Origin of the sequence: Phenylobacterium sp. (genome assembly GCF_041920015.1) — a bacterium.
GTDB lineage: Bacteria > Pseudomonadota > Alphaproteobacteria > Caulobacterales > Caulobacteraceae > Phenylobacterium.
In genome coordinates, this window is sequence record NZ_JAYRST010000021.1 from 1 (window position 1) to 47,019 (window position 47,019).

Consider the following 47,019-nt stretch of genomic DNA (forward strand, 5'->3'; position numbering starts at 1 on the left):
CGGACGACGTGAACCCGCTGCGCCGCATCGAACTGGTCCGCGCCGGCCAGGAACGGCTGGTCGACGCCGCCGACGACTTCGCCCGCACCCGCGCCGACCGTCTGCGCCTGGCCTTCCGCCTCGCCGGCCTGACGCCCTCGTCCTTCGTGCCCAAGGGCGGCTCGCTCGGCGGCCCGCTGATCGAGGCCAAGGATTCCCGCGCCCTGGCCGCCGTGCTCGACGTGGACGAGGATTTCGCCGAGCGTATCCAGCACGCGGCCACCAACCTCTCCGAGGCCAGCGCCATGGTCGAGGCGGCGACCAAGCTGCCCTTCGCCCGCCCGACCACCGCCACGCCCCAGACCAGCAGCTACGGCGTGCGCTTCGACCCCTTCACCCGTCGCCCGGCCTTCCATTCCGGCCTGGATTTCGCCGGTTCGACCAATTCGCCGATCTATGCGACCGCGCCGGGGGTGGTTTCGTTCACCGGCGTCCGCTCCGGCTACGGCAACACCATCGAGATCGACCACGGCCGCGGCTTCAAGACCCGTTACGCCCACCTGCAGGCCATCGGCGTGCGTCCTGGCCAGCGCGTCGTCGTCGGCACGCGCATCGGCGGCATGGGCTCCACCGGGCGTTCGACCGGCCCGCACCTCCACTACGAGGTCTGGGTCAACGGCCGGGCCCAGAACCCTTCGCGTTTTCTGAAGGCGGGCGACTATGTTCTCCAAGGCGACTAAGGCCGACAAGGCTCAGGAGCTCTCCGCCCCGGCCGGGGCCAAGACGCCCAAGGCCGCCTCGCTCATCGGCCAGGATCTCGTCATCGAAGGTTCGGTCAGCGGCGAAGGCGAACTGCATCTCGACGGCGTGGTCCGCGGCGACCTGCGGGTCGAGCGCCTCACCCTCGGCGAGACCGGTCATGTCGAAGGCTCCATCCAGGCCGAGAGCGTCGACATCCGCGGCCGCGTGATCGGCTCGATCACCGCCAAGCAGGTGCGCCTGCATGGCGCGGCCCACGTCGACGGCGACATCACCCACGAACAGCTCTCGGTCGAGACCGGCGCCTTCTTTCAGGGTCGCAGCCTGAAATTCCAGCGCCCCGCCCCGGTCGCCCTCGCCGCCCCCGAACCGGAAGCCCAGAGCGCTTAGGCGGCCGCATCCTCGTAGGCGCCGTTCCTCAGCACTGGCGCACATTGGCTGACATCGAGGTTCGCGGCGATTTCGACGTCGAGTTCATAGCCACGCTCGCGAAGTTCGATCCCCGAACGACAGCCGAACAGCGTCGCCTTGAGATGAGGTCTGGCCGCGCGAAACGCATCGCGCGCCACCTCCGCCTCGGGCTCGCCCTCGAGGCCCAGCGCCTCGATAATCGCGCCAGCGCCGATCAGGTCCTCGATCGCCGGACGCAGCGAGCCATCCGCCCAGCGCTCTCCACCCGGTATGACCGCGATATCCTCGCCCCGCGCCAGTTCCAGCGCCTTGGCCGCCACGGCGCTGGCGTTGCGCAGGCATCCGGCGATCACGATCGCCTCGCCGCACGCCAGCGACAGCCGCGAGCCGTTCGGCGAGGGCAGCAGCAGCCGCTCCCCAGGGTCCAGCTTCATCAGGCTGGCAGGCGACAGACTGAGCTGCCCTCCGGCCCGGCGTCCGGCCACGAACCGCACGTCCAGCCGCGCGGCCTCCTCACGCGCCGCATCGTCGTCGCTCCAGGCGAACGGATAGATCCTAGCCTTGCGGTGAACGGCCACGTCCACCGCGGTGGAGAATGACAGCACATCGACGATCACCAGCACGGCGGCTCGGTCGCGCAGCAGTTCGACCCCGCCCAGCCCCCATTCGCAGCGAACCCTCTGCATCGTGCGCCTCCAACGCTCGGACGTTTCTCCCTCCTCTTCATGGGGAGGGACAGGCGGCGAAGCCGCCAGGGTGGGGCTTTGCCCGGCCGGCCCCCTCACCCATCTCGCCGCATTGCGGCGATCCACCCTCCCCGCAGCGGAGGAAGGAAAGCACAGTCCCCCTACGCCCCGGCCCCGTCGCGGGTGTTGCCGACGCGTTGCGCCAGGGACGCGCCCATGAACTCGTCCAGGTCGCCGTCCAGCACCCCTTGGGTGTCGGAAGTCTCCACATTGGTCCGCAGGTCCTTCACCATCTGGTACGGCTGCAGAACATAGGATCGGATCTGGTGGCCCCAGCCGATGTCGGTCTTCTGATCGTTCAGCGCGGCGGCCTCGGCTTCGCGCTTCTGCAACTCCAGCTCATAGAGCCGCGCGCGCAGCATCTTCCAGGCCTCTTCGCGGTTCTGGTGCTGCGAGCGGCCCATCTGGCAGGCCACCACCACCCCGGTCGGAACGTGGGTCAGGCGCACGGCCGAGTCGGTCTTGTTGATGTGCTGGCCGCCCGCGCCCGAGGCGCGATAGGTGTCGGTGCGCACGTCGGCGGGGTTGATCTCGATCTCGATGGCGTCGTCCACCACCGGATAGACCCAGACCGAGGCGAAGCTGGTATGCCGCTTGGCCGCCGCGTCGAACGGCGAGATGCGCACCAGCCGGTGCACGCCCGCCTCGGTCTTCAGCCAGCCATAGGCGTTCGGACCTTTGATCTGCAAGGTCACCGACTTGATGCCCGCCTGTTCGCCCGGCGTCTCTTCGAGGAAGTCGACGCTCATGCCGTGGGCGTTGGCCCAGCGCGAATACATGCGCAGCAGCATTCCGGCCCAGTCGTTGGACTCGGTGCCGCCGGCCCCGGAATTGATTTCCACGAAGGCGTCGTTGCCGTCCGCCTCGCCGGAGAGCAGCGCCTCCAGTTCGGCGCGCGCGGCGCGGTCCTTGATCGCCTTGAGCTGGGCGCGCGCCTCGTCGAGCGAGCCTTCGTCCCCCTCCTCGTCGGCCAGCTCGGCATAGCCGATGGCGTCGGCCAGGTCGCGTTCCAGCGATTGCACCGCCTCGACCGACGCCGCCAGCTTGGAGCGCTCGCGGGTGATCGCCTGGGCGGCCGCCGCATCGTCCCAGAGGGTCGGGTCCTCGACGCGGGCGTTCAGCTCATCGAGCTTTCTTAGGGCCGGTTCCCAGTCAAAGTCGCCTCCTGAGCAGTTCGATCGACTGCTCGATGTCGGCCTTGGCAGCCTCGACATCCGCTCTCATGGGAATCTCCGAACCAGAAACAGTCTGGGGCCGCGGCAGATAGCGCGCGACGCGAGGGAAAACAATGGCGTGGGTCCCACGGGCGGCCCGATCTGCGCCTCACGCCTCAATAGAGCCCGGTCATGTCGTCTTTCTTCTGGGGGGCGGCCGGCGCAGCGGGGGCGGGCGTGGTCAGCTTTCCATCGGGCCAGACCTGACTGTAGGGCTGCGGGCCGGACAGGCCGCTGTCCAGCGGCGCCTGGATCACCTTCGGCTCGGTGCCGGGGCGGAAGGCCTCGCGGATGCCGCGCACCGTGGCGAACTTGGCGTTGGCCGGCGCCTTGAACTCGGTCTTGGGCCATTCCTTGGCCGCTTCCTGCATGAATTCCACGAAGACCGGTACCGCCGCGGTGGTGCCGGTCTCGCCCTCGCCCAGGCTGCGGTTGTCGTCGAAGCCGACGAACACCCCGGCCACGACCTGGGGCGTGAAGCCGACGAACCAGGCGCTGCGGTATTCGTTGGTCGTGCCGGTCTTGCCGCCCACCGGCCGGTTCAGCACCAAGGCCGAGGTCGCCGTACCGCGCTGGACCACGCCCTGCAGCATCGAGGTGATCTGATAGGCGGTGATCGGGTCCATGACCTGTTCGCCGTCCGGGGCGACCCGCGGGCTTTCATCGCCGTTGAAGGCGGCGTTGCAGCGCGGGCAGTCGCGCTTGTCGCCGCGGAAGATCGTCTCGCCATTGCGATCCTGCACCAGTTCGATCAGGTGCGGCTCGACTCGCCGTCCGCCATTGACGAAGGCCGCATAGGCCGCGGTCAGCCGGAAGGGCGTGGTCTCGCCCGCCCCCAGGGCCATGGCCAGCACCTTGTCCATCTTTTTGACCACGCCCATCTTCACGGCCAGATCGCTGATGCGGCTCATGCCTACGCCCTGGGCCAGACGCACGGTCATGGCGTTGCGCGACAGCTCCAGTCCGCGGCGCAGGGTCAGGGCGCCGTAATAGCGGCGGTTGTAATTCTCGGGCGTCCAATCCTGACCGCCGGCGCCGCGCAGGGTGATGGCCGAGTCCATGACCACGCTCGACGGCGTGTAGCCATTCTCCAGCGCAGCCGCATAGACGATCGGCTTGAAGGCCGAGCCCGGCTGACGCATCGCCTGGGTCGCGCGATTGAAGTTCGACAGCGAGAACGAATAGCCGCCCACCATCGCCAGCACGCGGCCCGAATAGGGCTCTATCGCCACCAGCGCGCCGTTGACCGCCGGAATCTGCTTCAGCCGGAAGCTTGCGCCGCCCTCGACCGGCTCGACGAACACCAGGTCGCCTGCGCGCAGGCCCTTCCCGGCCCTTGCCCAGGCGACGTCCTGGCCGACGATGGACCCCGCCCCGCCGTCGCCGGCCAGACGCACGCGCACATTGCCGCCGGAAACGTCGGTGATCAGCGCCGCGCGCCAGCCGCGCCGCTCCGAAGGCGGGCTCTCCTGCTTGGCGACCGCTTCCCAGCCCTCCGCCTTGTCGACGTGGCCCCAGGCGCCGCGCCAGCCGTGGCGGCGGTCGTACTTTTCCAGGCCGTTCATCAGCGCCACCCGCGCGGCCGTCTGCAGCCGCGGATCGAGCGTGGTGCGCATGTAGTAGCCGCCCTCGTTGAGGCGCTGCCCCATGGTCGCCAGGCCCCGGCGGCGCACCTCCTCCACGAAGAAGTCGGCGTCGCGGTACTTGGCCCGCGTCGGAGCCTTCTGGACCTTTAGGTCCTCGCGCTTGGCGGCCTCGGCGTCAGGGCGGCTCACCCAGCCCAGATCGGCCATCTGGTCGATCACCCAGTTGCGGCGCACGATGGCCTGGGCCTTGCGGCGCAGCGGGTGGTAGTTGTCCGGCCCCTTCGGCAGGGCCGCCAGATAGGCGCTCTCGGCCAGGGTCAGGTCGCTGATCGACTTTCCGAAATAATTATAGGCCGCCGCCCCGACCCCGTAGGAGCGATAGCCCAGCCAGATCTCGTTCAGATAGAGTTCGAGGATCTGCTCCTTGTTCAGGGTCTGCTCCAGCCGCCCGGCCAGGATCGCTTCCTTCAGCTTGCGCCCGACGGTCGCATCGCTGGTCAGCAGCACGTTCTTGGCGACCTGCTGGGTGATGGTCGAACCGCCCTCCAGCCGCCGGCCGTTCGCCGCATTGGCCACGTTCTTCATCATGGCGCGGGTCAGGCCCAGGGCGTCGACGCCGCCGTGAGTGAAGAAGTTGCGGTCCTCCGCCGCCAGGAAGGCCTGGACCAGGTGCGGCGGAATATTGTCGTACGGCACGTATATGCGACGCTCGCGCGAAAATTCGCCGATCAGGGTGCCGTCCCAGGCATAGGCGCGCGTCGCCGTCGGCGGCCGATAGTCGACCAGGTCGGTGGCGTCGGGCATGTCGTGGAACAGCCAGGCCGCGTAGATCGCCAGGGCGAAGCCGGCCAGCGCGATGGCGCTCAGCACCGTCACGCCAGCGATTGCGATCCATCGTTCCGGGGGCTTCAAACTGACCGACCTCCGCGGGGCCATGGCCCGCCGCTGCGGCTGGTCTAGCGTGCATCGCGCCGGGCGCCAACGGCCGTGCGCGTCGCAGGTCGCGCGGACGCCCTAGTTCGAGGCGAGCTTGGTCGTCTGGCCGAAATAGTCGTCGATCGCCTCGACCACCGATCCCATCAGCCGCCCGCGCTTGGCCGCATCGCGCAGCACCGCCTCGTCGGCCGCATTGGTCAGGAAACCCATTTCCAGCAGCACCGCCGGCACGTCCGGCGCCAGCAGCACGGCCAGGCCCGCCTCGCGGTGGCTGCGGCGCAGCAGCGGCTGATGGTCGCTGATCCGATCGAGCAGCACCTCGGCGAAGCTCGCCGACCGGTTGCGGGTCATCCGCTGGGTCAGGTCCAGCAGGATGGTGGAGACCCCGTGGTCGCCATGAGTGCCGGCCTGCATGAACCAATCGTCCTTGCTGACGAACTTGGCCGAACGCCCCGTCGCCCGGTCGGCCAGGGTGTAGACGCTGGCCCCGCGCAGGGTCGGGTCCGAACCCGAATCGGCGTGCAGCGAGATGAACAGGTCCGCATCGGCCCGCCGCGCGATCTGCACCCGCACCGCATGGTCGACATAGACGTCGGTCTCGCGGGTCATCACCACCTTGTAGCGGCCGGTCTTCTCGAGCTGGCTCTTCAGCGACTTGGCCGCCGCCAGAGTCACGTCCTTCTCATTGCCCTCGGCGCCCTTGGTCCCGGGGTCCTTGCCGCCGTGCCCGGCGTCGATCACCACGACCTTCTTCAGCGGCAAGGCCGCCTTGACGCCCTTGACCGGAGCCGAGATGAAACGCGCATCCGACTTGGCCGCGACCTTCACCTTGGCCGGATCGCGCGCCGCCAGGTCGATCACATAGCGATAGTTCGGCACCCCGTCGGCAGGGGGCAGCAGGAAGCGGCGCTTGATCACCGCCTCACCGGCCAGGTCGACGCGCAGCCGCGCCCCGCCGGGCCCATTGTCCACGACCCAGGCCTTCACCAAGCCCAGCCCCGCGCCCTGCAGTTCGTTATCCACCGAAACGCCGGGCAGGTTCATCACGACCCGCAGGTCTTCCTGTCCGCTGGAGGCGATCTTGCCGGTGGCGGCCTTGTCCAGGTCGACCACGATGCGGGTTTCGGTCCTGTCGCCGCCCAGGCGCACCTTCAGCACGTCCGCCCGCGTTCCGGCCGCCTGGGCCCCAAGCGCGATCGCCAGGCAGCCGACAACAGCGCCGGCGGCCGCCAGCACGCTTCGCCCGCTGATCCTGAACACGCCGCTCATACGCGCAGCCCCGTTACACTTTTTGCACAGTCTCACCCATATAGCCTGTGACGGCGTGGACAAACGGTTAACCCCGTCTTCACGCTGTCCCGCTGCGGCTTTCCTTTTCGCCGCCAGTGTAGCAATGTCCGGCCGCGCTGGAACCGCGCCCTGCGTCGCAGGGTCGCCCTCCGCGCGACCAAACAAGCCCGCGTCGGTTCCGCCCCTTCGGCGACGACGCCCCATCCGATCCGCGCCTATCGTTGGGCGCGCCTGGGAACACACCAATGGGCAGCGCCGCTCGAGCCCTTTTCCGGCCTACCGCCCGCCTTGCCGCTCTCGGCAATGCGACGGACGGTGGCGTGCGCGCCCTCCTGACAGACCGGCGGCGCCCGAACCTTGCGTTCGAGGCGCGCCTCGGAGACGTACTTGATGTCCAAGAAGATGTTGATCGACGCCGCACACGCCGAAGAGACGCGTGTCGTGGTGGTCGACGGATCGCGTGTTGAAGAATTCGATTTCGAAAGCCAGAACAGGAAACAGCTCAGAGGGAATATCTATCTCGCCAAGGTGACGCGCGTCGAGCCGTCGCTGCAGGCGGCCTTCATCGAGTACGGCGGCAACCGCCATGGCTTCCTGGCCTTCAACGAAATCCATCCCGACTACTATCAGATCCCGGTCGCCGACCGCGAAGCCCTGCTGCGCGAAGAGGCCGACGAGGAAGAGGACTTCGCCGAGGCGCGCGCCCGCGGCGAGGACGATGACGAAGACGGCGCCGTCAGCGACGACGAAGACGACGTCATGGAAGAAGAGGTCGCCCGGCGCCGCCGGCGGCTGATGCGTCGCTACAAGATCCAGGAGGTGATCCGCCGCCGGCAGATCATGCTGGTCCAGGTCGTCAAGGAAGAGCGCGGCAACAAGGGCGCGGCCCTGACCACCTATCTCTCCCTGGCCGGCCGCTATGGCGTGCTAATGCCGAACACGGCCCGTGGCGGCGGCATCAGCCGCAAGATCACCGCAGTCACCGACCGCAAGCGCCTGAAGGGCGTGGTCCAGAGCCTGGACGTGCCGGACGGCATGGGGCTGATCGTCCGCACCGCCGGCGCCAAGCGCACCAAGGCCGAGATCAAGCGCGACTACGAATACCTCCTGCGCCTGTGGGAGAACATCCGCGACACCACCCTGCACTCGGTCGCTCCCGCCCTCATCTATGAGGAAGAGGACCTGGTGAAGCGCACCATCCGCGACCTCTACGACAAGGACATCGACGAGGTCTGGGTCGAAGGCGAGGCCGGCTTCAAGGAAGCGCGCGACTTCATGCGCATGCTGATGCCGTCGCAGGCCAAGAAGGTGCAGCCTTATCGCGAGGCCGCCCCGCTGTTCGTCAAGCACCGGGTCGAAGATCACCTGAGCCAGATCTATTCGCCGGTCGTGCCGCTGCGGTCCGGCGGCTATCTGGTCATCAACCAGACCGAGGCCCTGGTCGCGATCGACGTCAACTCCGGCCGCGCCACGCGCGAGCGGAACATCGAAGCCACCGCGCTCAAGACCAATCTTGAAGCGGCCGAGGAGGCCGCCCGACAGTTGCGCCTGCGCGACCTAGCCGGCCTGATCGTCATCGACTTCATCGACATGGATGAGGCCAAGAACAATCGCGCCGTCGAGAAGAAGCTGAAGGACGCTCTGAAGGACGACCGCGCCCGCGTCCAGATGGGCAAGATCAGCTCGTTCGGCCTGATGGAGATCAGCCGCCAGCGTCGCCGTTCCGGCGTGCTGGAAGGCACCACCCACATCTGCGAGCATTGCGCCGGCACCGGCCGCGTGCGCTCGGTCGAATCCAGCGCCCTGTCGGCCCTGCGCGCCGTCGAGAGCGAGGCCTTGAAAGGCGGCGGCGAAGCCACCCTGAAGGTTCCGCGCGCCGTCGGCCTCTATATCCTCAACGAAAAGCGCAACCATCTCGCGCGCCTGCACGAGACCCTGGGCCTCTTCGTCACCATCGCCATCGACGACGGCCTGGCCCACGCCGACCACGAGGTCGAGCGCACGGCCACCGAAACGCGGCCCGAGCACGCGCCCATGGCCCATGCGCCGCTCCAGCCCTACGAGCCGGTGGAAGACGACTTCGACGACGCCTTCGAGGACGAGGCCGACGAGGACGAAGACGAACTCGACATCGAGCGTGAGGCCAGCGACGACGACGAAGCCGAACAGCGCTTCCAGGATCATGAAGACGAGGAAGACGGCGAAGAACGCGGCGGACGTCGCGGGCGCCGCCGGCGCCGCCGCGGACGCCGCGACGGCGAACCGCGCGAGGCCGCCGAACGTCCCGTCCGCGCCGAGGCCGAAAGCGACGAGAACGGCCGCCGCCGGCGCCGCGGCCGCCGCGGCGGTCGGCGCATGCGCGATGACGGCCGTCCGGCGGACATGTTCTCGTGGACCCGCCCCTGGGTGCCCTATGGCGACGACCCGTTCGTCTGGCACGATCCGTCCGAGGACTTCCCGGCCGCCCGCGCGCCTGCGCCCGCTCCGGTCGCCGACTCCGTCCCGGCTGCGGCTGAAGCCGTCGCGCCCGCGCCGAGCGTGAGCGACGAGCAGCCCCACGTCGACATGGACGTCTGGGTCGAACTGCCGGCGATCGAGGAAAAGCCGAAGAAGCCGCGCCGCAGCCGCGCCCGCGGCAAGGCCGCCGAGGCGGTCGAGGCTGCGCCCGAAGCGGTCTCGGAGGCACCTGTCGACGTCGCCGAACCGGCTCCCGAGCCTGTGGAAGCTGCGCCGGCGGTCGAGGAGCCCGCGCCAAAGGCCAGGAAGCCGCGCGCCCGTCGCACCAAGGCGGCCGCCGCCGAGGAGGCGAGCGTCCAGCCCACGCTCGAAGCGCCGCCTGAGGTCGAGACCGCTCCGGAGGCCGCGGCCCCCGCGGTTGAGCCTGAGCCCGAACCCGCGCCGCAACCGGAACCCATCGCGCCGGCCGTGCGCGAGCCCGATCCGAACGAGATCGTCGCTCCGCCGTCCGTTCCGAAGAAGGGCTGGTGGCGTCGCTGACGTCCGCACCAGGGGAGCCGGCCAGGGCGGCCGGTTCCCAGCGGACCTGAAACGTCGTCCTCGCCGAACCAGTATCCACATCGGCGAAAAATGCTCTAGGCTCGGCTAAATTCGTTCTGATGCGGGGGCGCTTGGAGTTTGTTCGGCATGGTCACCCCTGCCCGCTCGAAGACGGTCCTGGCGGCCGCCCTGTCGCTCAGTCTGCTGCTGCACGCAGCGCCGGTGCGGGCTGACGACGGCGTCGCCCTGATCCGCGACACCGAGATCGAGGAGATCCTGCGCAAGGACTCCGAGCCGATCTTCAAGGCCGCCGGGGTCGACGCCAAGTCGATCGACATCCTGCTTATCGGGTCGAAGGAGCTCAACGCCTTCGCCGCGCCCGGCACAATGGGCGTCTTTACCGGCCTGATCCTCGAATCCGAGAACCCAAACCAGCTTCAGGGCGTCATCGCCCACGAGGTCGGCCACCTGGCCGCCGGCCATTCGGCTCGCTCCGGCGAGATGAACGCCGCCGGCATGAAGCCCTTCCTGCTGACCATGGGCCTGGGCGTCCTGGCCGCCCTGGCCGGATCGGGCGAAGGCGCGGCCAGCCTGATCGGCAGCGCCAGCTATTTCGGCACGCTGGGCGCCATGGGCTACAGCCGCGAGCAGGAAAGCCGCGCCGACCAGGCGGGGGCCGCCCTGCTCGAGCGCGCAGGCCTGTCGGGCAAGGGACTCGTCGATTTCTTCGACAAGTTCCGCTACCAGGAGGTCTTCCAGGAAGCGCGGCGCTTCGCCTATTTCCGCTCCCACCCGCTGTCGTCGTCCCGCATCGAGGCGCTGCGTCACCGGGTCGAGCAGAACGCCCACTACGACACCCCCGACAAGCCCGAAGACATCGCCGAGCATGCGATCATGCGCGCCAAGCTCGACGGCTTCCTGAACCCCACCGTAGCGATCACCAAGTACGGCGAGAAGGACGCCTCCTATCCGGCCCGATACGCCCGGGCGATCGCCTACTACCAGATGAAGCAGCCCGACCAGGCGCTGAAGGCGATCGACGCGCTCCTGGCCGAGCAGCCGGACAACCCCTACCTCTGGGAGCTGAAGGGCCAGGTCCTGTTCGAGTTCGGCCGTGCGAGCGAGGCCGAGGCGCCCCAGCGCAAGTCCGTCGAGTTGAAGCCCGACGCGCCGCTGCTGCGCATCAACCTCGGCCAGACCCTGATCGCCCTGGACGACGACAAGAAGGTCGAGGAGGGCGTGGCCGAGCTGCGCAAGGCCCTGACCCAGGAACACGACAACGCCACCGCCTGGCGCATTCTCGCCCAGGCCTACGACAAGCAGGGCAAGGAGGGGCTCGCCCGCCTGGCCACCGGCGAATACTTCTTCGCCGTCGGTGATTCAACCCAGGCGCGCGTCTTCGCCATGCGCGCAAGGGAGAAGCTTGAGAAGGACACGCCGGAATGGCGGCGGGCGACCGATATCGTGCTGACCTCGAATCCGAGCCGCGACGACCTGAAAGACCTCGCTTCGGAAGGTTCGATCAACCGTCGCACGCAGCGTTGAGCCGCCGCGGCGCCTTCGCAAAGCCTCGCTTCTCGCTTATGTCGCATCGCATGACCAAGATTTCCCGCGCCGCCCTGCTGGCATGCGCCGCCCTCGCCCTGCCCCTCGCCGCTTGCCAGAAGAAGCCGGCCGACGACGCGTTCGGCCAGAAGGTCCGCGCCTATCTGCTCGCGCATCCCGAGGTGATCGAAGAGGCGGTGGTCAAGCTGCAGGAGAACAAGCAGGCCCAGGCGCAGGAAGCGGCCAAGGCCTCGCTCGCCAAGTTCCGCCAGCAGCTCGAACGCGATCCGCGCGATTTCGTGGCCAATCCGAACGGCAAGATCACCGTGGTGGAGTTCTTCGACTACCGCTGCGGCTACTGCAAGGCCAGCGCGCCCGAGGTGCTGAAGCTGATCCGCGAGAACCCCGACGTCCGCTTCGTGTTCAAGGAATTCCCGATCTTCGGCGGCGAGAGCAACATCGCCGCGGCCGTGGCGCTCTCGCCGGCCGGCAAGCCGAAGAACATCGAGCTCTTCGACCGGTTCATGGCCGAGAAGTCGCTGGACGAGGCGGCGATCGACCGCCATCTGCGCGCGGTCGGCGTCGACCCCGCCGCCGCCCGCGCCGGCGGGGCCGGCAAGGACGTGCAGCAGCACATCGCCGACAATCGCCAACTGGCCATGGCGCTGGGCATCGAGGGCACCCCCGCCTTCATCATCGGCGAACACATGGTGCCGGGCGCAGACATGCAGGCCGTCCGCGCCGCCCTGGCCGAAGCCAAGGGCGAGAAGCTGAAATCTCCCGGCTCGCCCAAGCTCGACAAGGGCTGATCGGCCAGGTCGATCGACAGGGCTTGCGCGCGCCTACGCTGGCGCTACCCTTCCTCGTGAGTGCGGTTGCTTAGAGTCTGTCCGTCCACAAGCGGCGAGCGGAATGCACGAACGGGTGCTGATTATCGGGGCTGGAATGGCGGGCCTGTGTGCGGCGCTGGCCTTGGCGCCGACCGGGCGCGACATCGTCATTCTCGAACGCGATCCGCCGCCGCCGCGCGGTGATCCCGACCTCGCCTTCGAGAGCTGGTCGCGTCGGGGCGTCGGCCACATCCGCCATAGCCACGCGTTCCTCGCCCGCCTGCGCTCGATCATCAAGGCCGAGCATCCTGAGCTGCACGCCGAACTGCTACACGCCGGCTGCCGCGAACTGGGCTTCGAGGGCATGCTGACCGACCTCCACCGGGCGCACTACCGCCCCCAGCCCGCCGACCGCGACTTCGCTGTCCTCACCAGCCGCCGCACAACCCTGGAGCTGGTGATCCGGCGCTATGTCGAACGCCATCCCAATGTGCGCCTGGTCTCGGAGACCTTCGTGCGCGGCCTGCTGGTGAAGCAACTTCCCGAAGGCCTGCGCGTGCTCGGCGTCTCGGCGGCGGACGCCGGCGGAGGACGCGACATCATCGGCGACGTGGTGATCGACGCCGGCGGGCGCACCTCCTCGGGCGTCGAACAGCTCATCGAGGCGGGCGCGGCGATTTCCGAGGAATCTGAAAACGCCGAGATTCTCTATTTCACCCGTCACTACCGCCTGCATCCCGGCGTCAGCGAGCCCCCGCGCGGCAAGGCCTCGACCACCGGCGATCTCGGCTTCCTGAAGTTCGGGCTGTTCCCCGCAGACAACGGCTGTTTCTCCGTCACCCTCTGCGTCCACGAGCTCGAACTGGAGATGCGCAAGGCCCTGGTCGATCCGGCGGTGTTCGACGCGGTCTGCGCGCGCCTGCCGGGCCTGGCCCCTTGGGTCGCCCAGGAGACCGCCGCCGGCGTCAGCCGCGTCTTCGGCATGGGCGACCTGCACAGCCGCTGGCGGACCCTGGCCAGCGGCGACACGCCTTCGGTGCTCGGCTATTTCGCCATCGGCGACAACCTGATCCGCACCAACCCGCTCTATGGCCGCGGCTGCTCGTTCGCGGCGGTGACCGCCTATCTGCTGCGCGACGTGCTGGTCGCCACCGACCACGCCGGCGACCGGCTGGTCGAATTCCAGGAGCTCGTCACCCGCGAGCTGCGGCCCTACTACGACAACATGCGCGACCAGGACCGCGCCGCCATCCGCCGCGCCCGCCAGCAACTGACGCGCGGCTATCGTCCCAGCCTGAAAAACCGCGTCGTGAAGAGCTTCCTGGAGGACGGGGTCAACATCGCCATCCGCTCGGACGTCGACCTGCTGCGTGCGGCGCTGCGCGGCTTCCACATGCTCGAGCCCCCATCCGCCTGGCTGAAGCGGCCGGACAACCTGGCCAAGGTGCTGCGCTATTGGGCGACCGGCCGCGAGAAGAAGGCCGGCGCCTATCCGGTCAAGCCGGGGCCGGGCCGGGTCGAGATGTTCCAGGCCCTGGGGCTCTCGACCGAGGCCGACATGATCCGCAGTTAGGGGCCAAGGCCCGGCCTAGGCTTGTCGTCGCGGTTTTGACGACACGGAAGAGGCTAGGCCCGCTTCTGCAATCCGTTCTGTTTCAGCCGCCAGACCAGCACGTCCAGGCGATCCTGGCCGAAGAACGGCTCGTTCTCGAACACCATGGTCGGCACGCCCCAGTGGCCGGCGGCGCGATGGGCCTCCTGGTTGGCTTCGATCTCGGCGGCGATCTCGGCGCTCTTGCCGGCCGCCTCGGCCTGCAGTTCGTTCATGTCGAGGCCGGCGCGGGCGATGGCGCGGGCCAGCTTGTCGCCCTCGTTCCAGGGCATGTCCTGCCCGCTCCAGATCAGGCGCGAGACCTCGTCGTAGAAGGCCATGGCCTGCGGCTTGTGCGACGCGATCACGCCTAGGGGCATCAACAGGTCCAGGTGCGGTTGCTCGGCCGCGCCGTTCAGGTTCGCTCCGATCACCACCGGATCGGGGTTGGGCCAGACCAGCGGCAGACCCAGGAACTCACCCTGGCGGCGGCAATCGCGCACCAGATAGGGCACGAACAGGGGGTCCTGCTTGGTGAAGAACCCCTCCGAGCGCACCGCCAGCGGATAGACCGGCCGCATCCGTACATCGACGTCGTAGGTCTCGCTCAGTTCGCGCAGGCGGGGGACCGCCAGGTACGAATAGGGACTGCGAAAGGACCAGTAGACGTCGACGGCGAGGCTCATCAGATCAGACCGGATAGCGGCGAGGATGGCTCAGCATACATACGTTTTGGCATTCGTCCTGCCAAAAATGCCTCCCGCCCGGCGATGACCGCATGCTTCATGGCTAGCGCCATGCGGATCGGCTCCTTGGCGCCCGCAATGGCCGTGTTCATCAGCACGGCGTCACAGCCGGTTTCCATGGCCAGAACCGCATCGGACGCCGTGCCCACTCCGGCGTCCACCAGCACCGGCACCCCGGCCTGTTCGATGATGAGGCCGAGGTTCAGGAAGTTCTGGATGCCGCGACCCGAGCCGATCGGCGCGGCCGCCGGCATGATCGCCGCGGCGCCCGCATCCTCCAGCTTCTTGGCGTAGACCGGATCGTCGCTGCAATAGACCATCACCTGGAAGCCGTCGGCGACCAGCAGCTTCAGCGCCCGCAGGGTTTCTTCCATATCGGGCAGCAGGTGCTTGGTGTTCGACAGCACCTCCAGCTTCACCAGGTCCCAGCCGCCTGCCTCGCGCGCCAGGCGCAGGGTGCGGATCGCCTCCTCGCCGGTGAAGCAGCCGGCGGTGTTGGGCAGGAAGGTGAAGCGGTCGGGTTTCACATAGTCGACCAGCATCGGTTGGCTGGGATCGGAAAGGTTCACGCGCCGCACCGCCACGGTCACGATCTCGGCGCCGGCCGCCTCGGCGGCGGCGGCATTCTCGGCGTAATCCTTGTATTTCCCGGTGCCGACGATCAGGCGCGAGGTGAAGGTGCGGCCCGCGACCGTCCAAGTGTCTTGCGTCTGGACTGTTCCGTCCATCTCAGCCGCCTCCGATAAAATGCACGATCTCGATGCGGTCGCCGTCGGCGAGCGCGGTCTTCCCATAGGCCGATCGCGGTACGATCTCCAGATTGCGCTCGACCGCCACCTTGCGCGCGTCCAGGCCCAGTTGCGCCACCAGCGCCGCAACCGTCGAGACGCCCGACATCGCCTTTTGCTCGCCGTTGATGGTCAGCGTCATGACGCCCTCGTGAAGCTATAGGTTCCGGGAAGCTTGTGACCCCCGCCGCCGACCGTTACAAGACGGCGGAATCGACGGCGGAGCCGAATGTCGAAACCGATCTATGTGCTTAGCGGGCCCAACCTCAATCTTCTGGGGGTCCGGGAGCCGGAGATTTACGGAAAAGAGACGCTGGAGGACGTGCGCGTGCGCTGCGAACGTCGGGCCGGCGCCCTCGGTCGTGCGGTCGTGTTCCGCCAGACGAACCACGAAGGCCAGCTCATCGACTGGGTCCAGGAGGCCCGCACCGAGGCCTGCGCCGTCGTGATCAATCCTGCAGGCTATGGTCACACTTCCGTGGCCCTGTTGGACGCGCTCAAAACGCTCGATATTCCTGTGGTCGAGTGCCACCTCTCCAACCCTGCGGCGCGCGAAGCGTTCCGCCGGGAAACCTATGTGTCTCTCGTCGCGACCGGGCTGGTGTCCGGTTTTGGCGGCGCGAGTTACGAACTGGCCGTCGAGGCGGCCGCGGGCCTGGCCCGTTAAAGCCAAATACTAAGGATTATCAGATGGCTAGCAGTCCCAAGGCCCCCGCCGATCCGATCGACGCGCGTCTGGTCCGCAAACTGGCCGACATTCTCACCGAAACCGGTCTCAGCGAGATCGAGGTCGAGCACAACGACCTGAAGATTCGCGTCGCCAAGACCCTGACGGCGGCGCCCGCCGCCGCCCAGTACGTCGCCGCCCCCGCTCCGTTCGCCGCCGCGCCCGCGCCGGCCGCCGCTCCCACCGAAGCCGCCGCCGAGCCGCAGCGCCGGGGCGATGTGGTGAACTCGCCGATGGTCGGCACCGTCTATCTTCAGCCCCAGCCCGACGCCCCCGCCTTCGTGAAGGTCGGAGACACCGTCACCGCCGGCCAGACCCTTTTGATCGTCGAGGCCATGAAGACCATGAACCCGATCCCAGCCCCGCGCGGCGGCAAGATCGTCGAGATCATCGTCCAGGATGCTCAGCCGGTCGAATTCGGCGAGCCGCTCGTGGTCATCGAGTAGGCTCGATGTTCGACAAGATCCTCATCGCCAACCGCGGCGAAATCGCCCTGCGGGTCCACCGGGCCTGCAAGGAGATGGGCATCTCCACCGTCGCGGTCCATTCCGAAGCCGACGCCGGCGCCATGTGGGTGCGACTGGCCGACGAAAGCGTCTGCATCGGCCCGGCCCCCGCCGCCAAGAGCTATCTGAACATTCCTTCGATCATCGCCGCGGCGGAGATCACCGGCGCCCAGGCCATCCACCCCGGCTATGGCTTCCTGTCGGAGAACGCGCGCTTCGCCGAGATCGTGGCCGCGCACGGCTTCACCTTCATCGGCCCGACCGCCGAGCACATCAAGATGATGGGCGACAAGATCACCGCCAAGCAGGCGGTGAAGGACGCCGGCATTCCTGTGGTGCCCGGTTCCGACGGCGCGGTGACCACCGAAGAAGAAGCTTTCGCCGCGGCGAAGGAGATCGGCTTCCCGGTCCTCATCAAGGCGGCGGCCGGCGGCGGCGGGCGCGGCATGAAGGTCGCCAAGACGCCGGAAGACTTGGCCGAGGCGGTCTCCACCGCCCGCGCCGAGGCCCGCGCCGCCTTCGGCGACGATGCGGTCTATATGGAGCGCTACCTCCAGACCCCGCGCCATATCGAGATCCAGGTCATCGCCGACGCCTTCGGCAATGTCTGTCATCTGGGCGAACGCGACTGCTCGCTGCAGCGCCGCCACCAGAAGGTGCTGGAGGAAGCCCCCTCCCCGGTCATCGACGCCGCCGCCCGCGCCAAGATCGGCAAGGTGGTCGTCGACGCCATCAAGGCCATCGGCTACCTCGGCGTCGGCACCATCGAGTTCCTGTACGAAAACGGCGAGTTCTTCTTCATCGAGATGAACACCCGCCTGCAGGTCGAGCATCCGGTCACCGAGGCGATCACCGGCATCGACCTGGTCCGCGAGCAGATCCGCATCGCCGCCGGCCTGCCGCTGTCGTTCAAGCAGGAAGACGTCGTGTTCGAGGGCCACGCCATAGAATGCCGCATCAACGCGGAGAATCCGCGGACCTTCACGCCCTCGCCGGGACTGGTCACCGACTTCCACGCCCCGGGCGGCCTGGGCGTGCGGCTCGATAGCGCCCTCTACGCCGGCTACTCGATCCCGCCCTATTACGACAGCCTGGTCGGCAAGCTGATCGTGCACGGCCGCGACCGCGCCGAGTGCATCGCCCGCGTCAACCGCTGCCTGGCCGAGATGGTGGTGGGCGGCATCGAGACCTCGATCCCGCTGTTTCAGGACCTGCTGCAACAGCCGGACATCATCTCCGGCGACTACAACATCCATTGGCTCGAACACTGGATGAAGGCGCAGGAAGACGCCTAGCGATCCTTCCGCATAGTGGTTGCACCGCCCCGATGAAGCGTTTCGGCCCCCGCGAGCTGCTCGATTGCTACGCCCGCGGGGTGTTCCCCATGGCCGACGCCCGCGATGACGATCGCATCTTCCTGATCGACCCGGAGAAACGCGGCGTGGCGCCGCTGGACGCCTTCCACGTCCCTCGCCGCCTGGCCCGCACGGTCCGCGGCGATCCGTTCGAGATCCGTATGGACACCGCCTTTGCGCAGGTGGTGGCCGCCTGCGCCGCGCCCAAGCCGGGCCGTACGGAGACCTGGATCAACGGCGTCATCGAGGAGCTCTACACCCAGCTTTTCGAGATGGGCCACGCCCACAGCGTCGAGTGCTGGCTGGACGGGGAGCTGGTCGGCGGCCTCTACGGCGTCTCGCTGGGCGCGGCCTTCTTCGGCGAGAGCATGTTCAGCCGCCGCACCGACGCCTCGAAGGTCGCCCTCGTGCACCTGGTCGCCCGATTGATCGCCGATGGCTACCGCCTGCTCGACACCCAGTTCATCACCGACCATCTGGCGACCTTCGGCGCCATCGAGATTCCGCGCGCCGAGTACCACCGCCGCCTCGCCCGCGCCCTGGCGCACGAGGCCTCGTTTCAGCGCGCGGCGGTCGGCGACGGCGCAGCGGCCCTGCAGGTGATCAGCCAGGCGTCGTAGATCGGGTGCTCGAGCGGGTTCAGGCTGGGCGAGGAGGCGTACATCCAGCCGCGGAACGCCTGTTTCGGCGGCGGCGTGGGCTTTCCGGGCGCCGCGCGCGGCTGCGATTCCACCGTGACATAGGCGATCGAGTCCTCCAGCGCCTCATCGGCGGCCGAGCGCTCGCAGGCCTTCACGGTGAACACGAGGTTCTTGTATCGGACAGGGCGGCCGACCGCGGCCTCGAAGCGCATGGAGGCGGCCGACACCTTGTCCAGGGCCTGGATCACCGCGACGTCGTAGCGTGCACGCTTGGCGGTCGCTTCGCTGGGCTTGGCCGCCACCTGCGCCTTGGGCGGCGGAGCGGGCGCGACCTCCTCGGCCTCGATGGGCGGGGCCACAACCGGCGGGGGCGGCGTGACCTGGACCGGCGGAGGGGCCTCCTGCGCCGGCGGCGGAGGCGTGATCGGGGGCGGTTGCACCGGCGGCTGAACCGCCGGCGGGGCGGGCGTGACCAGAACAGCGGGAGGCGTGGCCTGCGCCGGTTGCGGCGCGGGCTGGGCGACCACGACGCCGGCGCCCGCCACGGCGGCCAGCGCACTCAGTCCGGCGATGGTCCGGACCCTGCGCATGCCTATTCGGGCCGCCAGGCCTCGTAGTCGCCAGACGCCTTCTGGCGCTCGCCGCCGCGGGCGATGGAGCCCTTGGGCCTCCAGGCGTAGACGGTGCCGGTCAGGTTCGGCACATGGTCCTTTTCCCAGGGCTGGCGCTTCAGCGGCGCGCGGGTCGGCGGTTCGTCGAAGGTGTAGTGCAGCCAGCCGTGCCAGTCGGCCGGAACCTTCGAAGCCTCGGCATAGCCATTGTAGACGACCCAGCGGCGCTTGCGGCCCTTGTCGTAGGAATCCCTGTCGTCCTTGGCCTCGTAATAGCTGTTCCCCAGCTCGTCCTTGCCGACGAAGACGCCGCGGCGACCCACGGTGTTGCGGATGCCGATGGTCGCGCCGTTCCACCAGGTGAAGATATTCTTGAGCACGTTTGGGAATTCCGGACAGACGGGAAAGCGGGCGGACTATAGGCGCCCCGCCCTCCAGCGTCCAGCCGCACGAACGCCGCAATATCTTGGGGATAGGCGCCCCGCCGACCGCAACATCTATTGCCCGCATTAAGGATGCTCCCTAGACTCGCGTAGCGGGAGAACCGGATATGGGCGTGGAAGCGGCGAGGATCGAACGGCGGACGCTGGAACGGGCGTCCAGCGTGGCCGAGGTTCTGGCCCCGACCTCGTGGCCCGACGCGCGGGTGGAGGCCTGGCTGGACTGGCTGGGCGAGGACGCCGACCTGCCCGCCGCAGTCTTCCGTTTCGCCGAGACCCTGGTCCAGAAGGGCGACGAGAAGGGCCTGTTCGAATCGGCCCGCGCCCGCGGGGCCTTCCGCCGCGACCTGGGCGCAGCGATGCTGGCCGGACAGGTCGCCTTGTCCCTGCCGCGTTCCGGTGCGGCCGCTCCGGTCTTCCGAGCCGAGGAAGCCGATTGCGCCGCCGCCATCGCCGCCCTGCGGGCCCAGCATCGCGGCCGCGCCATGGCCCGCGCAGCCGCCCGCGAGATGGGCGCGCGGCTGCAGGCGGTGATGGATTCGGTCCTCCGCTGCGAGGGCGACCCGGCCGCCTGCGCCGACCTGCGCGCGAACGCCAACCTGGCCCGCAGCGCCGAAGCCGCCCGCATGGTCGGCGCCACCGACGCCATGATCCTGGAGGCGATCGGCCTGGCCAAGGCCGGCGAACTCGAATGGGGCGCGGCCGAACCCGATTTCGGCGACATCGAAGGGCTGGAACTGGTGGTGGTCGGCCACCGCGCGGCGGAATCGGCCCTGGCCGGCGCAGCCTGGGAGACCGGCGCCCTCGCCGCGGCCTTCACCCCGTCCGCGGGCTCCAGCGTCGCCGCGGCCTGGGGCGGCGCGCGCGGGGCGGTCAACCTGATGGCCTTCAGAGCCGGGGAAGCGTTCGACCAGAGCGCTTTCGCCGCTGCGGTCGCCCTGCTCTCCACCGCCCTCGCCGCGGCGGCGGACGAGCGCCGGGCCTCGCTGGGTCTTGCCGGCGTGGCCGACTGGCTGGTCGCTCAGGGCCTGGCCTACGATTCCGAAGCCGGCCGTGCGGCGATCGTGGACATCTACCGTCACGCCGCCTCGGCCTGCGTCGCCTCGGGGGCGCGGCTGAATGGCGGCTTGGCGGTCTTCGACGACCCCGACCTCGCTCTGCGGCTGGGCGGCGCCAGCGCTTCGGCAGCGCCGTGGCTTGGCCCCGTCACGGTCGCCGAGACCCAGGACGGGGTTCTGACCCGCGTGCTCTCCGAAGCTGCTCTCAGCGGCCTCTCAGCCCTGGGAATCGATCCGGCCCAGACCCGCGCCCACCTGCTGGGCGGCGGCGACCTTTTCGAGGCCCCAGGCATCGACCACGCCGCTCTGAACGCTCGCGGCTTCACCGAGCATGAGATCGCCCAGGCCGAAGCCGCCCTGCCCTTCGCCCAGCGCCTGTCGGCAGCGTTCGCGGCCATCGATCCCGGCTTCCTTTGCGACGTGCTGGGCGCCAGCGAGGCCGATCTCGCCGATCCGGCCTTCGACGTCCTGAAGCTGGCCGGCTTCACCGACGAGGAGATCGCCAGCGCCGAAGCCTATGCCCTGGGCGGCGGGTCCTTGAGCGAGGCGCCGTTCCTGACGCCGGTCCAGCAGGCGGTGTTCCAGACCGCCGACGACCTTGGACCCCAGCCCTATTTCGCGACGCTGTCGGCCATCGCCCACACCCTGGCCGTACCCGCCATGGCCGACCTCGAGCTGGAATGGGACACCGTGCCCGCCGATGCGGCCGGACTGATCGCGCTCGCCGCCCAGGCCGGCCTCAGCGCCATCCGCGTCCGGCGCGCTTCCGCACCCGAGGGCCTGATCCTCGACCTGCCCAGGACCGCCGAACCGCCACCGAAGGCGTCCCGCGAGGCCGAGCCTCAAGCCCACGCCCCCCAATCCGAACGGATCGTCGAGCGCATCGTCGAACGCGACCGCACCCGCCGCAAGCTGCCCGACCGCCGCAAGGGCTACATCCAGAAGGCCAGCGTCGGCGGCCATAAGGTCTATCTGCACACCGGCGAGTACGAGGACGGCGAGCTCGGCGAGATCTTCATCGACATGCACAAGGAAGGCGCGGCCTTCCGTTCGCTGATGAACAACTTCGCCATCGCCATCTCCATCGGCCTGCAATACGGCGTGCCTCTGGAGGAGTTCGTCGACGCCTTCGTCTTCACCCGCTTCGAGCCGGCTGGCGCGGTCACCGGCAACGACTCGGTGCGGTCGGCGACCTCGATCCTCGACTATCTGTTCCGCGAACTCGGCGTCTCCTATCTGGGCCGCCAGGATCTCGCCAACGGCGACCCGGACGAGCTGGACGCCGACGGCTTCGGCCACACCCACCCCGATGACGACGCCCCTCAGCCGGTCAGCCACTTCATCTCGCGCGGCTTCGCCCGCGGCGCGGCGCCGGACAACCTCGTCTTCCTGCCCTCGGCTGGCCGCGGCCCGGCGGCGGAGGCCGATGTCTGCGCCGCCTGCGGCGACATCGCCGTGGTGCGCAAAGGCGCCAGCCTGATCTGCGAGACCTGCGGAACCCGCGCGGCCCCGCCCGGCGACATGACCGGGTGATCCTGCTCACAGCATCTTAAAGCTTCACGGTTAAGCAGGTCGCCTTCGTCGGAGGGTTCGACCATGAAGCTGATCGCCCTGCTCGGGGTCTTCGCCGCCCTGGCGCTCGCCGCGCCGGCCTCGGCCCAGAACACCGCCCAGATCGCCCAGGCGCGCCGCGGGGCGAGCTGTCCCAAGTGCAATCTCTTCCAGGCCGATATGGCCGGGCTGGAGATGCGCGGCCAGAATTTCGCCGGCTCGCGCCTGCGCCAGGCCGATCTTTCGCTCTCGGTCATGAACCGCGTCAGCTTCGCCGGCGCCGACCTGCGCGACGTGGAAGCCTATGGCGGGGTGTTCTCCTCCAGCAATTTCGCCGGCGCCGACCTCACCAACGCCAGTTTCGTCGGCACGCACCTGTCGGGGGCGAATTTCGCCGGCGCCAAGCTCGACGGGGCCAATTTTTCCGGGGCCGAGCTCGACGGCGCACGCGGCTTGTCCCAGGCCCAGCTCAACCGGGCCTGCGGCGACGGCTCGACCCGCCTGCCGGCCGGCCTGCGCATTCCATCCTGCGGCTAAGCTGCTGAGAATTACCGCGATTTAAGTAGCATCCACAGGGCATGGAGCGCACATGCTCCTGGCATGGACAAGCAAGCCATCCCCTCGATCCCCGGTCTGACGCGCTCGATCCTGCTGGGCGCGGCGCTCGCCGCCGCCCTCGCCGTCGCGCCGGGCGCCGCCAGCGCCAATATGGGCGACAAGGACGTCGCTCGCCTGGTCTCGTTCGGCGGCGCCTGCCCCAAGTGCGAGCTGTCGGGCCGCAAGCTGGCCGGCGCGCACTTCATGGGCGTCAACTTCTCCGAAGCCTCTCTCGTCGGATCGGACCTGCGCGAAGCCCGCTTCATGGGCGCCAACTTCGCCGGCGCTGACCTCTCGCGAGCCGACCTTTCGGATTCGCAGATCATCGGCGGCAATTTCAGCGGCGCCGTGCTGGTCAACGCCCGCCTGCGCGACGTCGAGGCCAAGGGCGTCAACTTCGCCGCCGCCAACCTCGCCAAGGTCGACATGCGCGACACCTCGGCCGTCGGATCGAACTTCGCCCGCGCGCACATGGTCGAGGCCGTGCTGCAGGACGCCGAGCTTTCGGGCGCCAATTTCAGCAAGGCCAACGCCCGCGGCGTGAACTTCCGCGACGCGGCCCTGACCGGCTCCAACCTCGGATCGGGCGTCTTCGACAACGCCTCATTCCGCGACGCCGACCTCACCGCGGCCAACCTGGCCGGCGGGGCCTTCACCGGGGCCGATTTCCGCGGGGCCAGCATGAGGGCGGCCAACATCGCCGGGGTGGACCTCTCGCGGGCCAGAGGCCTCGACCAGGATCAGATCGATTCGGCCTGCACCGACGGGGCGACCCGTTTGCCCTCGGGCCTCATCGCCCGCGGCCGCGGCTGTCACAAGGGCGCGCGCGTGCGGGCCGCGACCCCGCCCACGCCGCCGGCGCCGCCCGCCGCGCCGCGCTATCTCGTATCGCTCGAGAACTGAGCCTTAAACGACTTGCGGGGGCTCTCGCCCCCGCATTTCCGTACTGCCCGGTCAGACCTTGATCGGCGGGGCGAGCCGGATGTGCAGTTCCTTGAGCTGCTTTTCCGTCACCTCCGAAGGCGCGTTCATCAACAGATCCTGGCCCTGCTGGTTCAGCGGGAAGGCGATGACCTCGCGGATCGCGGTCTCGCCGGCCAGCAGCATGACGATCCGGTCGATGCCAGGCGCCAGGCCCCCGTGCGGCGGCGCGCCATGACGGAAGGCGTTCAGCATGCCGCCGAACTGCTCCTCGACCACGTTGGCGCCATAGCCGGCGATCTCGAACGCCTTGACCATCAACTCCGGCAGGTGGTTCCGGATCGCGCCCGAGCACAGCTCATAGCCGTTGCAGACGATGTCGTACTGATAGGCCCGGATCGTCAGCGGGTCCTGGGTGAGCAGCGCGTCCAGTCCGCCTTGCGGCATCGAGAACGGGTTGTGCGAGAAGTCGACCTTCTGCTCCTCCTCGCTCCACTCGAACATCGGGAAGTCGACAATCCAGCAGAACCTGAATTGATCCTCGTCGATCAGGTTCAGGTCGGCGCCGACCTTGGTGCGCGCCGCGCCGGCGAACTTCACGAAGGCCTTGGGATCGCCGGCCACGAAGAAGGCCGCATCGCCCTTGCCCATGCCAAGCTGGCCCATGACGGCGTCGGTCGCTTCCGGGCCGAGGTTCTTGGCGATCGGGCCGCCCCAGCCGCCCTGGTCCTCGGACCAGAAGATGTAGCCCAGGCCCGGCTGGCCCTCGCCCTGCGCCCAACTGTTCATGCGGTCGCAGAAAGCGCGGCTGCCGCCCTTCGGCGCAGGCACGCCCCACACCGCGTTCTTGGCGTCTTCGAGGATACGGGCGAACAGGCCAAAGCCGCCGCCGCGGAAGCGCTCGGAGACGTCCTGCATCACGATCGGGTTGCGCAGGTCCGGCTTGTCGGTGCCATAGCGCGACATCGACTGCAGATAGGTCAGGCGCTCGAAGCCCTTGTGCTCGATGGTCTTGCCGAAGTCGTCCTCGTAGGACAGCGGCTGGTCGATGGGCGAAACGCGCTTGCCCTGGCCGAACTCGGTGAAGACGCCATGCATCACCGGCTCGATGGCCGCGAACACGTCTTCCTGGGTCACGAAGCTCATCTCGACGTCGAGCTGGTAGAATTCCAGACTGCGGTCGGCGCGCAGGTCCTCGTCGCGGAAGCAGGGCGCGATCTGGAAATAACGGTCGAAGCCGGAGACCATCAGCAGTTGCTTGAACTGCTGCGGCGCCTGAGGCAGCGCGTAGAACTTGGTCGGATGCAGGCGCGAAGGCACCAGGAAGTCGCGCGCGCCTTCCGGCGACGAAGCCGTCAGGATCGGCGTCTGATACTCCAGGAAGCCCTGCTCGATCATGCGGTTGCGGATCGAGTGGATCACCTTGGACCGCAGGACGATGTTGCGGTGCAAGGTCTCGCGGCGCAGGTCGAGATAGCGGTGCTTCAGGCGGATGTCTTCCGGATAGTCCGGCTCGCCGAACACCGGCAGCGGCAGTTCGGCCGCTTCGGACAGCACCTCGACGGCGCGCACGCGCACCTCGACCTCGCCGGTGGGCAGGTTGGCGTTCACGGTCTCGGGGCTGCGCGCCACCACCTCGCCGTCGACCCGGATCACGCTTTCGGCGCGCAGGCGCTCGATCACGTCGAAGCCGGGCGTTTCCGGGCTGATGACGAGCTGGGTCAGGCCATAGTGGTCGCGCAGGTCGATGAAGACCAGGCCGCCATGGTCGCGCTTGCGGTGGATCCAGCCGGAAAGACGGACGGTCTTGCCCGTGTCGGCGGCGCGCAGGGCGCCTGCGGTATGGGTGCGGTAGGCGTGCATGGGGAGTCGCTAAGGCTCAGAAATTCAAGGCGCGGAAGGGCGCATGCGAGGCCCCGAAAGTCAAGGCGCAGCGACCCCCGCCAGCTACTTCGCCGGGTCCACCAGGGCCTGGTAGACCAGGGTGCGGGTCAAGTCTCCCAGGTCCTCGCCGCCCGTTCCGCCGAAGCGCTGGATCATCCCGACGAAGACGACGTCATTGGCCAGGTCGGCCCAGAACCAGGTGCCGGCCGCCCCGCCCCAGCTCAGGGTCCCCTTGCCTTCCAGCGACCCGGCCTTGCGCGGGTCGTTGACGACCATGAAGTCCAGGCCAAACCCCACCGCCTCGTTGAACGAAGCGCCGGTCGAGCCGTTGGACGACACCAGCGCCGCCTGCGGAATGGCGTTGGTCCCCATCAGCTCCACGCTGGCCGGCGAGAGGATGCGCACGCCGTCGAGTTCCCCGCCGTTGACGATCATCTGGGCGAAGCGCGCATAGTCGCCGGTGGTCGAGACCAGTCCGCCGCCACCCGACTCGAAGCCCGGCTTCTGGGTGAAGTCCTGGATCGGGAAGCCGAACGGCGTCTTGGCCTCCACGATCTTTCCGGTCTCCCGGTCGCCGATATAGACCGCCGACAGCCGCGCGGCCTTGTCCAGCGCCACCACGAAGGAGGTGTCGGCCATCTTCAGCGGCTTGAAGATGCGGCTTTCCATGAATTGGCCGAGGCTCTGGCCCGACAGCCGCTCGACGATCGCGCCCTGCAGGTCGACCGCCACCGAATAGCTCCAGCGCTTGCCCGGCTCGAACAGCAACGGCAGGGCCGCGGCCTTGGCGACCATCTCGCCGGTGGTCGGCGCACCCAGCACCCGCTGGTCGCGGAACATGACGTCGACCGGGTTCTTGTCCGACAGGCCATAGCCGAAGCCGGCTGTGTGGCTCATCAGCTCGCGCATGGTCGGCGGCCGCTTCACCGGTTCCAGGATCGGCTGGCCCTTGGCGTCCTGGCCCTTCCAGACCTTCAGGTCCTTCATCTCGGGCAGGTATTTCGTAATCGGGTCGTCCAGCCGCCAGCGCCCCTCCTCGAAGAGGATCATCATGGCGACGCCGGTGATCGGCTTGGTCATCGAATAGACGCGGAAGATGGCGTCCTTCTCCAGCGGCGCGCCGGTCTCCAGGTTCGCCTTGCCGTAGGTGTCGAAGGCCACGACCTTGCCGTGGCGCGCCAGCAGGGTCTGCACGCCGGCCACCCGGCCGTCGGCCACCACCTTGGCCATCGCCGCGTCCAGGCGCTTCAGACGTGCGGAGTCGAAGCCGACGGCCTCGGGGCTGGCGGCCGGGGCCAAAGCCGCCGCCGGTTCCCGCGCATGGACTGCGCCAGCCCCGCTCCATCCGATCGCAAGCGCCGCAAGCGCGCTCGCCAGCAGGTGTCTTTTCGCCGTCATCAGCCCCTCCCCCGGGATCGTGTTGGAGGCAGCTTAGCGTTGCAGCAGACCCCTACAACCCATCCCGCCGCCTATTTCGGCCGGAATCGCTTGCTGGCCGGAAAGCCCTTGGGCGCCAGCTTTCCGGCGGCCGAGCGCCGGCCCAGCCAGTCGCGCCACTCGCCCCAGACGCGGGTGCGGCCGGCTCCGTCGATCCAGGCTGCGCCCTCTTCAGCCTTGAACACCATGCCGTCGCGCAGGCCGCCTTCGCGATAGGTTTGCAGCTTCACGCCCTTCCCGCGCGGCATTTCGGGCAGTTCCGAGAGCGGGAAGATCAGGATCTTGCCGTTGTCGCCGATCACCGCGAAGTGGTCGCCGCTCATCGGCAGGGCGAAAGCCGCCCCCTTGGCGCCGGCGTTCAGCACCTGTTTCCCCGCCCGGCGCGCCGACAGGCACTCCTCCTCGGGCAGGATGAAGCCGTAGCCTTCCTTGGAGGCGATCACCCGCTTGGCGCCGGCCTTGAACGGGAAGATGTCGACGATGTCGACCTTGTCCTCCAGGTCGAGCATCAGACGCAACGGTTCGCCGTGCCCGCGCGCGCCCGGCAGCTTGTCGCAACCCAAGGTGAAGAACCTGCCGTCCGAGGCGAAGATCAACAGCTTGTCGGTGGTTTCGGCCGCCACGATGAAGCCGAGCTTGTCGCCCTCCTTGAACTTCAGTTCCGAGGGGTCCTCGACCTTGCCCTTGGCCGCGCGGATCCAGCCGCGCTCGGAGAGGATCACCGTGATCGGCTCGCGCACGATCATCGCCTCTATGGCCGCGTCGGCATCGACCACCGGGGCGGCGTCGAAGCTCGAGCGGCGCTTGCCGAGATTGGTGTCTGGCCCAAGGATCGCACGCACGTCCTTCAGCCCAACGCCGACCAGCCGCCATTGGGCGCGGTCCGAGGCCAGCATCTTCAGGAGGCCGTCGCGCTCCTCGACCAGTTCGGCATGCTCGCGCCGCAGCTCCATCTCCTCCAGCCGCGCCAACTGGCGCAGGCGGGTGTTGAGGATGGCGTCCGCCTGGATGTCCGAGAGGTCGAAGGCCGCGATCAGCTTGGCCTTCGGCTCGTCCTCGTAGCGGACGATGCGGATCACCTCGTCCAGGTTCAGGAAGGCGATGACCAGGCCGTCCAGGATGTGCAGGCGCGCCTCGATCTTGTCGAGGCGGAAGCGCGCGCGCCGCACCACGACCTCGCGGCGATGGTCGAGGAACGACTGCAGCAGTTGGCGCAGGCCCATGACGCCCGGCGCGCCCTTGGCGTCCAGCACGTTCATATTGACCGGGAAGCGGCTCTCCAGCGCCGAGAGCTTGAACAGGCTCTCCATCAGCACTTCGGGCTCGACGTTGCGGTTCTTGGGCTCCAGCACCAGGCGCACGTCCTCGGCGCTCTCGTCGCGCACGTCGCCCAGCAGCGGCGCCTTCTTGGTCTCGATCAGATCGGCCAGTTGCTCGACCAGGTCGGCCTTCTTCACCTGATAGGGAATCTCGGTGACGATGATCTGGTAGCCGCCGCGACCGGTGTCTTCCTTTGACCAGCGCGCGCGTACCCGCACCCCGCCGCGGCCGGTGGCGTAGGTCTCGACCAGGCTGTCGCGCGGCTCGACAATCACCCCGCCCGTCGGGAAATCCGGACCCTGGACATGCTCCATGAGCCGCGCGGTCTCGGCGTTCGGGTCCTCCAGCAGCACCAGGCAGGCGTCGATCAGTTCGGCGGCGTTGTGCGGCGGGATCGAGGTCGCCATGCCCACGGCGATGCCGCTCGATCCGTTGGCCAGCAGGTTCGGGAACCCCGCCGGCAGCACCACCGGCTCCTCGTCCTCGCCGTCATAGGTCGGGCGGAAATCGACTGCGTCCTCGTCGATGCCGTCCAGCAGCAGTTGCGCGGCCACGGTGAGCTTGCACTCGGTGTATCGCATGGCCGCGGCGTTATCGCCGTCGATGTTGCCGAAGTTGCCCTGGCCGTCGACCAGCGGATAGCGCTGGGCGAAGTCCTGGGCCAGGCGAACCAGGGCCTCGTAGACCGCGACGTCGCCGTGCGGGTGATACTTACCGATCACGTCCCCGACCACGCGCGCGCACTTCTTGGCCGTGGTGTTGGGATCGAGCCTGAGCTGGCGCATGGCGTACATCAGCCGGCGGTGCACCGGCTTCATCCCGTCGCGCACGTCGGGCAAGGCCCGGCCGGTGATGGTCGAGAGCGCGTAGGCGAGATAGCGCCGCGACAGGGCCTCGGTCAGCGGCTCGTCGATGATGCGGTCGCCCTCGCCGTCTCCGGGAGGCGGGATGTGCTTGGTCATGGTCGAATCAAACTCGCGTTTCCCGTCCGTTCTAGCGGGCGCGGGGGCGGAAGTCGCCGCGGCGCATTCCCGTCACAGCCGCTGGGCCTCGGCCAGGCGCTCCACCAGCCACACCCGCGCCGGCGGCAGCGGGCGGTTCATCGGCCCGAACACGAACAGCTCCAGGAAGTGCGCCGTCAGATCGAGCCCCGCCTTCACGTCTCCCGCCGCCAGCCCCGTCTGGGCCGACAGCATGAAGGGCGGCAGGACGAGCAGCCGGTCCTTGTAGGGCTCGCCGGCCTTGCGGCTGACCGCCCGCCCGGTGCGCGGGCTGACATAGATCAGGTCGTCCACCTCACCGGTCGCCGCGCACTTGGAGAGGTCGAGGCCGAAGCCCAGCTCCTGCAAGAGCCCAGCCTCGAACCGCACAAACACCGCCGGCCAGATGTCCGGCAGGGCCAGGGCCGCGCTCAGGGCCTCGAAGGCCAGGAAGACGCCCGGATGCGGCTCGCGCTCCGGCAGGGCGGCGCCCGCCACCGCCGCGGCCGCCGACAGGCCCGCCAGCGCCGTGCGGTCGTCGAACAACGCGGCCGGCCCCTCGCCCACCGGCTCCAGGCTGGCCGACCCGAGCTGGTCGGCGACCCGCGCGCGGTAGTGGACGAGGGTCCGCGCCCCGGCCTGCAGAAACGGCTTCATCCGCCGCGAGGCGCCGCCCGCCACATGGGCCGCATACTTGCCGTGGCGCGCGGTCAGGAGTTCGACGATCGCCCCGGTCTCACCGTGCGCGCGGGCCGAAAGCACATAGGCGTCGTCCTCGAACTCGGTCATGCGCGCCCCGCCTCAGGCGTCGAAATCCAGGCCCATGTCGCCATAGAACTCGCGCTTGTCGGCCCAGCGCTCGTCCACCTTCACGTGCAGGAAGAGGTGCACCGGCCGGTCCAGCAGCTCTGTCAGCTCCTCGCGCGACTTCTGCCCGATCCACTTCAGCGTCTGGCCGTTCTTGCCCAGCACGATCGGCCGCTGGCTTTCGCGCTCGACATAGATCGACTGCTCGATGCGCACCGAACCGTCCTTGCGCTCCTGGAACGCCGTGGTCTCCACCGCCGCGGCGTAGGGCAGTTCCTCGTGCACGCGCAGGAACAGCTTTTCGCGGGTGATCTCGGCGGCCAGCAGCCGGGCCGGCAGGTCGGCGGTCTGCTCTTCCGGATAGAGCCAGGGACTCTCCGGCATCAGCTCGGCCAGCCGCGTCTTCAGGTCGTCCACGCCTGCGCCGTCCGCGGCCGAGATCATGAAGACCTCGGAATAGACGCCGGTGTCGAACAGGCGCTGGGCCAGGCCCAGCAACCGGTCGCGCTTGACGCCGTCGATCTTGTTGAGCGCCAGGATCACCTGCTTGCCCGAGGCCTTCAGCCCCTCGATGATCGTCTCGACATCCTGGGCCGCGCGCTTGTCGGCGGCCTTGGCGCCCGGCTCGGCGGCCGCCAGCTCGGCCTGCACGTCGATCAGATGCACGGTGACGTCCGCGTCCTCGGCCCCGCCCCAGGCCGAGCGGACCATGGCGCGGTCCAGCCGCCGGCGCGGCGCGAAGATGCCGGGCGTATCGACCAGCACGATCTGCGCCTCGCCCTCCATGGCCACGCCGCGGACCGGAAAGCGGGTCGTCTGCACCTTCTGGGTGACGATGGTGACCTTGGCCCCGACCAGTCGATTGGTCAGGGTGGACTTGCCCGCATTCGGGGCTCCGATGATCGCGGCGAAGCCGGCGCGGGTGGTCATTGAGGTCCTTCTCGTTTCAACAGCATCACCAGGGCGGCGGCCTTCTCGGCTTCCTGCCGCGACCGCCCCTCGGCGAGTTCGGGATCATAGTCTCCCACCGTCACCGAGACGGTGAAAGACGGCGCGTGGTCCGGCCCCTCACGCTTTTCGACGGCATAGGCCGGCAGCGGCAGGCCGCGAGCCTGGGCCCATTCCTGGAGCTGGGTCTTCGGGTCCTTGGCCTTCGGGCCGCCCAGGCGCTCGAACTCGTCCTTCCAGAACGCCAGAAAGAAGGCGCGCGCGGCCTCCAGGCCGTCGTCCACATAGATCGCGCCAAGCAGCGCCTCGCAAGCGTCGCCCAGCACGCTGTCCTTGTCGCGCGCACCGATCTTGCTGGCGCTGAGCGCCATGCGCAGCGCATCCGGCAAGCCGATCGAGCGTGCCACCCGGGCGCAGGCGTGATAGTTCACCAGCCCGGCCATCATCCGGCTCATCTCGCCTTCGCGGGCGTCGGGATAGAGCGCCATCAGGCGCTCGGCCGCCACCAGGTTCAGCACCCGGTCGCCCAGGAACTCCAGCCGCTCGTAGTGGCGGACCTTCAGCGCGCCATCACCGACGCTGGCGTGGGTCAGGGCCCGTTCCAGCAGTTCGCGGTCATGGAACACATAACCGATGCGGCCTTCGAGTTCGGCGACCGCGACCTGGCGTCTGTTCATTTGAGGACGTTGAAGAACCGGCTGGGCCGGGCGTCCGTCACCCAGGTCCAGGGCTTGAACAGCGAGGCGCCCGTATTCCACGACAGCAGGATGATCTGCGCCTTTCCGACCAGGTTCTCGGCGGGCACGAAGCCCACGCCCTTCTCCTGCGCCGGCACGCGGCTGTCGAGGGAGTTGTCGCGGTTGTCGCCCATGAAGAAGTAATGGCCCTCGGGCACCACGAAGGTCTGGGTTTCGTCCACGTCGCCATCCGGCCCGAAGTCGTAGGTCACGAACGTCCTATCGTTCGGGAACGTCTCCTGGAAGCGCTGCACGCTGCGGGTGAAGCCATAGCCGGAGTCCATCATCACCGGCGTCAGTTCCTTGGCCGGGATCTGCTCGCCGTTCACCCACAACCGGCCCCTGCGCATCTGGATGCGGTCGCCCGGCAGGCCGATCAGGCGCTTGATGTAGTCCGTGCGGGAATCGCGCGGCAGCTTGAAGACGATGATGTCGCCGCGCTGAGGCGCACGCTCCATGATCCGTCCGTCGAACAGCGGCGGGCTGAACGGGATCGAATGGCGCGAATAGCCGTACGAGAACTTGGAGACGATGATGTAGTCGCCCTCCATCAAGGTCGGCTCCATCGAAGCCGAGGGGATGGTGAACGGCTGGAACAGCAGCACCCGCAGGAACAGCGCGATCAACAGCGCATAGGCGACCGTCTTGACGATCTCGACGAAGTCATTGACGCCGCTGGCGTTTTGCTGATTTCCCGCGATCTGCGCGCGATCGGTCATCTGTCTTCCTTGTCCTGGGGAGCGGACGTGCCGCCTAGCTAGACGCTGCCTGCGCCTGCGGCAAGCGGCGCTGCAAGACCTGCGCCCGTGGGAGTACGAGAGGCATTTCCCCGCCTGGCCGCGCTTTTCGGGCCTTGCGGGGGCGAAATCACGACCTATCAAGACGCCCATGCATCGATCGACCCTGCCGCTGTCGCACGTCCTTCTTGCGCTCGCGGTGGTGGCCGTCTGGGGCACGAATTTCGTGGTCATCCGCATCGGACTCGACCACCTGCCGCCGCTGACCTTTGCGGTGCTGCGCTTCACCTTCGCCCTGGCGCCGGCGGTGTTCTTCCTGAAGCGCCCGGCGGTTCCCTGGCGCAACCTCGCCGCCTACGGCGTGCTGATCGGAGCCGGCCAGTTCGGCCTGCTCTATATCGCCATCAACGGCTTCATCTCGCCCGGCCTGGCCTCGCTGGTGGTGCAGACCCAGGTGTTCTTCACCATCGGCCTGGCCATGTGGCTGAGCAAGGAGCGGGTGCGGACCTTCCAGATCGTCGCCCTCGCCCTGGCCGCCGCAGGCCTGGCGGTGATCATGGCGCACAATTCCGACGCCTCGGCCACGCCGCTCGGCCTCATCCTGATCCTCGGCGCGGCGGCGAGTTGGGCGGGCGGCAACGCCTTTTCCCGCGCCGCCGGCCAGGTGAACATGCTGGCCTATGTGGTCTGGGCCAGCCTGTTCTCGGTCCCGCCCCTGCTGATCCTGGCCCTGGCGTTCGAGGGACCGGCGCGGATGATCGAGGGCGTGCGCGCCGCCGACGCCGCCACCTGGGCCGCGGTGCTGTGGCAATCGGTGGGCAACACGCTCTTCGGATACGCCGCCTGGGGCTGGCTGCTCTCGCGCCACCCGGCTGCGACCATCACCCCGATGGCCATGCTGGTGCCGGTGTTCGGCATGGGCGCCTCGGCGATCTTCCTCGGCGAAAGCCTGCCGGCCTGGAAGCTGCTCGCCGCCGCGCTGGTGATGAGCGGCCTGGCTCTCAACATCTTCTGGCCCCGCCTGCAACAGCGGCTGGCCCAGGCCTGAACGCCTATTCCGGCACGGCCTCGATGATCACGAAGGCCTGGGCGTAGGGATGGTCGTCGGTCAACGACAGGTGGATCACCGCCTTGCAGCCGGCCGGCGTCATCGCCGCCAGCCGCTCGGCCGCTCCGCCGGTCAGGGCCATGGTCGGCTGGCCCGAGCGCATGTTGACCACCCCCATGTCGCGCCAGAAGACTCCGGCCCGCATGCCGGTCCCCAGCGCCTTGGCGCAGGCCTCCTTGGCCGCAAAGCGCTTGGCGTAGCTGGAGGCGCGATCGGGCTTGCGTTCCGAACGCGTCCGCTCGATCTCGGTGAAGATGCGGTGGGTGAAACGATCGCCGAACCGCTCCAGCGTCTCGGCCACGCGGCGGATGTCGGAGAGGTCCGACCCGATGCCGACGATCACGCCGCTCTCCCCGACGCGCGCGCCTCGTCCATCAGCGCCCGCATGCGCTGGATCGCCGCCGTCAGCCCGACGAAGATCGCTTCGCCGATCAGGAAGTGGCCGATGTTCAGCTCGGTCACCTGAGGGATGGCCGCGATCGGTTTGACGGTCTCATAGTCGATGCCGTGGCCGGCATGGACTTCCAATCCTATGCGCCCAGCTTCGGCGGCCGTGGCGCGCAGGCTTTCCAGCAGGGCCGGCGCCTGTGGCGACCGCTCGCGGACCGCGTCGCAATAGGCGCCGGTGTGCAGTTCCACCACCTGCGCGCCCATCGCCTTCGCCGCCGCGGCCTGGGCCGGGTCGGCGTCGATGAAACATGAAACCCGCACTCCTGCCGCGGCCAATCTGGCCACCACCGGCGCGATGTGGTTGTGGCCGCCGACCACGTCGAGGCCGCCCTCGGTCGTGCGCTCCTCGCGCCGCTCGGGCACCAGGCAAGCCGCGTGCGGCAGGTGCGACAGGGCGATGGCCTCCATCTCGTCCGTCACCGCCATCTCGAAGTTCAGCGGCCGGCCGCGCTTGCGCGTCACCGCCGCCAGTGCCTCGATGTCGGCGTCTGAGATGTGGCGCCGATCCTCGCGCAGATGGGCGGTGATCCCATCCGCCCCCGCGGCGATGGCCAGTTCGGCGGCCCGCACCGGATCGGGATAGTCTCCGCCCCTGGCGTTACGGATGGTCGCCACATGGTCGATGTTCACGCCCAGCCGCAGCTTGCTCACTTGTTCAGTCTCCGGCTGCCGGGGTCCTCGACCGGGATCGCCGCCAGTTCCGGCGGCAACTGGTCGGCCGGGTAGGCCGGCACGTCCAGCCGGGCCAGCGCCACGAACGGCGCGCCAGGATCGGCCCGGCCGCCCGAGCGGTCGACGATGCAGGCCGCCACCACCACGTTCCCGCCCGCCTTGCGGATGGCCTCAACGCACTCGCGCGAGGAAAGGCCGGTCGAGACGATGTCCTCGACCATCGCGATCCGCGCGCCCTCGGGAATGGCGAAGGCCCGGCGCAGCTTGAACTCGCCGCCCTCGCGCTCGACGTACATCGACGGAACGCCCAGGTGCCGCGCGGTCTCGTAGCCCGGAATGATCCCGCCCACGGCCGGCGAGATACAGTAGTCGACCTCGCCCACCGCTTCTCTGATCTTGCCGGCCAGCGCCTTGCACAGCCGCTCGGTGCGGTCGGGATACTGGAAGACCAGGTTCTTCTGGAGGAAGGTCCCCGAATGCAAGCCGCTCGACAGGACGAAGTGGCCTTCGCGCAGGGCGCCGGCGGCGCGGAATTCGTCCAGGACGTCTTGCGTGTTCATGTAGGATCTCCTCGCCTGCGGCTTACCCAAGCGCCGCGGCCCTGTCATCGGCCAATTCACGCCCAGGCGACCCATCTTCCCCCCCGCACGACCGACAGGCTGCTGCGGCGATAGCGCGCAGGGCGGAACTCCGCGGCGCCGCCGCGTGTTGAACAGGACGTCCACGCCAGGACGTACCGATCCCGAAACGCAAAGCTCGATCGGATCGAAGCCCAGGAGCCCTCGAAGCTCCTGGGCTTCGCCATATCTGCTCGCCTGCGTGAAATTTTCTCGCCGCCCGCGGAACCCGCCGCCCCGCCCGGCCGTTGATTGACCGGTCGGAGATGAAAATCGAAGACCAAGCCCGGCCAATCATCCAGCGATGGAAAACGATAGTCGGACTGGAAGCCCGGTGGGTCCTATGACCCCCGGGCTTCGCTGTTTTCAGCCCTCGCGATTTCGGAACAACAGGCTGCATGACCCCGTTGTCCTGGGCAGGCCCGCCATGGTGGCCGGCCGTTCCCGACAATGGAGCTTTCCCATGAAGGTCAGCGACTGCATGACCCGAGACGTCCAGATGACCAGCCCGGAGGAGACGCTTCGCGACGCGGCCCAGGCGATGGTCAGGCTGGATGCGGGCGTCCTGCCCGTGAGCGAAGGCGACCGGCTCGTCGGCATGATCACCGACCGCGACATCGCCGTCCGCGGCGTCGCCGAGGGGCGCGGCCCCGACACCAAGGTCGCCGAGGTGATGAGCCGGGAAGTCATGTACTGCTACGAAGACGAGGACAGCGCCACGGTTCTGCGCAACATGGGCGACATCCAGGTCCGGCGCCTGCCGGTGCTCAATCGTGACAAGCGGCTGATCGGCATCGTTTCCTTGGCCGACCTGGTCGCGTCGGGCCACACCGCCAAGGCCGGCGAGGCGCTCGGCGGCATCGTTCGCCCGGGCGGCGAACACTCCCAGTCGATCCACTGAAGATCGGCGGCGGCCGGGCCTTCAGCCCTTGGCCCGGTCGACCGTCTCGATGCTCGGATTGGCCCGCAGCGCCGCGGCGATATGGGTCAGGTGCTTGGCGTCCTTCACCTCGACATCGAAATCAACGTCGAAGAAGTCCGACTGGCGCCGGTGCATGCGCAGGTTGACGATATTGCCGCCGGCCTCGCCGATCGCCGTGCAGGCCTGGCCGAGCACGCCCGGCGCGTTGCGGATGGTGGCCGTCAGCTTCGACAGCGTGACGGTGTTGCGCTCGGCCTCCGGCGTCCATTGCAGGTCGCGCCACAGGTGTTCGCGGTCCTCGAACTCGGCCAGCTTGGCGCAGTCGATGGTGTGCACGGTCAGACCGGTGCCGTCAGGCTCCAGGATGCCGACGATCCGGTCGCCCGGAACCGGCGTGCAGCACTGGCCGAAGTTCAGCGAGACGCCGGGCGTCAGCCCTCCACCCCGCACATAGAGCCTTGCGCCCTTGCCGCCCTCGATGCGGCGGGTGGCGGTCGCCGCCTCCCGCTCGGCCGCCTTCAGGCCTGGGAAGATCACGTCCAGCACCTGGGTCGGGGAGATGCGGCCGCGTCCGACCAGTTCGAACAGGTCGTCCTCGCTCGCCACTGCGAAGCGCTCCAGCGACGGCTTGAGCTGGACGTCCTTGCGCAGTTTGCCGGCGCGCTCGAACGTCTGGTCGACGCTCGCCCGGCCCAGGCGGATGAACTCTTCCCGCTCGGTCTGGCGGATATGGCGACGGATCGCCGAGCGCGCCCGGCCGGTGACGGTGAGCGAGCGCCAGTCCGGCGGCACCACCGGCTTGGTCCCGCGGATCACCTCCACCACGTCGCCGTTCTGCAGCGCCGTCCGCAGCGGCTTGAGCTCGCCGTTGATCTTCACCCCGATGCAGGTGTCGCCCACGTCGGTGTGGACGGCGTAGGCGAAGTCCAGCGGCATGGCCCCGCGCGGCAGGCTGACCAGCCGGCCCTTGGGCGTGAACACGAACACCTGGTCGAGGTACATTTCGAGCTTGGCGTGCTCGACCAGTTCCTCGACGTCGCCGCCGTGCTCCAGCACCTGCACAAGATGGCGCAGATTGACCAGCGGGTCGCGACCGCCGCCGGCGGCCTGGGACTCGGGATCGAAGCCGTAGGACGAGTTCTTGTAGCGCCAGTGGGCGGCGACCCCGTCCTCGGCGATGCGGTCCATGGTCTCGGTGCGGATCTGCATCTCGATCCGCATGCCCTTGGGCCCGACCACGGTGGTGTGCAGCGAGCGGTAGTTGTTCCGCTTCGGAGTCGAGATGTAGTCCTTGAACCGCTCGGGCACGCTCGGCCAAGCGCGGTGGATGACGCCCAGCGCCGCATAGCAGTCCGTCTCGCTGTCGACGATCACCCGGAAGGCGTAGATGTCGGAAAGCTGCGAGAAGCCGATCGACTTGCGCTGCAGCTTGCGCCAGATCGAATAGGCGTTCTTTTCCCGTCCGAAGACCCGCGCCGAAATGCCGGCCGCCTCCAGCCGGGCGGTGATTTCGCCCGAGACGATCGAGACGGCCGCCCCCTGCTCGATCCGCAGCGCTTCCAGCCGCCGGCCGATGGCGTCGCGCGCAACCGGGTTCAGATGCTCGAAGCACAGCTCTTCCAGCTCGGTGCAGATTCGGTGACAGCCGATGGAGCGCGCCAGGGGCGCATAGATGTCCAGGGTCTCGCGCGCGATGCGCTCGCGCTTGGCGGGGCTGGAGATGTACTGCAGCGTCCGCATGTTGTGCAGGCGGTCGGCCAGCTTGACCATCAGGACGCGCACGTCCTTGGAAATCGCCAGGATGAACTTGCGCAGGTTCTCGGCCTGCTTGGTCCGCTCGCTGTTCAGCTCCAGCTTGGTGAGCTTGGTGACCCCCTCGACCAGCTCGGTGATCTCGGGCCCGAACAGGGCGCGGATATCGTCGGGCGTGGCCGAGGTGTCCTCGATCACGTCATGCAGCAGGGCCGTGACGATGGTCGCGGTGTCCAGCCGGTAGTCGGTCAGGATGCCCGCCACCTCGATGGGGTGCGCGAAATAGGGATCGCCGGACGCGCGCTTCTGCGATCCATGCATCCGCATGGCGTAGACATAGGCGCGGTTCAGCACCGCCTCGTCGGCGGTCGGATCGTAGGAGCGGACCTTTTCGATCAGCTCGTACTGGCGAAGCATCTTCGGCCGCGACTTGGCGACCGGCGCGTCGGATTTATCGGCGGGACTGTCTGGCACCGCCGTGACAGTGAGAGGGTCTGCGCCGTCCGGGCTCAGTACCGCTCCTCCTGGCCGCCGTCGCGGTCGCTCTGCAGCGCGCGGACCAGTTCCAGCTCGCTCATCTGCATGTGGGTCGGATCGGCCAGCAGGGCGAGGGTTTCAGCCTCTTCCTCGGCTTCCGAGCGTTCGTCGACGCGTTGCAGCGTACCGATCAGGTTTTCCCGCAGTTCCTCGGCGTCCACCACGTCGTCGGCGATTTCGCGCAGCGAAACGACGGGGTTCTTGTCGTTGTCGCGATCGACCATCAACTGGGCGCCGGCCGAAATGGCGCGGGCGCGATGGGCCGCCAGCAGCACGAGGCTGAAGCGATTGGGGACCTTCTCGACGCAATCTTCGACGGTGACGCGGGCCATGGATTCCTCAACGGGGCGGTAGAACCGCACAAAATAGAGATTTCCTGCCGATTGTGCAACGCCGCATGCCGCGCGGCAGGCAGATCAGGCCGGGCGTGCGTCGCGCCCCACGCTCGCCTGGGCCGCCAGCTCCGCCGCAGTCCTGCCCAGCACCGGATGACGCCAGTCCGGCGCGATCTCGGCCAGCGGCCCCATCACGAACAGTCGCTCGTGCGCGCGCGGGTGCGGCAGGGTCAGTTCAGGGGCTTGCGAGACGATTCGCCCATGGGCGATCAGGTCCAGATCCAGCGTTCGCGGCGCATTGCGCACGCTCCGCTCCCGTCCGAACTGGTTTTCCAGCGTGAACAATGTTCGGATAAGCGCCTGCGGCTCCAGGCGAGCCTCGACAAGCACGACGCCGTTGCGATACTCCTGGGCGCTCGGGTCGGGCCAGGCGGCGGAGCGCCACCAGGACGACCGACGCAGGATGGGCAATCCCGCCGCCGCGAAACGAGCAAGCGCCGCCTCGAGAAGGGCTTCGGACGTTCCATAGCCGCCAGGCATATTTCCGCCCAAGGCGACAACAGCAGCATCGTCCGGAACGACGCCCAGAGACATTTTCGCAGGATTTTCCGCACTCATGACTTTTTACCCCACGGACAGGCTGGCGCTCTTCATCGACGGAGCGAACCTGTACTCCGCGGCCAAGGGGCTCGGCTTCGATATCGACTATCGCAAGCTGCTGGAAGAGTTCCGCAAGCGCGGCGTCCTCGTGCGCGCCTATTACTACACCGCGCTGGTCGAGGATCAGGAGTATTCGCCGATCCGCCCGCTGGTCGATTGGCTCGACTACAACGGCTTCCGCCTGGTGACCAAGCCGGCGCGCGAATACACCGACGCGCAGGGTCGCAAGCGCTGGCGCGGCGACATGGATGTCGAAATCGCCGTCGACATGATGGAAATGGCCAGCAACGCCGACCATCTGGTGCTGTTCTCCGGTGACGGCGATTTCCGCGTACTGGTCGAGGCGGTGCAGCGCAAGGGCGCGCGCGTGACCGTGGTCTCCACCGTCAAGTCTCAGCCGCCGATGGCCTCCGACGACCTGCGCCGCCAGGCCGACAACTTCGTGGATCTGGCCGACCTCGCCGATATCATCGGCCGGCCCTCGCGCCTGCCGCGCTTCATCCAGGAAAGCCGCGCCGCCCGCGACGAGCACGGCCAAGACGTCGACGCCGAATACTGATGTCGGTCGAACTCTGGGGCGCCGAGCCGCCCCGCGACTGCCCGCTCTGCCCGCGGCTGGTGGCTTATCGCGCCGCCAACGCCGCCCAGAATCCCGACTGGTGGAACGGTCCGGCCCCGTCTTTCGGAGACCCGGCCGCGCGCCTGCTCGTCGCGGGTCTGGCGCCCGGCCGCACCGGCGCCAACCGCACCGGCCGCCCCTTCACCGGCGACCATGCCGGCTGGATGCTCTACGACACCCTGACCAAGACCGGCTTCGCCAACGGCAGGTTCGACGCGCGCACCGACGACGGGCTGGAACTCGCCGACTGCATGGTCACCAACGCCGTGCGCTGCGCCCCGCCCGGCAACAAGCCCGAGACCAGCGAAGAGGCGACCTGCCGCCCCTTCCTGACCCAGCGGCTGAAGGACCTGCCGAACCTCAAGGTCATCGTCACCCTGGGCGATGTCTCGCGGCGCAACGTATTGAAGGCCATCGGGCTCAAGGCTTCGGCCGGTCCGCCCGGCCATGGGACCGAATTCCAGGCCGGCCCCTATGTGATCCTCAACAGCTACCACTGCTCGCGCCTTAACACGAACACCGGCCGCCTGACCGCCGAAATGTTCGAAGCGGTGTTCCGCCGCGCCCGCGAACTGGTCGAGGCCTAGCTCCGACTCCAATAGAAATACCGCCACGCCGCTTCGAATCCCGCGCGCCGATAGAGGCTGCGGGCGCCGGCGTTGCCCTCCTCCACCTGCAGGAAGACCCGCTCGATCCCGCGCGCCTGGGCGGCCAGGGCCAGACCCGCCAGCACCCGGCCGGCCAGGCCCTCGCCTCGCCGCGTCGCCCGAGTGCGCATGCCGTGCACGCTGGCCCAGCCGTGGCCGAAGGCCGCCGCGCCGACCGCCAGGACGTCGGCGCCCTGCGCGATCGCGCCATAGACCGCGTCCGGCGAGCGCGTCAGGGCGGCCACGCGGCTGGCGCCGTCGACCGGATCGAAGCCCTCGCTGGTGAAGACCGCCGCCCAGCCCTCGCCCGGCGCCTCGGCTGTCAAAGCCGGCTCACCTCGGGCCGCCGCGATCATGCCAGCAGCCGCGCCGACCTTCACCAGGGTCAGCTGCTCGGGACGATAGCCTCGCCGCGCCAGTTCGGTGCGCACGTCCTCCAGGCCGGGAACATCGGCGATGCGGAAGGCAGGCGCCCGCCCGTGCGCCTCATAGGCCGCCTCTATGGCGTCGAAAGTCGCCGGATCGGCCGCCAGATCACGGCTGAGCGGCGCCGCGCTGGCGGCGCGCCGAATGGTCCCCGGGTCGAGCGCGACCAGCCAACCGCCGATCTCCAACGCCGCCTGCGGGGCGACCGCCGCAACGGTGGCCCGTTCGATCGCTTCGACGTCAGCCCTTGTCACGCAGCAGCCGGGCCTTGTCGCGCTGCCAGTCGCGTTCGGCGGTCGCCTCGCGCTTGTCGTGCAGCTTCTTGCCCTTGGCCACAGCGATCTCCAGCTTGGCCAGCCCCTTGTCGCTCCAATAGAGCTTGGTCGGGATGATCGTGCGGCCTTCGCGCTGCACCGCCCCGATCAGCCGGTCGAGCTGCTTGCGGTGCAGCAGCAGTTTCCGATGCCGTCTCGGCTCGTGGTTGAAACGGTTGGCCTGGGCGAAGGGCGGGATGTCGGCGTTGATCAACACCACCTCGTCGCCCTCCACCGAGACGTAGGATTCAGCGATGTTGGCGCGACCGGTGCGCAGCGACTTGACCTCCGATCCGGTCAGGACCAGGCCCGCCTCGAAGGGCTCTTCGAGGAAGTAGTCGTACCGCGCGCGGCGGTTCTCGGCGATGGTCTTGCCGGCCACTAGATCACGCTCATCAGAGGACGCCGGCCTCCCTCATCGCCGCCAGCACCTCGGCCCGCGAGGCCTCCGAAGCCGGAACGATGGGCAGGCGCGCATCCTCCAGGCAAAGGCCCAGATGCGCCAGGGCGAACTTGGTCGGCGCGGGCGAGGCGTCCGAGAACAGCGACCTGTGGAGGCGGAACAACCGGTCCTGCCAGTAGAGCGCGGTCTTCCAGTCGTCGCCCAGCGCGGCGTTGTAGAAGGTGGCGCAGAGGTCCGGCGCGATATTGGCCGTCACCGAGATGCAGCCGACCCCGCCATGGGCCATGTAGCCGAGCGCGGTCAGGTCGTCGCCGGAGAGCAGAATCCAGTCCTCGCCGCACGACTGGCGCTGCACCGTGGCGCGGGTCATGTCGCCGGTGGCGTCCTTGATCCCGACGATATTGGGCAGCTTGGAGAGCCGCGCCAGCGTCTCGTTGGAGATGTCCACCGACGTGCGGCCAGGCACGTTGTAGACCAGCACCGGCAACTGCACCGCTTCGTTGATCGCCGCATAGTGGGCGTAGAGGCCCTCCTGGCTGGGGCGGTTGTAATAGGGCGTCACCACCAGGGCGGCGTCGGCGCCGATCGCCTTGGCGTGGGCGACCAGCTCTATGGCTTCCTCGGTGGAGTTGGAGCCCGCGCCGGCGATCACCGGCACGCGGCCGGCCGCGGTCTTCACCGCCAGTTCGACCACGCGCCGATGCTCGTCGTGCGACAGGGTCGCGGTCTCCCCGGTGGTTCCCACGGGCACGACGCCGTGGACGCCGCCGGCGATCTGGCGCTCGACCAGGGCGACAAAGGCTTTCTCGTCCACGGCCCCGTCGCGGAACGGAGTGACGAGGGCAGGCATCACGCCCTTGAACAAGGAATCTGACATGGTCTGCAAAAAGCCGTGAAAGCGAGGCCAGTTGTTGCGGCCTCAAGATTTGGGCGGACAATATGGCGGCGCGGCCCTGCGCTGCAACATCGTTTCGACTGGAGTTCGTCACCTTGGCTTCCAAGGCCCGTAAAGCGTTTCTGACCACCGCCTCGATCACCCTGCTCGCCTCGATGGCCGGCGCGCAGGCCCCGACTCAGGGCGCGCCGGCGCAAGGGCCCTATCGCCCCTTCTCGGAGGGGCCGCGACCGATCGAACTGACCCAGACACCGCCCGCCGCCGCTTCGCACATGCTCTCGCAGACCGACGCGGCGACCCTCGGCTCGGCCCTGGGCGCAGCGCGCCGCGGCGACGTGACCAATGCGCGCGCCGCCATCGCCGCCCTCGCCGACCCGGTCGCGCGCAAACTGGCTACGTGGGCGCTGGTCGATGCGGCCGCGGACTCCCTGTCGTTCTTCGAGGTGGACCAGGCTCGCCGCGACCTCGCCGGCTGGCCGCGAGGCGCACGCCGTCAGATCGCCGCCGAGAAGCTGCTGGAGACCTCAGGCCAGAGTCCGGCCCAGATCATCGCCTGGTTCGGCGGCGGCGAGCCCCAGACCGCCGAGGGCGCCATGGCCCTGGCCAGCGCCTGGCAGGCGACCGGCCGCCAGAAGGAAGCGCAGGATCTCATCCGCCGCACCTGGCGCGACAAGATCTTCGAGGTCGGGCCGCAGCGCGCCATGCTGGCCCGGTTTGGAACCTGGCTGACCGCGGACGACCACGCCCGCCGCGCCGACATCCTGCTTTACGGCGCCCAAGGGCCGGCAGCGCGCGAGATGTTGCCCCTCCTTGCCCCCGACCAGCTCCAGCTCGCCCAGGTCCGGATGGCCTTCCGTTCGGGCGCAGCCAGTGCGAACGACCAGGCCTCGGCCCTGCCCGGCGCCCTGGCGCGCCACCCGGGCGTCGCCTTCGAACGCGCCAGCTACTATCGCCAGCGCAATCTTGAGACACTGGCCCTGGCCAATGTGCCAGGCTTCCCCGCCGACGTGGCGCACGGCGACATGGCCGATCGCATCTGGGCCGAACGCTACCGCCTGATCCTCTTCGCCCTGAAGAACGGCGACTCCGCCGGCGCCTATACGGCCGCGGCCAACAGCGGCCTGACCTCCGGCGGCCCGGCCGCCGACGCCGAATTCTATGCCGGCTGGATTGCGCTGACGCGCCTCAAGGACCCGAAGAAGGCCGCCGTCCACTTCGCCAACCTCGAAAAGATCGGCCAGTCGCCGATCACCCGCGGCCGCGCCCTCTACTGGCTGGGCCGCAGCGCCGAGGCCCGCGGCGACCAGACGGCCGCTCAAGGCTTCTACGCCCAGGGCGCGGAGTACTATACGACCTTCTACGGCCAGCTCGCCGCCGAGAAGCTGGGCCGCAAGCTGATCCTCGGTTCGGACCCTCAGCTTACCGAAGCCGACCGCGCCCGGTTCGAGGCGCGCGAGACGGTGCGGGCCATGCGGCTGCTCTACGACATCGGCGAGCGAAATCTCTTCAAGACCTTCGCCCTGGCGCTCGACGACGTGCTGCCGACGCTCGAGGAACAGGCGCTGCTGGTCGACCTGGTGCGCGGCTACGGCGACCAGGACACCTCGATGAAGGTGGTCCGCGGCGCCGCCCAGCGAGGCTTCATCCTGCCTGAGCGCGGCTATCCGACCCGCAATCCGCCCGCCGTCTCCGGCGCGCCCGAACTGGCGCTCACCCTGGGCATCACCCGCCAGGAAAGCGGCTTCGATCCGTCGGTGCGCTCGGGCGCTGATGCGCGCGGCATGATGCAGCTTCTGCCCGCCACCGCCGCCAGCGTCGCCCGCGGCCTGGGCATGAGCTACCAGGCCTCGATGCTCTACGACGCCGACTACAACATGCAGCTTGGCCAGGCCTTCCTCGGCCACCAGATCAGCAACTTCTCCGGTTCCTACCCGATGGCCATAGCCGCCTACAACGCCGGCCCCGGCCGCCCGCCTCAGTGGGTGACCTTCTGCGGCGATCCCCGCGGGGCGGCGACCGATCCCATCGACTTCATCGAGTGCATCCCGTTCTCGGAAACCCGCAACTACGTGATGCGGGTCATGGAGGGCATGCAGGTCTATCGCGCGCGGCTGGGCGGCGGCTCGGCCCCGATCACCCTCAGCGCCGATCTCAAGCGCGGCGCCTACGGCTCCTATGCCGGATCGGTCGCATCGGGCCAGTTGCCGATCGCGGCCAGCAATACGCCGATCCCCAATCCCTGAGCCGCTCAGGAAAGCTCGGCGACCTCCAATACCGTCTTGCCCAAGCCTTGGCCCGAAAGGGCGAAGGTCAGGGCCCCGGCGAAATCCTCCAGCGCAAAGGTCCGGCCCACCGGCGGGGAGAGCCGCCCCTCCGCCGCCCAGCCCAACAGCCGGTCCAGATGGGCCCGGCCCAGCTCGGGCTCGAACAGCAGGAACTGGCGCACGTCCACCCCGACCAGGGCAGCGCCCTTCATCAGCGGCAGATTGGTCGGCAGGCTGGGAATCGGTCCGCCCACGAAGCCCAGAACCAGATGGCGCCCGCGCCAGCTCAGCGAGCGGAAGGCCGGCTCGAACAACGGGCCGCAGACCGGATCGAACACCACGTCCGGCCCGCGTCCGCCGCATGCGGCCTTGAGCCGATCGCGCCAGCCCTCGACCTCGGTGTCCAGGACCTCATCGGCGCCCAAGTCGCGGCAGAAGGCCCGCTTTTCCTCGGTCGAGGCCGCTGCGACCACCCTGGCGCCCATCAACCGGGCGACCTGCACCGCCGCGGCGCCCAATCCGCCAGCCGCGCCCAGAACCAGCACGGTCTCTCCGGCCTTCAGGGCCGCCCGGTCGTCCAACCCGTGCAAGGCCGTGACGTAGTTGATGTGAAATCCGGCCGCCTGCCCGAAGGCCATACGGTCGGGAATCTTGCGCACCACCGCGGCGGGCGCGGTCGCCCTCTCGGCGAAGCCGCCGCGAACGGTGGCCATCACTCGGTCGCCGATCTCGATCCCTTCGGTACCGGCCCCGACCTCCAGGACTCGGCCGGCGATTTCCTGTCCCGGCGTGTGCGGCAGCGGCGGCTTGACCTGATATCGGCCCAGGGCGACCAGCGCATCGACATAGCCGACGCCGCAGGCGGCGATCTTAATCAGCACCTCGCCGGCCTGGGGCTCGGGGCCGGGCGCATCGACCAGCCGGTAGTCTTCGATGGACGCCAGCGTCCTGGCCTCGATCTTCCGCATGCCGCCCCTCGCTTGCATCCCGGCCCGGAACTCCGGCCGAAGCTAGTCGATCACAAGCCCATGCAGCAGGGCGTCGAGCGTGACCGCAATCAGCTCCTCGCGCGGCGCCCAGGCGAACTTCGGACGGGTTATGCCCAGCATCACCACGCCATGGCACGAGGCCCACAGCGCCTGGGCGGCGGAATCGGCCGCGCCGGTGCGCAGCCGCCCTTCGGCGGCGATCTCACGGACCACGCCCGAGAACACATCGTAGCACTGCGATCCCAGGTCGGCGGTCATCTCCTCCTCGCCGATGTTGGGCGGCAGGCGGCCGATATTGGAGAACACCAGTTCGTAGGCGTTGGGATGGTCGAAGCCCCAGAGCATGTAGGTTTCGAGCATCAGCTTGACGCGATTGACCGCATCCATCGGCTTGGCGGCGATCTCGGCGTTGCGCTCCAGGAGCTGGCGGATCGTCGCCTGGCAGATCTCCAGGAGGATGCCGCTCTTGTCGGGAAAGTGCATGTAGAGCGCGGTCGACGAGACGCCGACCTCGTCGGCGATCTTGCGAATCGTCGCGCCCTCATAGCCCTCGGCGACGAAAATCCGTTCGGCGGCCTCGAGGATTTCCGCCCGCCGCATGTGGCCGTCGCCCTTGGCTTTCCGAGCCGAGCGTCGCGTGGTCACTGCTGTGGTCACCGGTTTCCTTCCGAGTCCATCCTGTAACAAGCGGAGACCAAAACAGCTTCGGTTGCAAGTCTGCAACGGATGAAAGG

At 68.6% G+C, this 47,019-nt stretch carries 45 protein-coding genes; 18 read left to right on the top strand and 27 right to left on the bottom strand.

Annotation, left to right across the window (positions count from 1 at the left end; all coding sequences use genetic code 11):
* Together ACE3TL_RS06510 and ACE3TL_RS06515 are read left to right on the top strand one after the other, a co-directional pair.
* On the top strand, nucleotides 1–719 hold a 719-nt coding region (locus tag ACE3TL_RS06510; RefSeq protein WP_374577913.1), incomplete at its 5' end, for a M23 family metallopeptidase.
* Nucleotides 700–1,128 (top strand): polymer-forming cytoskeletal protein, encoded by a 429-nt coding sequence (locus tag ACE3TL_RS06515; RefSeq protein ID WP_374577914.1) that lies wholly within the window; start codon nucleotides 700–702, stop codon nucleotides 1,126–1,128. The genes ACE3TL_RS06510 and ACE3TL_RS06515, both read left to right, overlap by 20 nt.
* On the opposite strand, the gene ACE3TL_RS06520 is transcribed toward ACE3TL_RS06515, so the two are convergent.
* From ACE3TL_RS06520 to ACE3TL_RS06535, 4 genes are all read right to left on the bottom strand, one after another.
* Nucleotides 1,125–1,835, bottom strand: coding sequence for a 2-phosphosulfolactate phosphatase (locus ACE3TL_RS06520; RefSeq protein ID WP_374577915.1), 711 nt, complete (start codon nucleotides 1,833–1,835; stop codon nucleotides 1,125–1,127). The genes ACE3TL_RS06515 and ACE3TL_RS06520 overlap by 4 nt on opposite strands.
* A gap of 161 nt (nucleotides 1,836–1,996) precedes the next feature.
* A protein-coding gene (prfB, locus tag ACE3TL_RS06525) for a peptide chain release factor 2 (RefSeq protein ID WP_374577916.1) occupies nucleotides 1,997–3,119 on the bottom strand; the annotation gives its coding sequence in 2 pieces (ribosomal slippage) (nucleotides 1,997–3,049 and nucleotides 3,051–3,119; 1,122 coding nt in all).
* Nucleotides 3,120–3,225: 106 nt separating this feature from the next.
* Entirely contained in the window at nucleotides 3,226–5,631 is a 2,406-nt protein-coding gene (locus ACE3TL_RS06530) for a penicillin-binding protein 1A (RefSeq protein WP_374577917.1), read from the bottom strand.
* 78 nt (nucleotides 5,632–5,709) lie between these two features.
* Nucleotides 5,710–6,900 (bottom strand): N-acetylmuramoyl-L-alanine amidase, encoded by a 1,191-nt coding sequence (locus ACE3TL_RS06535; RefSeq protein WP_374577918.1) that lies wholly within the window; start codon nucleotides 6,898–6,900, stop codon nucleotides 5,710–5,712.
* 411 nt (nucleotides 6,901–7,311) lie between these two features.
* On the opposite strand from ACE3TL_RS06535, the gene ACE3TL_RS06540 reads away from it, so the two are divergent.
* From ACE3TL_RS06540 to ACE3TL_RS06555, 4 genes are all read left to right on the top strand, one after another.
* Nucleotides 7,312–9,918 carry a ribonuclease E/G gene (locus ACE3TL_RS06540; protein ID WP_374577919.1) on the top strand — a complete coding sequence of 869 codons (2,607 nt, stop codon included), beginning with the start codon at nucleotides 7,312–7,314 and terminating at the stop codon, nucleotides 9,916–9,918.
* Between the two features lie 147 nt (nucleotides 9,919–10,065).
* On the top strand, nucleotides 10,066–11,463 hold the full coding sequence (locus ACE3TL_RS06545) for a M48 family metalloprotease (RefSeq protein ID WP_374577920.1): 1,398 nt from the start codon (nucleotides 10,066–10,068) through the stop codon (nucleotides 11,461–11,463).
* Nucleotides 11,464–11,513: 50 nt separating this feature from the next.
* Complete coding sequence (locus ACE3TL_RS06550) at nucleotides 11,514–12,272, top strand: DsbA family protein (protein WP_374577921.1); 759 nt, start codon at nucleotides 11,514–11,516, stop codon at nucleotides 12,270–12,272.
* Nucleotides 12,273–12,375: 103 nt separating this feature from the next.
* Nucleotides 12,376–13,866, top strand: a complete 1,491-nt coding sequence (locus ACE3TL_RS06555; protein WP_374577922.1) for an FAD-dependent oxidoreductase — start codon at nucleotides 12,376–12,378, stop codon at nucleotides 13,864–13,866.
* A 53-nt stretch (nucleotides 13,867–13,919) separates the two neighbouring features.
* On the opposite strand, the gene ACE3TL_RS06560 is transcribed toward ACE3TL_RS06555, so the two are convergent.
* The 3 genes from ACE3TL_RS06560 to thiS are packed head-to-tail and all read right to left on the bottom strand — an operon-like array spanning nucleotide 13,920 to nucleotide 15,560.
* Nucleotides 13,920–14,570 carry a 2-hydroxychromene-2-carboxylate isomerase gene (locus ACE3TL_RS06560; protein WP_374577923.1) on the bottom strand — a complete coding sequence of 217 codons (651 nt, stop codon included), beginning with the start codon at nucleotides 14,568–14,570 and terminating at the stop codon, nucleotides 13,920–13,922.
* A complete protein-coding gene (locus ACE3TL_RS06565) occupies nucleotides 14,570–15,358 on the bottom strand; it encodes a thiazole synthase (protein WP_374577924.1) in 789 nt (262 codons plus the stop codon). Before ACE3TL_RS06565 ends, ACE3TL_RS06560 begins: the two co-directional genes overlap by 1 nt.
* A 1-nt stretch (nucleotide 15,359) precedes the next feature.
* Nucleotides 15,360–15,560 carry a sulfur carrier protein ThiS gene (gene thiS, locus ACE3TL_RS06570; protein ID WP_374577925.1) on the bottom strand — a complete coding sequence of 67 codons (201 nt, stop codon included), beginning with the start codon at nucleotides 15,558–15,560 and terminating at the stop codon, nucleotides 15,360–15,362.
* 87 nt (nucleotides 15,561–15,647) lie between these two features.
* Here thiS and ACE3TL_RS06575 point away from each other — a divergent pair, with 87 nt between their 5' ends.
* The 4 genes from ACE3TL_RS06575 to aat are packed head-to-tail and all read left to right on the top strand — an operon-like array spanning nucleotide 15,648 to nucleotide 18,626.
* Nucleotides 15,648–16,085: a type II 3-dehydroquinate dehydratase gene (locus ACE3TL_RS06575; RefSeq protein ID WP_374577926.1), complete on the top strand. Its 438-nt coding sequence runs from the start codon at nucleotides 15,648–15,650 to the stop codon at nucleotides 16,083–16,085.
* A gap of 23 nt (nucleotides 16,086–16,108) precedes the next feature.
* Nucleotides 16,109–16,591 (top strand): acetyl-CoA carboxylase biotin carboxyl carrier protein, encoded by a 483-nt coding sequence (gene accB, locus ACE3TL_RS06580; RefSeq protein ID WP_374577927.1) that lies wholly within the window; start codon nucleotides 16,109–16,111, stop codon nucleotides 16,589–16,591.
* Nucleotides 16,592–16,596: 5 nt separating this feature from the next.
* Nucleotides 16,597–17,946, top strand: a complete 1,350-nt coding sequence (gene accC / locus ACE3TL_RS06585; protein ID WP_374577928.1) for an acetyl-CoA carboxylase biotin carboxylase subunit — start codon at nucleotides 16,597–16,599, stop codon at nucleotides 17,944–17,946.
* A 32-nt stretch (nucleotides 17,947–17,978) separates the two neighbouring features.
* Nucleotides 17,979–18,626, top strand: a complete 648-nt coding sequence (gene aat / locus ACE3TL_RS06590; RefSeq protein ID WP_374577929.1) for a leucyl/phenylalanyl-tRNA--protein transferase — start codon at nucleotides 17,979–17,981, stop codon at nucleotides 18,624–18,626.
* Here aat and ACE3TL_RS06595 read toward each other — a convergent pair.
* Both ACE3TL_RS06595 and ACE3TL_RS06600 read right to left on the bottom strand, forming a co-directional pair.
* Nucleotides 18,566–19,237, bottom strand: a complete 672-nt coding sequence (locus ACE3TL_RS06595; RefSeq protein WP_374577930.1) for a DUF2155 domain-containing protein — start codon at nucleotides 19,235–19,237, stop codon at nucleotides 18,566–18,568. The genes aat and ACE3TL_RS06595 overlap by 61 nt on opposite strands.
* 2 nt (nucleotides 19,238–19,239) lie before the next feature.
* On the bottom strand, nucleotides 19,240–19,638 hold the full coding sequence (locus ACE3TL_RS06600) for an NADH:ubiquinone oxidoreductase subunit NDUFA12 (protein ID WP_374577931.1): 399 nt from the start codon (nucleotides 19,636–19,638) through the stop codon (nucleotides 19,240–19,242).
* A 170-nt stretch (nucleotides 19,639–19,808) separates the two neighbouring features.
* On the opposite strand from ACE3TL_RS06600, the gene ACE3TL_RS06605 reads away from it, so the two are divergent.
* The 3 genes from ACE3TL_RS06605 to ACE3TL_RS06615 all read left to right on the top strand — a co-directional run bounded on the left by ACE3TL_RS06605 (nucleotide 19,809) and on the right by ACE3TL_RS06615 (nucleotide 23,807).
* Complete coding sequence (locus ACE3TL_RS06605) at nucleotides 19,809–22,289, top strand: ribonucleotide reductase (protein WP_374577932.1); 2,481 nt, start codon at nucleotides 19,809–19,811, stop codon at nucleotides 22,287–22,289.
* Between the two features lie 63 nt (nucleotides 22,290–22,352).
* Nucleotides 22,353–22,844, top strand: coding sequence for a pentapeptide repeat-containing protein (locus ACE3TL_RS06610; RefSeq protein ID WP_374577933.1), 492 nt, complete (start codon nucleotides 22,353–22,355; stop codon nucleotides 22,842–22,844).
* A gap of 63 nt (nucleotides 22,845–22,907) precedes the next feature.
* Nucleotides 22,908–23,807, top strand: coding sequence for a pentapeptide repeat-containing protein (locus ACE3TL_RS06615; RefSeq protein WP_374577934.1), 900 nt, complete (start codon nucleotides 22,908–22,910; stop codon nucleotides 23,805–23,807).
* A gap of 51 nt (nucleotides 23,808–23,858) precedes the next feature.
* On the opposite strand, the gene aspS is transcribed toward ACE3TL_RS06615, so the two are convergent.
* From aspS to lepB, 7 genes are all read right to left on the bottom strand, one after another.
* Complete coding sequence (gene aspS / locus ACE3TL_RS06620; RefSeq protein ID WP_374577935.1) at nucleotides 23,859–25,688, bottom strand: aspartate--tRNA ligase; 1,830 nt, start codon at nucleotides 25,686–25,688, stop codon at nucleotides 23,859–23,861.
* Between the two features lie 84 nt (nucleotides 25,689–25,772).
* On the bottom strand, nucleotides 25,773–27,107 hold the full coding sequence (locus ACE3TL_RS06625) for a serine hydrolase domain-containing protein (protein WP_374577936.1): 1,335 nt from the start codon (nucleotides 27,105–27,107) through the stop codon (nucleotides 25,773–25,775).
* A 71-nt stretch (nucleotides 27,108–27,178) separates the two neighbouring features.
* Nucleotides 27,179–29,428 (bottom strand): DNA topoisomerase IV subunit A, encoded by a 2,250-nt coding sequence (gene parC, locus ACE3TL_RS06630; protein WP_374577937.1) that lies wholly within the window; start codon nucleotides 29,426–29,428, stop codon nucleotides 27,179–27,181.
* A gap of 72 nt (nucleotides 29,429–29,500) precedes the next feature.
* Nucleotides 29,501–30,235 carry a DNA repair protein RecO gene (gene recO / locus ACE3TL_RS06635; RefSeq protein WP_374577938.1) on the bottom strand — a complete coding sequence of 245 codons (735 nt, stop codon included), beginning with the start codon at nucleotides 30,233–30,235 and terminating at the stop codon, nucleotides 29,501–29,503.
* Between the two features lie 12 nt (nucleotides 30,236–30,247).
* A complete protein-coding gene (gene era / locus ACE3TL_RS06640; protein ID WP_374577939.1) occupies nucleotides 30,248–31,183 on the bottom strand; it encodes a GTPase Era in 936 nt (311 codons plus the stop codon).
* Nucleotides 31,180–31,878: a ribonuclease III gene (rnc, locus tag ACE3TL_RS06645; protein ID WP_374577940.1), complete on the bottom strand. Its 699-nt coding sequence runs from the start codon at nucleotides 31,876–31,878 to the stop codon at nucleotides 31,180–31,182. Before rnc ends, era begins: the two co-directional genes overlap by 4 nt.
* On the bottom strand, nucleotides 31,875–32,657 hold the full coding sequence (lepB, locus tag ACE3TL_RS06650; RefSeq protein ID WP_374577941.1) for a signal peptidase I: 783 nt from the start codon (nucleotides 32,655–32,657) through the stop codon (nucleotides 31,875–31,877). Before lepB ends, rnc begins: the two co-directional genes overlap by 4 nt.
* Nucleotides 32,658–32,826: 169 nt before the next feature.
* Here lepB and ACE3TL_RS06655 point away from each other — a divergent pair, with 169 nt between their 5' ends.
* Entirely contained in the window at nucleotides 32,827–33,723 is an 897-nt protein-coding gene (locus ACE3TL_RS06655; RefSeq protein WP_374577942.1) for an EamA family transporter, read from the top strand.
* Nucleotides 33,724–33,727: 4 nt separating this feature from the next.
* Here ACE3TL_RS06655 and acpS read toward each other — a convergent pair whose 3' ends face one another.
* Genes acpS through pyrE form a run of 3 tightly spaced genes read right to left on the bottom strand, consistent with a single transcriptional unit; the run spans nucleotide 33,728 to nucleotide 35,465 of the window.
* Nucleotides 33,728–34,126, bottom strand: coding sequence for a holo-ACP synthase (gene acpS / locus ACE3TL_RS06660; RefSeq protein ID WP_374577943.1), 399 nt, complete (start codon nucleotides 34,124–34,126; stop codon nucleotides 33,728–33,730).
* Complete coding sequence (locus ACE3TL_RS06665; protein ID WP_374577944.1) at nucleotides 34,123–34,884, bottom strand: pyridoxine 5'-phosphate synthase; 762 nt, start codon at nucleotides 34,882–34,884, stop codon at nucleotides 34,123–34,125. The genes acpS and ACE3TL_RS06665 overlap by 4 nt, the downstream gene beginning before the upstream one ends.
* On the bottom strand, nucleotides 34,881–35,465 hold the full coding sequence (gene pyrE / locus ACE3TL_RS06670) for an orotate phosphoribosyltransferase (protein ID WP_374577945.1): 585 nt from the start codon (nucleotides 35,463–35,465) through the stop codon (nucleotides 34,881–34,883). Before pyrE ends, ACE3TL_RS06665 begins: the two co-directional genes overlap by 4 nt.
* Before the next feature lie 520 nt (nucleotides 35,466–35,985).
* Here pyrE and ACE3TL_RS06675 point away from each other — a divergent pair.
* Entirely contained in the window at nucleotides 35,986–36,423 is a 438-nt protein-coding gene (locus ACE3TL_RS06675; protein WP_374577946.1) for a CBS domain-containing protein, read from the top strand.
* Between the two features lie 21 nt (nucleotides 36,424–36,444).
* Here the strand turns inward: ACE3TL_RS06675 and ACE3TL_RS06680 are convergent, their stop codons facing one another.
* The 3 genes from ACE3TL_RS06680 to folK form a co-directional block, all read right to left on the bottom strand.
* Nucleotides 36,445–38,613 (bottom strand): bifunctional (p)ppGpp synthetase/guanosine-3',5'-bis(diphosphate) 3'-pyrophosphohydrolase, encoded by a 2,169-nt coding sequence (locus tag ACE3TL_RS06680; RefSeq protein WP_374577947.1) that lies wholly within the window; start codon nucleotides 38,611–38,613, stop codon nucleotides 36,445–36,447.
* Between the two features lie 92 nt (nucleotides 38,614–38,705).
* Nucleotides 38,706–39,065: a DNA-directed RNA polymerase subunit omega gene (gene rpoZ / locus ACE3TL_RS06685; protein WP_374533322.1), complete on the bottom strand. Its 360-nt coding sequence runs from the start codon at nucleotides 39,063–39,065 to the stop codon at nucleotides 38,706–38,708.
* Nucleotides 39,066–39,149: 84 nt separating this feature from the next.
* Complete coding sequence (gene folK, locus ACE3TL_RS06690) at nucleotides 39,150–39,686, bottom strand: 2-amino-4-hydroxy-6-hydroxymethyldihydropteridine diphosphokinase (protein WP_374577948.1); 537 nt, start codon at nucleotides 39,684–39,686, stop codon at nucleotides 39,150–39,152.
* On the opposite strand from folK, the gene ACE3TL_RS06695 reads away from it, so the two are divergent.
* Both ACE3TL_RS06695 and ACE3TL_RS06700 read left to right on the top strand, forming a co-directional pair.
* Nucleotides 39,685–40,287, top strand: a complete 603-nt coding sequence (locus ACE3TL_RS06695) for an NYN domain-containing protein (RefSeq protein ID WP_374533324.1) — start codon at nucleotides 39,685–39,687, stop codon at nucleotides 40,285–40,287. The genes folK and ACE3TL_RS06695 overlap by 2 nt on opposite strands.
* Entirely contained in the window at nucleotides 40,287–40,934 is a 648-nt protein-coding gene (locus tag ACE3TL_RS06700; RefSeq protein WP_374577949.1) for a uracil-DNA glycosylase, read from the top strand. Before ACE3TL_RS06695 ends, ACE3TL_RS06700 begins: the two co-directional genes overlap by 1 nt.
* Here the strand turns inward: ACE3TL_RS06700 and ACE3TL_RS06705 are convergent.
* Genes ACE3TL_RS06705 through dapA form a run of 3 tightly spaced genes read right to left on the bottom strand, consistent with a single transcriptional unit; the run spans nucleotide 40,931 to nucleotide 43,014 of the window.
* Complete coding sequence (locus tag ACE3TL_RS06705; protein WP_374577950.1) at nucleotides 40,931–41,674, bottom strand: GNAT family N-acetyltransferase; 744 nt, start codon at nucleotides 41,672–41,674, stop codon at nucleotides 40,931–40,933. The genes ACE3TL_RS06700 and ACE3TL_RS06705 overlap by 4 nt on opposite strands.
* Nucleotides 41,661–42,116, bottom strand: coding sequence for an SsrA-binding protein SmpB (gene smpB / locus ACE3TL_RS06710; protein ID WP_374577951.1), 456 nt, complete (start codon nucleotides 42,114–42,116; stop codon nucleotides 41,661–41,663). Before smpB ends, ACE3TL_RS06705 begins: the two co-directional genes overlap by 14 nt.
* 13 nt (nucleotides 42,117–42,129) lie before the next feature.
* Nucleotides 42,130–43,014 carry a 4-hydroxy-tetrahydrodipicolinate synthase gene (gene dapA, locus ACE3TL_RS06715; protein WP_374577952.1) on the bottom strand — a complete coding sequence of 295 codons (885 nt, stop codon included), beginning with the start codon at nucleotides 43,012–43,014 and terminating at the stop codon, nucleotides 42,130–42,132.
* Between the two features lie 113 nt (nucleotides 43,015–43,127).
* Between dapA and ACE3TL_RS06720 the strand changes: the two genes are divergently transcribed.
* Nucleotides 43,128–45,275: a transglycosylase SLT domain-containing protein gene (locus ACE3TL_RS06720; RefSeq protein WP_374577953.1), complete on the top strand. Its 2,148-nt coding sequence runs from the start codon at nucleotides 43,128–43,130 to the stop codon at nucleotides 45,273–45,275.
* A 5-nt stretch (nucleotides 45,276–45,280) separates the two neighbouring features.
* Here the strand turns inward: ACE3TL_RS06720 and ACE3TL_RS06725 are convergent, their stop codons facing one another.
* Complete coding sequence (locus ACE3TL_RS06725; RefSeq protein WP_374577954.1) at nucleotides 45,281–46,264, bottom strand: NADPH:quinone oxidoreductase family protein; 984 nt, start codon at nucleotides 46,262–46,264, stop codon at nucleotides 45,281–45,283.
* A gap of 42 nt (nucleotides 46,265–46,306) precedes the next feature.
* Nucleotides 46,307–46,942, bottom strand: a complete 636-nt coding sequence (locus tag ACE3TL_RS06730; protein WP_374577955.1) for a TetR/AcrR family transcriptional regulator — start codon at nucleotides 46,940–46,942, stop codon at nucleotides 46,307–46,309.
* Nucleotides 46,943–47,019 lie beyond the last annotated feature (77 nt).

What these genes read in the sequence shown, in the direction of transcription:
- ACE3TL_RS06515 (WP_374577914.1), top strand. Translation starts at nt 700, where the DNA reads ATGTTCTCCAAGGCGACTAAGGCCGACAAGGCTCAGGAGCTCTCCGCC.
- ACE3TL_RS06520 (WP_374577915.1), bottom strand. Translation starts at nt 1,835, where the DNA reads ATGCAGAGGGTTCGCTGCGAATGGGGGCTGGGCGGGGTCGAACTGCTG.
- ACE3TL_RS06530 (WP_374577917.1), bottom strand. Translation starts at nt 5,631, where the DNA reads ATGGCCCCGCGGAGGTCGGTCAGTTTGAAGCCCCCGGAACGATGGATC.
- ACE3TL_RS06535 (WP_374577918.1), bottom strand. Translation starts at nt 6,900, where the DNA reads ATGAGCGGCGTGTTCAGGATCAGCGGGCGAAGCGTGCTGGCGGCCGCC.
- ACE3TL_RS06540 (WP_374577919.1), top strand. Translation starts at nt 7,312, where the DNA reads ATGTCCAAGAAGATGTTGATCGACGCCGCACACGCCGAAGAGACGCGT.
- ACE3TL_RS06545 (WP_374577920.1), top strand. Translation starts at nt 10,066, where the DNA reads ATGGTCACCCCTGCCCGCTCGAAGACGGTCCTGGCGGCCGCCCTGTCG.
- ACE3TL_RS06550 (WP_374577921.1), top strand. Translation starts at nt 11,514, where the DNA reads ATGACCAAGATTTCCCGCGCCGCCCTGCTGGCATGCGCCGCCCTCGCC.
- ACE3TL_RS06555 (WP_374577922.1), top strand. Translation starts at nt 12,376, where the DNA reads ATGCACGAACGGGTGCTGATTATCGGGGCTGGAATGGCGGGCCTGTGT.
- ACE3TL_RS06560 (WP_374577923.1), bottom strand. Translation starts at nt 14,570, where the DNA reads ATGAGCCTCGCCGTCGACGTCTACTGGTCCTTTCGCAGTCCCTATTCG.
- ACE3TL_RS06565 (WP_374577924.1), bottom strand. Translation starts at nt 15,358, where the DNA reads ATGGACGGAACAGTCCAGACGCAAGACACTTGGACGGTCGCGGGCCGC.
- thiS (WP_374577925.1), bottom strand. Translation starts at nt 15,560, where the DNA reads ATGACGCTGACCATCAACGGCGAGCAAAAGGCGATGTCGGGCGTCTCG.
- ACE3TL_RS06575 (WP_374577926.1), top strand. Translation starts at nt 15,648, where the DNA reads ATGTCGAAACCGATCTATGTGCTTAGCGGGCCCAACCTCAATCTTCTG.
- accB (WP_374577927.1), top strand. Translation starts at nt 16,109, where the DNA reads ATGGCTAGCAGTCCCAAGGCCCCCGCCGATCCGATCGACGCGCGTCTG.
- accC (WP_374577928.1), top strand. Translation starts at nt 16,597, where the DNA reads ATGTTCGACAAGATCCTCATCGCCAACCGCGGCGAAATCGCCCTGCGG.
- aat (WP_374577929.1), top strand. Translation starts at nt 17,979, where the DNA reads ATGAAGCGTTTCGGCCCCCGCGAGCTGCTCGATTGCTACGCCCGCGGG.
- ACE3TL_RS06595 (WP_374577930.1), bottom strand. Translation starts at nt 19,237, where the DNA reads ATGCGCAGGGTCCGGACCATCGCCGGACTGAGTGCGCTGGCCGCCGTG.
- ACE3TL_RS06605 (WP_374577932.1), top strand. Translation starts at nt 19,809, where the DNA reads ATGGGCGTGGAAGCGGCGAGGATCGAACGGCGGACGCTGGAACGGGCG.
- ACE3TL_RS06610 (WP_374577933.1), top strand. Translation starts at nt 22,353, where the DNA reads ATGAAGCTGATCGCCCTGCTCGGGGTCTTCGCCGCCCTGGCGCTCGCC.
- ACE3TL_RS06615 (WP_374577934.1), top strand. Translation starts at nt 22,908, where the DNA reads ATGGACAAGCAAGCCATCCCCTCGATCCCCGGTCTGACGCGCTCGATC.
- aspS (WP_374577935.1), bottom strand. Translation starts at nt 25,688, where the DNA reads ATGCACGCCTACCGCACCCATACCGCAGGCGCCCTGCGCGCCGCCGAC.
- ACE3TL_RS06625 (WP_374577936.1), bottom strand. Translation starts at nt 27,107, where the DNA reads ATGACGGCGAAAAGACACCTGCTGGCGAGCGCGCTTGCGGCGCTTGCG.
- parC (WP_374577937.1), bottom strand. Translation starts at nt 29,428, where the DNA reads ATGACCAAGCACATCCCGCCTCCCGGAGACGGCGAGGGCGACCGCATC.
- recO (WP_374577938.1), bottom strand. Translation starts at nt 30,235, where the DNA reads ATGACCGAGTTCGAGGACGACGCCTATGTGCTTTCGGCCCGCGCGCAC.
- era (WP_374577939.1), bottom strand. Translation starts at nt 31,183, where the DNA reads ATGACCACCCGCGCCGGCTTCGCCGCGATCATCGGAGCCCCGAATGCG.
- rnc (WP_374577940.1), bottom strand. Translation starts at nt 31,878, where the DNA reads ATGAACAGACGCCAGGTCGCGGTCGCCGAACTCGAAGGCCGCATCGGT.
- lepB (WP_374577941.1), bottom strand. Translation starts at nt 32,657, where the DNA reads ATGACCGATCGCGCGCAGATCGCGGGAAATCAGCAAAACGCCAGCGGC.
- ACE3TL_RS06655 (WP_374577942.1), top strand. Translation starts at nt 32,827, where the DNA reads ATGCATCGATCGACCCTGCCGCTGTCGCACGTCCTTCTTGCGCTCGCG.
- pyrE (WP_374577945.1), bottom strand. Translation starts at nt 35,465, where the DNA reads ATGAACACGCAAGACGTCCTGGACGAATTCCGCGCCGCCGGCGCCCTG.
- ACE3TL_RS06675 (WP_374577946.1), top strand. Translation starts at nt 35,986, where the DNA reads ATGAAGGTCAGCGACTGCATGACCCGAGACGTCCAGATGACCAGCCCG.
- ACE3TL_RS06680 (WP_374577947.1), bottom strand. Translation starts at nt 38,613, where the DNA reads ATGCTTCGCCAGTACGAGCTGATCGAAAAGGTCCGCTCCTACGATCCG.
- rpoZ (WP_374533322.1), bottom strand. Translation starts at nt 39,065, where the DNA reads ATGGCCCGCGTCACCGTCGAAGATTGCGTCGAGAAGGTCCCCAATCGC.
- ACE3TL_RS06695 (WP_374533324.1), top strand. Translation starts at nt 39,685, where the DNA reads ATGACTTTTTACCCCACGGACAGGCTGGCGCTCTTCATCGACGGAGCG.
- folK (WP_374577948.1), bottom strand. Translation starts at nt 39,686, where the DNA reads ATGAGTGCGGAAAATCCTGCGAAAATGTCTCTGGGCGTCGTTCCGGAC.
- ACE3TL_RS06700 (WP_374577949.1), top strand. Translation starts at nt 40,287, where the DNA reads ATGTCGGTCGAACTCTGGGGCGCCGAGCCGCCCCGCGACTGCCCGCTC.
- dapA (WP_374577952.1), bottom strand. Translation starts at nt 43,014, where the DNA reads ATGTCAGATTCCTTGTTCAAGGGCGTGATGCCTGCCCTCGTCACTCCG.
- ACE3TL_RS06725 (WP_374577954.1), bottom strand. Translation starts at nt 46,264, where the DNA reads ATGCGGAAGATCGAGGCCAGGACGCTGGCGTCCATCGAAGACTACCGG.